Genomic DNA, 57,671 nt, shown 5'->3' on the forward strand with positions numbered 1-57,671 from the left:
CAATGGCAGCGCATTATCAACTAACGCCATCAATCCTGGCCCCTGGGTTGGCGCCGGTTCGAAGGCGCTGCCGCCACGCAAACCCGGCGCAAAGAAGCGGCGTGGCAAGACGTTGCGATCTTGCGTGGCAGCAATGGCGAGCGCTACCCGCGGTCGCACGCTATTACCTGGGGCCTCAAAACGACAACGTTCTGGATCGCCAACCAGAGCGTGCGGCACAATCAGTCGCACGCCGCACAGCCGGAGATCCTGATCACTCACATTCTCGATCTCGACCCAGCGTTCGATAGTATCATCAGCGATACGATAGTGATCGAACAATTTGAGTGGACCGAGACCGATGATAATTGTCATTACTAACCGATCCTCACCGGCGTTGATCCGATGCCAGAGATAACGGGCAAAGGTCTGTGTCGTAATCCACCTTGTCGGACCGCCTAAAGCGACATCGATACCGGCGGTCATTGGCCCAAAACCGAGTACATTCAGGGTATCGGGGCGCTGAAGATGGATTAATGCGCCACTATCGGTTGACCAGGCAAGCGTGTATCGTTCGGTGCGTAGAATGATGCGATCAGGCTGTTCGGAGAGTTCGTAGCTCATGCAGCAACCAGTACTGCCAACGTCGAGATAGACAGAAGGTATCATACCCGATATACCGGTTTTTTGCTGCGCTGGCCGTCACAGACATTGCCTGAGCTGACAAGCAGGGAGGCAATAGCAGCAAAAAACAGCTATTGGGCGCTCAACCTCAACTTAAGCGGGTTTACGCAACAAAAATCACCGGGTATAGCGCATCACGACGATTGCCTTGCAGACGCTGCAAGCTGCGCAGTAGCAGCCTGGACAGCAAACGCCAGAATTTCCGACCAATCCCACCCCTTCCAGAGACCGTAGACAACCCCGGCGCGAAAGACATCACCGGCGCCGGTAGTATCAGTTACTGCCTGCGCTGGCGGCATACATTCGTGCCACGTGTTGTTAACCAGAACGCGAGCCGGTCGCGAACTATCGGTAAGGAAGACAGGCGCGCCCCGCGCGCCCTGCAATGTGCGGGCGCGAGCAAGCGGGTCAGAACCGAGTAGTGCGGCTGACGTGACAATCACATCGGCAGCCTGCGCCAGCGGTTCAGCAGGATCGCTTACATCACCGGCGACGACCAGCCGATTTAATTGACGAGCGGCCAGGGCAACCTCGGCGGTGTGCAACCCATAGCGACTCACACTAACGATTGAGCTGGCGGCAAGCGCCGCCTGCGACGGTGGTGAAGCGGCAGTTCCCTCCCGGAGCGCAATGATCGCGCGCTCGCCATCAGGCGTGATCAAAATATGACAAACCGGGGTTACCACCGCCGGATCGCGTTCGATATGAGCGGCCAGATCGAGCGCATGTAATGCTGTCGCAACCAGATCACCCGCCGGATCAAAACCCAGGCGGTCGCCGTAGAGCTGTGGCCGCGCCTGCCATGCTGCCAGAGCACGGGCTTCGTTGAAAGCATTACCACCAGCCTGCCAGATACTTTTGAGCGCATGGACGCCACTGCCAGGCAGCGGCCAGCCTGGCAGCCAGATATGCAGATCGGCGCAGATCGAGCCGTAGCAGAGAATAGACCCTGATGATTCCATTGAAGTCGCGCGGAATGTCGATAAATGCAGCCTGATCTGGGTAGCACAGCGGCGAGTGCGCAAACACTCGCCGCTCTGAGCCAGCTAACAAAATGAACCGGTACAATTACGCTCCGGCTGGCGCCGGCGAAGGTTGGCCACGATTGGAATGGGAGCCATTCTGATTGTTAGCCGGCGCCGGCATCCGACTCAAAGCGATTTTCAGCACTTCATCCATCGACGAAACCGGGATCAGGTTCAGCTCACGGCGCACCTTTTCCGGTAACTCGCTGATATCCTTGGCGTTTTCCTTCGGCAAAATGAAGGTGCGAATACCGGCGCGATGCGCTGCTAGCGTCTTCTCTTTGAGGCCGCCAATGCCCAACACCTTGCCACGCAGTGTCACCTCGCCGGTCATCGCCACATCGCGCCGCACTGGCGTCCCGGTGAGAGCACTGATGATCGCCGTAGTCAGGGTAATGCCTGCCGACGGACCATCTTTCGGCACTGCCCCTTCAGGAATATGAATGTGAATGTTCGTCTCTTCGAACATATTTGGATCGATGCCGAAGTCGGCTGCGCGCGAGCGCACATAACTGATCGCCGCCTGAGCGCTCTCTTTCATGACCTCGCCGAGCTGACCGGTCAGTTGCAACTGACCTTTGCCCTTAAACGGCAACACTTCGATGCTGAGAATATCGCCACCGGCACTCGTCCAGGCCACGCCGGTCGCCACACCCACTTCGTCCTGTTCTTCGGCCAGACCGAAGGTATAGCGCTCTGGGCCAAGATACTTCACGACTTCCGCCGCATCGATCACAAACTTCGATGGCGTTTCGCCGGTCGCTTCCGTCTGCTCGGCAACCTGCCGCGCCACCTTGCGGCAGAGGCTGGCGATTTCGCGTTCGAGATTGCGCACACCGGCTTCGCGAGTGTACTCGCGGATCAGTTTGATAATGGCGTCCTCGGTAAACTCAATCTGATCTTCGGTTAGACCGTGAAACTCCCGCTGCTTGGGAATGAGGAAGCCACGCGCGATCTCCATCTTCTCATCCTCGGTATAGCCACCGATCTCGATAATCTCCATGCGGTCACGCAGTGGTAACGGGATCGGTTCGAGCTGATTGGCTGTAGCGATGAAGATCACCTTGCTCAGATCGAACGGGATTTCGAGGTAGTGATCGCTGAAAGCGTTATTTTGCTCAGGATCGAGCACCTCGAGCAGGGCTGAAGTCGGATCGCCGCGGAAATCGATCCCAATCTTGTCCACTTCATCGAGGATGTAGACCGGACTCTTCGATTTAACATTTTTCATGGCCTGAATAATCCGACCGGGCAAGGCGCCGATATAGGTGCGGCGATGACCGCGGATCTCGGCTTCATCACGCACGCCGCCAAGGCTGGTTCGCACAAACTTGCGGCCCAAGGCGCGCGCAATACTGCGCCCCAGACTGGTCTTGCCGACACCGGGCGGGCCAACAAAACAGAGGATCGGCGAGCGTAACTTATCGCCGGCCAGCTTCCGCACGGCCAGATATTCAAGGATCCGCTCTTTGACCTTTTCCAGGCCATAATGATCGGCGTCAAGCACCTTTTGCGCTTCGGTAATGCTGATTTCCGGCAACTCCTCATCAGCCCAAGGCAACGAGAGGATCCAGTCGAGATAGGTGCGAATGACCCCGGACTCGGGATTATTCATCCCTTGCTGAGCGAGCCGCTTAAGTTCGTGGAGAGCCTGGTTCTTGACATACTCAGGCGCATTCAATTCATTGATCCGACGGCGCAGCTCGTCGATGGGATCGTCACCCTCCTCGTCTTCACCCAACTCACGACGGATAACCCGCAACTGCTCGCGCAAGAAATATTCACGCTGGCTCTGATCGAGCACCTCTTTGGTATCTTGCTGAATCTTGACGCGCAGCTTGAGCAGCTCGAGCTGGCGGGCCAGCACAAAATACGCTTTGCGCAAACGCTCGACCGGATCGAGCGTATTGAGAATCTCTAATCGATCCTTGAAATCAAACGCCGGCCCCCAGGTGACAATATCGGCCAGATGGCCAGGTCGATCAATGCGATGCACGAACTGCACTGCCTCTTGCGGCACTTCGCCGAGATGCTCGACGAACTCATCGACCTGTTGCTTGACCGTCTCCATGAGCGCGTCAACTTCGAGGCCGCTCACCACCGGATCGGTCACCGGACGACAGCGCACCCGGTAGAATGGGGTGATCTGTACCGCTTCGATAATTTGCGCCCGACTCTTTCCTTCAAGGATTACGCGGGCTGTACCATCATTTAATTTGGCAAATTCTTGCAATTCGGCGATCACACCAATTGGTGGCAGATTTTGCGGTTGATTGCTCTTGTACCCTTCGAGCTGATGCTCACGGACAAAAATCAGCAATACGTCGCGATCTTCTTCCCATGCCCGTTCCATTGCCCGGTAGGATTTGCCCTGGGGCACCTGTAACGGGATGGTCATATGCGGCATAATGACCATTTCGCCGAGTACAACCATCGGCAGACGGCGCTCCGGCTCTTCAAATGGATTATCATGCTCTTCAGGCAAATCATCGAACAGTGACATTGGCTCATTCATAGTCTGTGTATCTCCCACGTTCAGGTTGAACGGTGCTTATGCTCGTTCCTCAATCAGCAGCGAGCGCCGGTATTGGTTCGCGGAATTGCAACCTGTACAACCGCGCATAAATTCCGTCGCGAGCCAGTAATTCACGATGCGTTCCTACCTCCATCACTTCACCTGCCACAACCACCACAATCCGATTGGCCCGTTGCACTGTGCTAAGTCGGTGTGCAATCACGATGCTAGTGCGACCAGCCATCAACCGTTCTAGCGCCTCTTGAACGAGACGTTCACTTTCGCTATCGAGCGAACTGGTAGCTTCGTCAAGGATCAAGATGCGCGGGTCTTTCAAAATAGCGCGCGCAATCGCGATACGCTGACGTTGCCCACCGCTCAAGCGCACACCCCGTTCGCCAACCGGCGTATCATAGCCTTCCGGCAACTGGCAGATGAATTCATGCGCATTCGCCATACGCGCCGCTGCTTCAATCTCAGCCTCACTCGCATCGAGGCGGCCATAGCGAATGTTATCGCGAATACTACCGCTGAAGAGTAATGTCTCTTGCGGCACAATTCCGATTTGCGAGCGCAACGAGTGCAGTTGCACCCGCCGCACATCGTAGTCATCGATCAGCACACTGCCGGCCTGCACGTCGTAGAAGCGCGGGATCAGGTTGACAATCGTGCTCTTGCCGGCGCCGCTTGGCCCGACCAGCGCAACCATTTCACCCGGTTCGATCACCAGCGAGAAGTTGCGTAACACAATCGGGGCTGATGGATGATCGCTGGCGCGCTGATAGGCAAACGACACCTCGCGAAACTCTACCCGACCCTGCACTAGCGGCAGTGGCACCGCGTCGGGGGCGTCGAACACAGTCGGCTGCTGGTCGAGCAACTCAAATACGCGCGTCACTGCGCCAAGAGCTTCTTGCAACTGCCCAAACAGACCGGCGAAGGCTCCCATCGATCCGGCAACCATGCCGGCGTAGAAGAGGAAGGCAACCAGATCGCCCGGCGTCAGCGAGCCGATGCTGACCAGATAACTGCCGGCAACCAGCATGCCGATCAGGGCAGCCCATACCGTCAACGACATCGCTGGCTGGAACAGGGCGCGCACCCGCGCCCGCTTCATGGCAACGGCAAAGGTTGCTTCGATAGCGGCGCGAAACCGCTCAACTTCATACGGCTCACGTTCGAACGAGCGCACAACCCGCACCCCGGCTACCGTCTCCTCGAGGATGCTGGTAGCATCGGCCAGGCGGTCTTGCACTGCGGTCGAGATGCGCCGAAGCCAGCGTCCGAAGAATACTGCAATCAGCACCAGCGCAGGCACGAGCACGAGCGCCAGGCCACTAAGCTGCCAGGAGACGATAAGCATCAGGACAACAGCGCCAACGAGCTGGATCACGCCCTGCAATAGCGTTGCCAGACTGGTGGTTACGGTCGATTGAATCAACGTTACATCATTGGTAATCCGCGATGTAATCTCACCGGTGCGAGATTGCTCAAAGAAAGCCAGATCGAGTCGCTGCAACTGCTGGTACGCGACCAGTCGGAGATCGGTCACAACTCGTTCGCCGACAAACGTCAAACTGTAGGTCTGGATCAGGCCGGTGATTGCCTGACCAATCGCTACCAGACCTAGCAAGAGAACAATCTGCGCAATCGGCAAGATCTGATCGCCGGTAATCTGGTTAACCATCTGGCCAATCGCCAATGGCATCACCAGCCCCAGTCCGGCTCCGAGCACCATTGCAATGAACGCCGCTGTCATCCAGCCACGGTACGGGCGTAGATAGCTGAGCAGACGCGTCCAGCTTACGCCTTTTGGCAGCGCAGGCGGAAGGGCAGATTGCCATCGTAATCGCACCAAGTGTATCTCCTCGCGCGAACGCCTGTACCTGGCGCTCGTCACCGCATCATCAAGCCAACCGTCCCGTCTCACTCCGTTCCAACACCCGTACCATTCCGGCCAGCACTCCCTCGAGTAGTTCTAGCAACCGTTCAGCATCAGCCGCCGGCAGATGACCAAGCGCAGCATGGATCTGTTCGCGGCGGGCCTGCCGAATAGCGGCAATCATAGCCAGCCCACGCGGCGTTACCTGCACCATTACCTGCCGGCGATCGCGTTCGTGCCGGGTACGCTCGACCAGTTGCTTGTCGAGCAGGCGATCCACAACGCCGGTCAGCGCTGCTGCCGACTGCTGTGTCGCCTCGGCCAGATCCGACATCTTGCATTCGCCGTTAGTTTGGGCAAGATGGAGCAAGGTATAGAACTGCGTCAAAGTGAGATTGAACCGATCGTCATCGAGCAATTGCACAAACTGACGCTGGGCGAGCCAGCTTATGCGTAGAATAGCTTGCTCGATGGCATCGAGTGTTGAATGCTCGCCAGGCAGGTTAGGCGTTTCCGATTCAGTCATGCGTTGCTCTAATGCTAGCGCGTATAGATATTTAACAATGTTGAGTATATCAGAAGCAAGTAAGTTTGTAAAGGGGAAACAAGATGATCATTCCCCACCCACCTGACACCAATCGACCATCGGCGACAAGCCTTAGCTGCACGCTACCAGGCAGACCAATGCGCGACTTGTGAACGGCAACCAGATAGTCGGATTGAGATCGAGCCGATGTGCGCCGGGTAATCCCCAGATGGTCGTTCCGCGCACATCAAGGCCGTTGACGCGGAAGGTTACCTGTCGCCCGGCCAGACCGCAGTTTTCCATTCCAGGCTGAGCGGCGGCAACGTCGATGACGTAACCGATCTGGCCATTGATCAGTTGTGTCTGGCCGCTGCCACAAACGGCGCCGTTGATCAGAGCCTCAACGGTCTGACCGGCGCTGAATGTAGTATTGCCGAGCGGCGCGATGTAACCGTAGTAGGTTGTGGGAGGTTGTGGCAGCGCCGATTGCAACGCGGGCGCACTGGCTGGCGCAGCAGCGCCGGTAGGACCAGGCTCGGTGACAAAGACCCAGTAGCCACGCCCATAGACGAGACTGGTCAGCGTATTGACGAAAGGAGCAAAGGCCAGCGTGACTGTCGGATCATACCGCAACCACCGGCTATTCACGTCATCGTAGCCGTACACGATGCGATAGTGGCGGGTATCGACATTGAGGCGATTGAAAGCGACCGGAACCGTTTCACCAGCCCAGGGGTAGGCAAGCAGGTTCCATCCAGGTGATGGCCGTAGCGTTGTGAGCAATGTATAGAAACCTGCTCCCGCCGAGTCGCCGGACAATTCACGTCGTTCGCGATCGCGCCGACGAACGACTATCTCGCGCCAGGTCTGTTCGGTTGGATTGTAGGTAAAGATGCTGAGGCCGCCAGCAGTGCCAGGCGGAAGACTGGCTTCATCGTAGCTGAGATTGATAGAGAAACCTTCAAGCTGCGTGACACTGACACCATTTAACCAGTACCCCGATCCAACCGGTTCTGTCCAGGGTGGAGGAGCAGCCGGCGGACGGGTAGCAGCCTGAAATGAGATGAGATCTCCCGGCCCGAATACCCCGTCAAGATCGTAAATCATGGCCTGCCCATCGAGCGAGGCGGGAGCATCCCTGGGACAGGTTTGCAAACGTGGATTGCATGGGCGACGCTGACTCAGCACAGGCGATTCACTATCGGCGAGACGCGGTGTGTCTTCAGGATAGTAGTAGAGACTGACATCGGTCACCGTTTCGCGACGTGGGGCCGGTTCATCCACCCAAAGTTGTAACAGGGCCTGATCAAATGGGGCCGGCACCATGATCTCGGCCTGGGCTGTCTCGCCGGTAATTGTCAGGGTAACAACTGCCGAGGGGGCGCCGTCAAGAGGGAAGAGGCGAGCGCGCAGTGGCGCATCGATCCCACCAACTCGCGCGATCACCCGAATCCGCTGACCATCGAGCGGCTCGATCCGAATGTCAGGTTGCCAGTCACTCCGCTCGGTGACGGTAAGAGTGGTTTGTCCCGCAACAATCGACTCGACGCATCCCAACCGACGCGCTGCCGGTTCGAACAGACAAAGCCGATCGCCGGGTCGAGCGCCGCGCGCTTCGAGCTGATCACGCACCGGCGCGCCAAGATCGATGAGCCGGTCGATAACTCCATTGCCATCATCATCGGTGAACAGAATACCGCGCGCGCTGCGGTCGGGTTGTAATCGGATCGTGTCGCTCCCAAACGCCAGCAGCAGACTGAAGGTGCTCTGCCGCACCGCGCGGACCCGCTCTGTCAACGGCATTTCGAGAATCTCGGTCAGGTTGACCGGCAACGTATTCGGGCCGGTGATCTGATTAAGGGTTGTCGGACGATACGCGGCAAGTGGCGGGTAGAAGGCGACAATCGTATCCCAATCGGCGCGACCGGTTTCAAGTTGCGAGAGGGTATTTGCGCACAACGTTTCCCAGGCGAGATTCTGCGGATGAAATTCCGATTCCTCTTCGCGGTAAGGATTGTTCATCGCGCCAGCGCAGCCATCAATGCCGACCAGAACCTTCCGCCCGCCAGCATTGTCAAAACCGATGTAATTGTCAGAGAGGAAGAAGAGGTAGTGCCCCAATTCGTGCGCCAGTGCCCGCGGCCAGTCTTCGCCAATCGTGCCGCGACTGGCGCCGTATTGATTCCATGTTGCGCCAATCCGCACTCGACCCGGATAGAAAACCTCTTCATCACCGTTGCCGTTCGTTGTGATAGTCGTCTGTTGTACGATCCCTCCGCGGTCAGAATTGGGACGCAACCGATTACTGGCATAGATCCGCACATCGGCCTGATTCCAGCGCTCACGGTTGTGAAAGAGCCGAACCCGCCCTAACGCGGCCTGGCCGTTCGTCCAATCGTAAAGTAGCTCAGAGACGCGATACAGATCGAAACTAAGCTGAGACAGGTAGCTGGTATCGTTGCGCGCATCCCATTCCAGCGACACATCAATATCGAATAGCAATAGCGGATTGGCTGCACTGGTACTGAAAGCATTGGCCACGCCATCGTTGACCGTGTCAAGTACAGGCGGATCGCCGGGGGTAAAGTTGGTGTAGTACAGCGGAATGTCGTTAATCAGCGCGCTGATACTCCACGACTCCAGAGCGCCGCCATCGAACGCAAAATCGTCTTCGATCACGAGTTGCCAGACCCCGGTGATCGGTTCGCTGCGCAGTTCGTCGAGCGGATCAATGGCACGTGAGACAGCGCCACCAACTGGGGGACAGCTTATGCCCGGCGCCGCATCGTTGAGGACCAACGCAAAACCGTCGGCAGCGCCGCATATGCCATCAAGCAGGCGAATCATTGTGCCAGATGGACTGATCAACGTCATCGACAGATCGCTGAAGTAGGTGTGAGTGCCGGTAATGGCAACTGTGTCGATAAACTGGATGATACCGGTTTGCGTGACTGTTAGCGTGGCTGTGATCCGATCCGGCTGATCGGCATCAATCGCGATCGGCCCATGCGTGCTGGCAAAAGCTCGCAACTCACCCACCGGCTCTAAAACAGCCACCCTGTCGTTATTATTGACGTAACCGGTCAAATTCACCGAACCGGCAGTATCGGTGCGAAGCGGTCGATCATCGTCGATAATGATCTGGCCTAACGCAGCGCTACCGGCAGGTTGGCGGAAGAACAGTGCGCCCCGCGCCGGCGCGCCGCTTGCTCCGGTCACCGAGGCTAAAACCGCTCCGCTCAATTCGTTTTGATAAATGCGAGCCGGCGCCCCAAACCGCACAACAGCGAGGTCGGGCATACTGCCTCCAACCAATTGCCCCCATACCAGGTTGCTGACATTGGTCGAGCGGTTCGCAAAGGTTTCGACCAGAGTGAAGCCACCGACACCGTTGTTGCGCAACAGATGTTCACCGATTGGCAGCGTTTGGATGACATCGCTGCGCGGCTCGCTGCTGAGCATGAGATCGAGCAAGCCATCACCATTGAAATCAGCAGCAGCGGCGGCAATAGCATTGATCCGTTGATCCGACACCCAGGATAGACTGAGGGTAAAGGGCACGTCGGATTGATGCAGGTAGAGGCGGTTGTTTTCGCGCACGCTGGCAATGAAGAGATCATTCCGGCCATTGCCGTCAAAATCAGCAGCCACAACTGCGCGCGTGTTGAAATTGATCGCATCGTCGATCCAGAACGGCGCTGAAGCAAAAAATGGCGCTACTAGTTGACCGGCAAAGATTCTGGTTGAGTCGTTACGCAGACCCACAACAAGATCGAGCTGGCTATCACCATTCATTTCCGCCAGCGCCAGGCTACTCACAGTAAATGTTCCCGGTACGACTACTGATGGAGTGTCTGGACCACCGGCCAAAATCGTTGTCCCAGAATAGAGGTAGATCGGCTCAAGCTCACCGCCGATAAGGAGGTCTGGCTCGCTATCGCCATCAATCTGCCCCCAGACAATGGTTTGGGCAAAAAAAGACTGTGTCACAAACTGAACCGTAACTGCGATGCCGCTGCTCAATGATGTCACTCGATACATCACACTCACATCACCATAGTTAGCTTCAGCCAGCAATAGCGCACCGCCACTCGTCACCGTCCAAGCCAGCGCAACCGTATCACGACCGATGGGAGCGCTCCACACCGGCGTAAAGACAGGCTGGCCACCGGCATTAAGCCCATCGTTGCGCCAGATTTGCGTTGGCGCATTCCGCCGCCCCACTGCCAGATCGTCATCGCCATCGGCATCAATATCGAACGCCGCAATGGCCGTGAAGGCATCGCTGACCGCCGATTGCCAGACCTGACGCAGCAGTCCAGCACGTTCCTGCCCATACAGCGGATGGGTGACACCACTGGCCAGGCTGATGAACAACAGCAAACACAACGCGCAGAAGTAACGAGTCATTGGATCCCCCTCCCACATCTTACGGCGCGACCGATCCACATACGGCCAGATCGGCGAGCTGATACCGCTCACACTCCGCGGCAGTGGGCTGACGACTCCGCGCCTGGGCCAGATCAAGCGCCTGGGCCAGATCGAGTGGCAGCCAGACAATGCTGCCATTGACGCTGGCAATAACGACTTCAGCGGGGCCACTGAATGCAATCGCTGCTGGAAGACTGTCGACTCCCATCCGAAGTTGTTCACGGCCACCGGAAACCTGCCAGATTTTGATCGTCTGATCGAAACCGGCGGTGGCAATGTGCATACCGGTAGAATCAAAAGCGAAATCGGCAATCCCACCGCGATGAGCTGCCGGAAAATCGCGCAATCGTAGTGTCGCGCTGTCACGCAATAGCAGCACACCTTCATTTGACTCACTGAGCGTCAATGAGCCATCAGGACTAAACTGGATGCGCCCATTGGCGCGCATATCGGTCGCCGTAACCAGGGGCTGCGCCGCGCGATAATCCCATATCGTGGTCAACCCATCGCGGCTGACCACCGCCAGCCATGGTTGGACGGGATGGATAGCGACGCCGGTAATAACATCGGGCTCACCGAAGATACTTAAATCGACGGTAGCGAACGGGCGTTCAGTCGATTCCTGCCAGCGCCAGAGGTACACCTGAGTCCGGCTACTGGTCAACAGCAAGGTGCCATCGGCGTTGAAAGCGACATTGCGCACCCGTCCTGGGTGGTTAATAACCGTCTGTAACCGCCCGCTCGCAACATCCCAAACACTGGCCTGACCATCAACGCTTGCCGCAGCCAACCAGCGCCCATCCGGACTAAACGCCAGCATATCGATCGCATCACTGTGATGAGGTAACTGGCGAGCCGGGCCAGCGGTGGTAGTGAACAGGGCGATAGAGCCATCTTCACCGCCTACCGCAACCCGGCTATGAGATGGATCGGCTGCCAGTGCCGTCGGCGTGAAGCGTTGCAGATCGCCAACCGTCCAAAAACGCACTGTGCCATCCAACGAAGCAGTCACTACTTCGCGTCCATCCGGCCACCAGCGCGCGCGACTGATCTGATCGGTATGACCACGCAGCACTGCTATCGTCTTGCCGTCGCGCAGGTCGATGAGGTAATCGTGACCTTCATTCGATCCGAGTAAAGCGATCGTACCATCAGAACTCAGCCACAGATCATTGATCGGAGCGGCAAATGTGGCCAGTACAAAACTGTCTTCACCGTTGGTTTCGAACAAACGAGAACCCGCAACCAGTGCCAGCGTGCCGGCTGGCGTGAAAGCCAGCGCACTGATCGGCTGAGTGCTTATGCGCTGGCGAACAATCAGTTCACCATCACTCAGGCGCCAGGTCAGCACATCGCCGGTCTGGCTGGCGGCTGCAATACGTGTGCCGGCAGGATCGATAGCGAGGCTCACCAGCGAATTGCTTGCTTCGCCGCCAATAACGATTTGTCGCCCACTTGAGAGATCCCAACGCCGCAACCAGCCATCATAGCCGGCGGTATACACAGCGCGACCATCAGGGCTAAATGCTACGGCCAGTAATCGCACACTGAGCGGGTCGGTCGGCGCAATCCCGGCAGTTGCCATCGGAACCATCCAGCGCTCGCTGCGATCAGGATGGGCTGTCTCCCACACCAGCAGCGTGCCGTCCCATGACACTGCAACCAGCCGGCTACCGTCAGCGCTGAAAGCCAGCGACGGGATCAGACTGGTAGCCGGCTCAATTCGCCAGCGCTGACCGGTCGCCCGCTCTACCAGCACAACTTCAGCCGGCATATTCTCAGGTTGCACTGCCGCAGCCCACCAGCGCCCATCATCACTAACGGCTAATGCAGTCACCGGCGCGCCAAGCTGAACCGTTTCGCGCGCGCGGGAAGCGGCCAGAGCTTGATAGAGCGACGCGATTGCCGTCAAATCGACCGGTTCGTTGCGTTCACGCTGCGCCAGAACAGCCTGTCGCGCCAGTAACAACGACAATTGCGGATCGACGGCCAGATTCAGCGTCGCTTCAGCAGCTAACTCACGCGCGCGCGCCAGGCGCGACAGCCGATCAGCTTCCTGGTAGGCAAAGAAGGCGGCGGCAGCGGCGATCACCATCACGACTGCCAGCGCCATCGCCACGACACCCAACCGGCGGATCAGGCGATCGCGCCGCCGATCGGCGTCGATCGCAGTCTGATAGGCGACACAGGCTGCCAGAAACTCTTCATCAACCGGCTCAACCTGCTCTGGATGGGAAGCAACCCATGCCTGCGCGGCCACAAGATCGGCATCGCGCAAGAGTAGACTCTCAGGACGATCGGTAGCAGCCCAAAGCGCAGCCTGACGTTGAAATGGCGCCAATCGCTCGCGCCAGGCCGCATTGTTCTGACGCACGGGTTCAATCAAGCGGTCGTGGGCCAGTTCATACCAGGTGAAATTGCGTCGCTGTTCGGCCCGGATCAAATAAGCGTTTAACAACGGTGGTAACGCCTCGTTCGGCAAGCCGGCGGTAACCCCTTCACCGCGCAACACCTGATTGCGAATGCCGGCGGCTGTAATCAACTGTTGGTCGAACCAATCGCGAATGACTCGCTCACGCACACCGCTAGCAGCGGCAGCGGCAGCTACTCGATCGGCGTAGTAATCAGCCAGCGCCTCATCAACCGAGCCAACTGTGCCAAGGGAGTCAACTGTAATAGCCGCGCCTTCCGGCGCGCCATCGGGAAACAGCCGTTGCCAGAGCCGATAACAGACAACCTGCAACTGCACTGGTTCTACGGTCGGGCCGAGCATGGTTGCCACCTGATCCGAAGCAAGCTGAACGCGCGACCGGCGCAAATCATCAACCAGACTCTGCGCTGCGGCGAGTTCAAACTCGACGCCGACATCCAGCGCCGGACGGCGAATGGCAGCCAGTGCTGCTTCCGTGCCAAGCAGGTCGAGGCGAAAAGTTGCGCGCAGCCGTGAGGGAAAGAAATGGGCATACTCCATAAGCTGAGCGAGATAGTCTTCCCGCGCGATAAATAATGCCCACAAATGACGATGACTACGCAGCAGATCGCCGACTGCGCGACAAAACTCTTCTTTGGCCGCTCGATTAAGCGGATCAACGGTCAGTAACTCTTCAAACTGATCAAAAATAATGACCGTATCATCAGGCGCGACCTGATCAGGCGGAACAATAAGTTCAACCAAAGAACGATCAAGCGCTTCATCACCGCCGAGCGAGAGAGCAACCGACGCCAGATAGCGGTTCGCAATCGGCAGCGCCTGATCGGCCAAAGCCAATCCAACCCGCGCGACAGGCAAAACGTGAAACTGGCGTGACTCAAGCGTTGGAATCAGGGCCGCCTGCACCAGTGAACTCTTGCCAGCGCCCGATGGCGAATAGAGCAAAACCAATCGTTCGGCCACCAGCAAACTGGTCAGATCGCGTAACTCTCGATCACGACCGTAGAGGCGATGCTCACGGGTAAAAGTGCGGGGTCCGAGGTATGGATTTTGTCGTGGCGCATTCATCAGAAACCACGCCGACGCCCAGATCGGCCAAGTTCAGCGAGGTGTTCGCTCAGGGAAAGACAGAAATCGCGTGGACTGCCCCAAAAGACACTGATAGCGGCTGTATCCTGAAAATAGGCTTCCAGATAGCGAATTGCCCGGTCAGGTTGCAACACCTGGTCTTCGCGCGGCATAAGCTGGCCGGCAACCTGCACGTACCGTCGCCGTCGCGATCCGCCGCGCAAAGGTTTGATCAGGCTGTGAAAGAGGGCGCGAAAGCTGATATCTTCTAACTCAAACCCAAGAAAAAGCAATGCGCTATCGGCCAATGCATCGCGCACAATGGCCGGAACCCGTTCGCGCTCTGCCGAAATATTGATGAGAAAATCAAAATAATCGTCTTCGGTCAATACCAGTGTCTCCAGTTGATCAAAACTCCCAAACAAGTGAAAGATGAGTGGTCGCTCGATACTGGGACGATACTCTGGCTCCCGTTCAAAGATCGAGGGCAACCGGTCGAGGTCATCATTCCAGCGACACAACTCAACAACCGGTTGCTTGCCCGCTTCCACCAGGGCATCGCATAGCATATGCGCGGCATTGGCCATAATGTAGATCGGGATCGGCTGAGCAGCCAGCACGCGATAGGGATCGAACGGATCACGCGCGCGTTCGTAACGACCAATCGCACTGAGCAACTCTCGCAAAGTGAGCTGATCAAGATCGGGTAACACCTCGCGGTATTCTTCAACTAATAACTGCTGGAACGTTTCCAGCAACAACCGACGGGGAAACCGATAATCGTACTTGATCGAGAGAAACTGCGCTACATAAGCCAGTTGTTCCCGTTCATGGATTTCCATCGGATAGTGATAGCGCTTGGCCCAATGCTGCGCAATCATACGGCTCATAGACATGCGCGTATCAACCAGATGCGGGCCGATGACCGGCGTGCAAATACCATCAGCCATATAACTGGCGATAGCTTCGATCTTTTCAGCCGTATCCTGCTCATCGGCAAAACCGGGCACATACCAGATCCGACCACTCTTCAGGCGAGAGTACAGCGCCGGCATCCAGTGATCGGGCAGATCACGCACTGCGCCGCGAGCTATCGCCATCGCCGCATCGATCAGGCCATCGCGCTGCAATTCCTGGCAGAACACCGGCACAAACTGCTCCACCAGTCGCATCGAGACATTGCCCTGCATCGCGATCACTGCCGGAACGCCCGCCTCGGCCAGGCGCGGCCCCAACGCAGACAGAGCGCCTTCATTGGCAGTCAGACCACCACCACTCTGGCAGGCAATCAACATAACCAGGCGAGGACGTTCGGAAAGTTCGCGCAGGCGTTGCGTGAAAACCTCTCCATTCACGCGCTCAAAAGAATTATCGGGCTTGACCAGCCAGAGATAGGTATTGTCGGCAACATAACTGCCGTGCGCCACCAGATAAACAATATCGAACGGTTGGCCAGCGCGAACCTCTGCGCGTAAGGTCTCGATAATCTGATCGAGTGTCGCTGCGCCAGGCTCAACCAGCTCAACCAGATCGAAACCGGCGAATCCGGCGCGCGCGCGGGCCAGTTCACCGGCCACATCGACCGGCGCCAGCCCAAATTGTTCGATACCAACCGGATGGGCAATCGCAATTAATACCCGTAAAGCGTTGCGCGAGCGAGCGCGGATCGGCTGCACATCATTGCTGGTCAAATAGCGCGAAAAGAAAAACTCCTCGCCCAACAACAACGGCTCACCATCGGGCATGCGCAACGTTTCCCAGCGCAAAGCGTGCAACTCAGCGGCACTCGGCGCAATGAAGAGCCGAAAGCGGATGGGGATTGGGCGACGACCGCGCCGGGCAAGCGCGCGCGCAGCGGTAAACTGGGCCAGAATCTCGCTCTCGCTAAACAACATTGCGCCCAGCGCTGTGCCATACGCCACCGGATCGGCAGCCAGTTCACGCAACTGTTCGAGATTGAACCGAATCGGATGTTCGCTGCTGCCTCGTTCAACCCGCACATCAGCGTCACTATCCGGATCGCTGAAAGATAATGTTACTGCGTAGCCAGAATGACCCAGACCACGCAAACTTAATTCGAGGTCAAGCAACCCATCCATGAGAAGCAAACTTTTTGCAAGTTAGGTAGTTTGCTCTTTAGTATAGCACCCGCCAGCCTGCACTGCAAGCTGTAGCAGGTGCATTCACCGACAAACAACGAGAATGAAATCAGCGGGAACGGGAATGAAGCAGTGAGGCTGTACCTGCCTCGCGATCAAAGGCAACTACGCGGCAACAATCAACGATGCGCCGCAGCAGTCGCAGGTGATGACAATCCCCGGCTTTGCTGCGGCGTTTGCAGCGAACGATTACCCAGACACAACAGTTGGTGATCCAGGACTGCTGCTAAGCCTATGGCGCAGCGATTGGCCAGTGAAACCAGGCCACAAAGAGATCGCCGTGCGGACGCGCGCCGACATAGCCGCCGGCAATCGCTGCCGAACCATTGGCTACACCGTAGGCATTGGCAACCAGCTCAGCGCAGATAGCCAGACCAAAACCGTGACCGCGACTGCCATCGCTGCTAAAGGAAAAACCACCGCGGAAGAGAGCGCTCCAGTGTTGACCGAAACGTTGCTCCAACGCGCTGCGCTGCAATGGATCGATTCGGTTCGCCACCACGATACGCAGACTCGGCGACTCACATTCAAAGAGAGGGAAGATACCGATCATCACCCGTTGATCAGCGCTATGGCGGGTGGCGTTGTTCACGAGGTTATAAACCACCCGATCGAGCGCGGAAAATTCGACACAACGGTCAGCCACCACGCCATCATAGCGGGCATCGACGACAATACTGGCCGATCCGTCGGGCAGGCGATAATCAGCCTGTTGCCACTTCTCGAGCAACAGATCCACGCCGTGAGCGCGTAATTCAACATCGCGCGCAGTGCGCTCAGGATCGAGATCAGGCAAACAGTTGCGCATGATCTTCAAATGATCGCGGGTAAGCAGATAGATCCGCTCAGTCTCAACCGGCAGCGACTGATCGGCTTCAAGCAACTGCAATTGCAATGCCAGCGCTTGCAACGAACCGCCTCGAATATCGTGGATCACCTGACCCAAAACCGGGTCATGGTGACTGAGCGAAATGCTGCGCAACTCATGAAGCAGATGGTGCCAGTCGGCATCGTGGAGAACCTGACGCAGTTCGTCATGATTGACCTGGCGTAACCGATCAAACCTGGCAAAAATATCGAGCAGGGTATCGTACAGTCGTCGCACAACCTGCTGTACCACCGGTGGCAAGGCAAGAATACTGGCGCTGCTCGCGCTGCGCACGAAGGGATCATGGCGCAAAAAGGGCAAATTACACGGTGCAAGAGCCTTGACAGTTTCATCGCTTAACGGGAATGCGCCGGTCATAAGAAGGATGCTCCTGAATGTTACATTGATTTGATCAATACACAGCTATGTTCTGCTGCATTAAACGATAGTATACTCGATTTTTGGATAGTCGTTGTTATTGATGACTGATCAGGCAAGTACTGACCTGTAATACACGATTTGTGATGCTCATACAGAGAGTCATAGCTTTTGTCTTATCAGCAGATTGCTCTTTCCAGGGCAAGCAATTGGGCCGGCAATCTCCCCAGGCCTGCGTGATAGCGCCTCATTCGCGCAAAAATGCCGCGCAGGCTTCGGGAATGCTGGGGTTGATAAAGATACCGCTCCCCATCTCAAAGCCTGCCATATATGAAAGGCGAGGCACTACCGCCAGATACCAGTGAAAATAGCCATTCTCTGGCTCTTTCGTCGGCGCCGAGCGGAGCACCAGATTAAAATCGGGATCGTTGAGGCGATGATAGAGACGGTAAAACACTTCGCGGATCAAAGATGCGAGGCTATCGAGTTCTGCTTCCTCGATACGGAAGAAGCAAGCGCGGTGCCTGCGCGGCAAAATCCAGAGATGAAACGGCGATGATGCGGCGTAAAGCACAAATGCCACAAACTCATCGTTTGCGTAGACGATGCGCTCATCCCGCGCCACTTCATCGTTGATCATCGCGCAAAACACACACTGACCGGTATCATCAAAAAATCGGCGCGCCTCCTCGATCCGATGGCGAATATCGCTCGGCACGACCGGCACGGCCATAATCTGACTGTGCGGATGTTGCAATGAAGCGCCAGCGCGCTCGCCGTGGTTCTTGAAAATCACCACCTGCTCAATCCGTGGATCGGTACTAATCGCCTGACCACGGCGGAGATACGTCGCCAGCACTGCCCGCACTTCATCCACTGTCATCAGCCCCAGGGTTGTATTATGTCGAGGATGCTCGATCAGCACTTCGTGATAACCATAGCCACTCAGTGCGCGCTGCACCCCATCAAAGTGACGCACGACCGGGCCGTGCTCGTGTAGAGCCGGATACTTATTGCGCACAATCCGAATTTGCCACGGGCCGCTGGCCGGATGACGATCGATTTCGAGGTCGAGTTCTTCATTACCGACACAAAATGGGCACTGTGGATCGTGTGGCGGACGTTCGGCGGTGTGGGGGGTCTGGCGCTTCTCAGTAAACGAATTCGGACGGCGCGCCCGCTCACTGGCAATAATAACCCATTCACGAGTGGCAATATTCTGCCGTAATTCCGACATGAGGCTCTCCACAGCGGACGAACAGCCGCAGCGTTGCGCTACGTTTTGTATTGTAGCCATGGTGTGGCTAACGGGCAAGTAAGCGTTAGTTGACAAATCAGTACCGCATAGCGTAAACTAAAACATCAGATGATATGATCTTTTGTCAAGGAGCGATCATGTCGTTATCACGACGGCGCCTGACCGAGCAAGTGATCGAATATTTGCGTCAAGAAATCACCAACCAGACCTATCCGGTCGGCAGTCGATTGCCACCGGAACCACAACTAATGGCCCAGTTTGGCGTCGGACGTTCGACCGTGCGCGAAGCGATTCGCGCGTTGGCGCATGAAGGTCTGCTCGAGGTGCGGCAAGGTGATGGCACATATGTGCGAGCGATTGCGGCAGCCGAACCACTGGCAGCACGATTGCGACAGGCTCGCGTCAACGATGTCCATGAAGTGCGACGCGCGCTTGAGCTGGAAGTGGTCGCGCTGGCCGCAGAACGACGGCGTGACGAAGATCTGGTCGAAATCCGTCACTGGTTAGCGGCGCGCTCGACGGCTCTGGCTAACGGCGACGCCGGCGCTGCCCTGGATGCGGACATCGAGTTGCACTGCGCAATTGCGCGCGCTACCCACAATGCAATGCTCAGCGATCTGTACCGCGTCTTCGCTGTCACGCTCCGCGATGCGCTTGGGGTATTGTGGGATGCAGCCACACCATCAGTTGATGATCGTTCGCACGCCGATCTGGTTGCCGCGATCGAAGCCGGCAATGCAGCGCAAGCTGTCGCGGTCACGCGCCAGATTCTAGCGCGCCACGAAGCGACGATCAGCCGCAATATTGGGCCGAAACAGGACTGATCGGCCTGACCGGGATCATCCTGCAATGCGCATGTGCGCATCGCTGTAGTCCCCGGCACATTGAGCGGACATCACGCTCAGAGGGTAGTAAGAGGGTATAAACCATCTCTGGTTTGAACCGGAGAATTACAAATACTGATCTGGTTTTACCGTTGAAACATCTGATGATCTGATGAATGAGAGGCTCTGATCATGAATCTCTTCGATCTCGCGCTTATCTTCACCGCCGCACTGCTGGCCGGCGCATTGAACGCGATTGCCGGTGGCGGTAGCTTCTTTTCATTTCCAGCGCTGCTCGTTGCCGGCGTGCCTCCTATCGTTGCCAACGCCACCAATGCACTGGCGCTCTGGCCGGGCACGCTGGCTAGTGTCGGCGCATACCGACGTGAATTGAGTGGCCAACAACGTGACGTATGGCTCTTTAGCGGTTTGAGTCTGATTGGCGGGCTGCTGGGTGCAATTCTGCTGCTCTTTACCGATGAGCGGCAGTTTACCGCGATGATCCCCTATTTGCTACTCTTTGCCACCCTGGTTTTCATCTTTAGCCCGCAGATCACGCGCCTTGCTCGCCGCATGACCGGCAATGCGGGCGATAGCCAGCGCTGGCCAATCATTGCGCTGTACATTGCCATTGCCATCTACGGCGGCTTCTTTGGGGCCGGATTGGGCATTCTCACGCTGGCGGCGCTGGCCTTGCTCGGTCACGAGAACATTCATCGCATGAACGCGCTAAAGACGTTGCAAGCAGCTCTGGTTAACGGGATCGCCGTCGCAACTTTTATCGCCACCGGCCTGATCGCATGGATGCCGGCCCTCGTTATGACTCTGGGCGCAATTGTCGGCGGTTACGGCGGCGCCGCCATTGCCCGACGAGTTGATGCCCGTCGGGTGCGCGGGTTAGTGGTCGCGATCAGTATTGGGTTGACGGTCTGGTTTTTCGCGCGCGGCGGATAACTGCGCTCAAGCTGCCGGCAATGTAAACCAGAAGGTTGAGCCGTGCCCTTCCTGACTGCTGGCCCAAATCCGACCGCCATGGCCCTCAACCAGGTGCTTGGCAATCGCCAATCCCAAACCGGTGCCGCCAGCGTGGCGGGTGCGGGCGCGATCAACTTTGTAAAATCGCTCAAAGATGCGACGCAATTCACGACCGGGGATGCCGATACCGGTATCGCTAACGCTAATCACGATCCACGTACCGGCAGGATGAGGTGGACGATCTTCGCGCGAAGGCGGATCGTCTACCGCAATGCTCAGTGTTTCCGCTGTTACCGTAATCGTACCGCCTTCAGGCGTGAATTTCACGGCGTTGTGCAACAGATTGAGCAATACCTGCCCGATCCGATCGCCATCCATCAATGCCGGCGGCAACTCGGTCGCTGGCGCAACGCAAATAGTCTGCTGCTTACGATCCGCTTGTGGACGGATCCGTTCGACTGCTCGCTCGATCACCGGCGCAATCGCTTGTGGAGCCAGTTTGAGCGACACGCGACCCGACTCCAGGCGCGAGAGTTCGTGCAATTCATCGACCAACTGGGTCACAGCATCAATCTCTTGCGCCATCTGTTCCAGCATTCGCCCGGCAATTTCAGGCGGCGGCGTCGATTGCAACGTTTCGACCAGCAGCTTAAGCGATGCCAGCGGCGTGCGCAACTCGTGCGATACATTCGCCACCAGATCGCGTCGCGCCCGCTCAAGCAAGCTAATCTGGGTCAAGTCTCGAATGGTGATCAGCGCGCCGGTTGGTTGAACGTCTTCGACCCGCAATGGCACGTAATGAAGCTGCAAGGTGCGACCAGTTGCCAGGGGACGAATGGTCAATTCACGTCGTTCGCCATCAGCAATCACATCGCGCGCCAGCAGATCGGCGTGGTGGTCGCGTAACAGCGTGATCAGACCACTGCCCACGACGTTGGGTGTAGCAGCGAGAAGCTGAGTTGCTGTTTCGTTGTGAAAAATGATCTGACGTTCGGTATCGACCACTATGACGCCAATATCAACGGCCTGGGCCAGCGCCAGAAAGAGCGGCTGCGCCTGTGGATGCAAGAGGTCAGCGACAGTATCGTGATCTTGGGGAACTGCTGCCAGATAATCTGCGTGATACATAGGGGAGTCCTGTTTAACCATCGGCGACAAAGATTCCGATGGAGTTGCTCCGGTTGCCTGCTGCTGGATAAACTGACGCCAGCGGCGCGTGACGAAAATCAGGCTCATCGCCAGCACAATTGTTGCCACCGTTAGCGTCAATTCGAGCAGGCTCATGCAGCAATTTAGAGGTTATCGGCTGGCGGTTCAAAGCGATAGCCAACGCCACGCACAGTCTGAATGTAAGTTGGTTTACCGGGGTCTGGCTCGATCTTCTCACGCAGCCAGCGAATATGGACATCAACGGTGCGGCTATCGCCGATAAAATCTTGCCCCCATACTCGTTCGAGTAGCAGATCGCGGGTCAGGGCAATGCCACGATTGCGCATCAAGCAGGTCAGCAGATCGAACTCTTTTTGCGGCAAATTCAGCTCGTGGCCATTGCGCCAGGCTCGCCGGCTGCTGGTGTCGACTCGAATTGAGCCTGCTTCTAGCACTTCCCGCACTATCGTATGGGGCTGGCGTTCACTACGGCGCAAGATAGCCCGCACACGAGCGAGAAACTCACCAAGACTAAACGGTTTGCTGATATAGTCATCGGCGCCAAGTTCAAGACCGGCAATGCGATCGACTTCATCCTGCCGGGCCGTGAGCATCATAATCGGCACATCACTCTCCTGGCGCAGGATGCGGCAGACCGAGAAACCATCGAGACGCGGGAGCATAATATCGAGGACAACCAGATCGGGTTGATCCCGGCGAGCGCGATCGAGGCCTTGCACGCCATCGCCGGCAATAATCACCTCATAGCCTTCCCGTTCGAGATTGTAACGCAACGTCTCGGCCAGGGTGGTTTCGTCTTCGACGATCAGAACCGTCGCCATATCCTACTCCACACATGAAGACCGCCGGAAACAGCCGGCGGTCATCGCCACGAGGTGTATGTGGTCGGGGCGGAGGGATTTGAACCCACGACCCCCGCGTCCCAAACGCGGTGCTCTACCAGGCTGAGCCACGCCCCGACGCCCTTAAGGTTAGCAGCATCCAGGCCATTTTGTCAAGCGCCACTGGTTGGTTCAGGCGGCACAACCGGCGGCCCTGGTCGCGGTGTGAGCTGAAGACGCGCTCGCACACGAGCCATTTCACCAACAGCTAACCGGACTTCGGCCAGCCATTCACGGTGCTCATACGCAAAGGCGCGAGCAATGTAGGCCAGCGCGCTACTGCGCGTATCGGCAATACCAACCGCCACCAGCAGATCGAGCACTTCGCGTTCGGCCCGACCGAGGCGCGTCATTACCGGGACGGTGCGGGTAGTAAAGAGCACTTCATGATTGGCAACCCGCATTCCCCAGGCCACCGGCAAACCGCTCAGACGTTCGATCTCGCGCGCAATTCGCATGCGTTCGCGTCGGGTCTGTTCGCGCAACCGGGGAATCGCTTCAATCGAATCAGCAATCGACAGGATGATCACCAGCTCATCGCTGTAACGGCGAATCTCGGCTGGGCCGGCCTGCACTTCCGATGGTAAGTATTGCGCGATTAGACGCTGAATGTCTTCGTCATACATTGTGATAATTCCATTCTGTAGTTCGGTCTCGCTCCATTCCTGCGCCGGCCTTACCGTTCCGCTTCAAATCTAGCCCGCGCGCGCTGCATCAGCCACGCGGCCAGCAGCCCGATCAGACAGGCAACCGCGCCAAACAAAAACGTCTCGCCGATTACCTGCGCGGCAATTTCCATGAGAAAGCGGGCCGGATCGGTTAAGGCCAGCGGGTTGTTGGCTCCGGCGCGACGTAACTCATCTTGCCGATGCACACCCCATAATGTCAAGACCGCAACGCCGACCGTCATCCCGACCAGCCGCAAGGCGATGACCAATGCCGAGGCTGCGCCGCGCCGATCTTCACCAGCAGCAGCGATCACAGTGTCGGCTACCGGCGCAATGACCAGCCCCAGACCGATACCGGTTAACGCCAGTTCCAGACCCATCCGCACATATGTCGCTTCGGGACCCCAAAACGCCATTAGCCCATAGCCAGCCAGCGCCAGGCCCAGGCCGAATAAGGTCGGCAGGCGGGCGCCGTAGCGGGCAGTAAGCAAACCACCCGGCAGCGCAGCCATGGCCATCGTCAGCGTCAATGCCGAGAGCATCCAGCCGGCATCCCACGCGGCGACGCGCAAAATATCGCTATCGGTTGGATTGTAAAGCAAGAGGTACGTATTAATGTAGAGTGGCACATTCGTGATCGCGATGGCCAATCCAAAGCCGACCATCACATTGATGACACACGCCATCGCGGTATCGCGACGGGTGAACAATTCCAGGCCAATGAGTGGTTCGGGACTGCGGCGCTCAACCCAAATAAATAGAGCCAGCAAGATCAGCGCCATCACAACGAGCGGCCCGGCGTAGGGTGGTGGGCCGATTCGTTCCCCATAGAAGTCGGTTGCACCTAACTCACTGCCGGCAGCCAACCCGACATTCAGCGCCACCAGGCTGGCGCTGAGTAACACCGTCCCCGGCCAGTCGAAATGTCCGCCGCGCGGTGGCGTAGGGAGCTGGCGCAATGCATACCATGTCAATGCTAATGCTATCAACCCAATCGGCAGGTTGAGCCAGAAGAGGAGTCGCCAGTCGTCAAAGATGCGCATCAGCACGCCGCCATAGAGATGGCCAACCATCCAACCGGCGGTATCGACCGCGCCGATGACTCCTAATGCAGCCGCCCGCTGCCCCGGCGGAAAGAGATCGCCAACCAGGGCCATTGAGACCGGCACCATTGCCCCTGCGCCAAACGCCTGGATCACACGACCGACAATCAGCATGGTAAGGTTCGGCGCAGCGGCTACCCAGACTGAACCGATCAAAAAGACGATCAAACAGATCAGGTAGACTCTCCGCCGGCCCAGCAGATCCGACAGACGCCCCATAAAGGTCATACTCACCGTGTAAGCCAGCAGATAACCGCTTACGGCCCACGAAGCACGGTTGAGTTCGGTATCGAGCGAGAGGCGCAAATCGATCATCACCTTGGGCAACGCTGCGCTGATCACGGTCAGATCAACTGCCCCGATAAAGATCGCCAGGCAGATTAATCCCAGCGTGATCCGTGGATCAACCGCGCGCGCTACCGGTTTCGTTAAAGCAGGATGTGTCATGGGCATTGCACCGGTTCACGAACATCAACCGTTTTGTCGTATTCGCTAAACTCTATTGTCCACGTGCTGGGATTAGTAGCATCAGTCGCCGTATCGATCAACACCACCCGGCTGGCACGCATCGTGGACTGATCGGCCCACAGATCGGTCGTGACCGGGCCGGCACCGAGCAGATTGAGACTGATAGCGCGCAACTTTTCTTCTGGCAGCGTGCCGCGCAAATGGTAGTGAGGTTGACCGTTAATCTCTTCAATCCCCACCAGTGTCACATCGGTGAAGCTGGTAGCAAGCAGCGACTCAATGCCGGTATCGGGCGCAAAGAGGATAGCGGGATCAAACGTCGAACCTGGTTGCAGACACATCCACTGGCGCGTAATCGGGTTGGTTGCGTACTGCTTGCCGGCGAGCGATACTGTCCGGATCTCGCCAATCGCGTTGCCCAGAGTAATCGAGAGGATGGAGAGCACTGCATCAGGCCGACGCAAATCCCCTTCAATGCTGTTGAGGATTGTCACGCCACTGGCATCAAGCGCCACCGGCTTACCGCTGATTGCAATGCGAAAATGGGCACTCTGACTGTTTTGTGTCGCCTGGCCAATAGCCGCTGCCAGCGCGCGCGGATCGGGGGTTGGCGTTGGGGTTGGCGGCGCCGCTACACCACCGCAAGCCGTCAACCATAGCACAAAACTCGCGACGATCCATCTCAAGCCATGCTTCATACCGCACCTTTCTGACAGGCCGTGTTACCATGGTTGTGACAGTAGTATAACAGAGGTCACTATGATGAAGATTGCGATTATCGGCGCTGGCGCACTCGGCAGTGTGATCGGGTTTCATCTCGCTAATGCCGCCGAGGTTGTGCTCATCGATCAATGGGCAGAGCATGTTGCCGCTATCAATGCGCGTGGATTGCGCTGTACCCGTGACAACGAGATATTTACCCGAAATATACCGGCTGTTTCCGATCCGACCAGTATTGACTCGATTGAGGTCGCCCTCATCGCGGTGAAAGCTGCCCAAACCGCATGGGCTGCTGAGGTTGCGGCCCACCTGTTACCGGCAGATGGCGTTGCATACACCTTGCAAAATGGCCTGGGCAACGATGAAGTGCTGCGATTGCGGCTTGGAGCGCACCGGGTCGGGCAAGCTGTCACCACCTTGGGCGCTACGCTGATCGGCCCTGGTCATGCGCGAATGGCGGGGCTGGGTCCGACCACCTTTGGCGCAGCGCCGTCACTACATATCGCCTATACACTTGCCGATCACTTTCGCATCGCCGGGCTGCCGGCCAGCGTCTCAACCGATCTGAATAGCCTGGTATGGGGCAAGTTGATCGTGAACGTGGGGATCAATGCTTTGACCGCTCTTCTTCGCGTTCCCAATGGCGCGCTGGCGAACATTCCGGCAGCGTCGAAACTTGTCCAGCGGGCGGTAGAGGAAGCCGTTGCTGTGGCCCGCGCCGCCGGGATTACCCTGGCACTCGCTGATCCGGTGGCCGAGACCCTGGCAGTCGCGCAGACGACGGCAGCCAACTACTCATCGATGCTGCAAGACATTTTACGCGGGGCGCCAACCGAAATTGACACTATTAACGGCGCCATTGTGCGCGAAGGACAACGAGTCGGCGTGCCAACCCCCTTCAATGAAATCCTCTGTGATCTGGTCAAAGCGCTGGAAGCGACAGCGCCATTGCGCGCGCGAGAATAACCCATCTGCCCTACGATGATGGTCGCCGAACAGCCATCGTCATCAGCATGGCAACCATCTGCTGAGCGCGTTGCAACAGTTCATCCATTGCACAGGCATCGGGCAACAGATACAACGTTGCCCTCAATCCGCCGGGTGGAAAGGCGGGATGATAGAGAGCATACGGATCGTCGCCTTCGCACCGATACACCTCGATCGTCATCGACTGGCCGGCAGCATTGACAACCAGTGTCGAAAAGATGGTGTAGCCTTCGCGCTCTAACCATCCGGTCATATCAGCAGCAATCATCGCAGCGCGCGATTCCGGTTGACGGTCGTAACGAACGACCTGGAGCGTTGGTTGATACCCGGTCATAGGCGCTCGCTTTGGTATGCTGACTCTGGCATAGCCATCTCCACTCTACGCCGCAAGTTCAGCGCCGGATAAAAATCGTCTCACAGCTTCCTCTAAACTTATGACTCCCGCAATGACAGGTTCGTTGTACACCGGCACAAAGTCAAACAACAACGAACGCGCCGTTTCAAGTTCACGCAGCATAATATGCGCTATCGGGCCACTTGACGGCAACATGACTTCGCGCGCAGCCTGCAAGGTGGCTTCACGGTCGTATGGTACCCTCACGATCTGCGCGTGCCATCCCTGTTGATCGAGTGTGATACGGGCATAGGCGGCGCGCCAATCGCCATCGAACGGCAATCCAACCGACCCCACATTGACAACCAGTGTCTCTTCGACCTGGCGCGCGAACGGCATATGGGTGTGCGCCGTACAAAAGACTGCTGCCCGTGGATCGATTTTAGCGCGTAATTCGGAGCGGGTATGGTTCGGCAAGAGGCCGTCACGATCGTGATGGATTGAGGCGTGATAGACCTGCACCGCGCCACCAGACGTTGCCAGTGTCACCTGGGTCGGTAACGTTCTGATCGCCGACAATAGATCAAACACTTCCTGATGCGTCCAGATAATCGGCCCTAGCAACGCCCGCCGACCACCTTTCGGTGGATGACCTGCCTGCACATCACGGTCATAGTTGAGGATGTAACCCTCATGGTTGCCACGGATGACATGCCAGCCTTGTTGCGACCGCATCCGTAGCGCCAGCTCAAGGCAGGCCCTTGGTTGCGGGCCACGGTTGATGATGTCGCCGGCGATGATGACTACGTCCGGTTGCCACTGTTCGATGTCAGCGATTACCGCTTGAAAAGCGGACAGATTGGCATGAATGTCGGCGAGCACGGCTAATTTCATAGACAGCGGTTTCCCTTTCCGACACGTTCTGATTGGTGTGGTGGGCAAGGAGTGTCGAAACTATCTGAAAACCCACCACCCAACTGTGTCTGTTGTTTGCGCAGTGTCATTTACTGTAACCGTTCATAGTGTACCATGGCAATGAAACGGTCGCAGGAAGGAGAAGAGCTTGTGTTTTCTTTCGGACGCGCCTTGTGTGCTGACCCCACCTTTGCCACCACCCGCGAGTGGCTGGTCACCAACGGTATCGGCGGTTATGCGGCTGGAACTATCGCCGGTACCCTAACCCGCAGCTATCATGGCTTGCTGATTGCAGCATTGGAACCACCACTCGGTCGTTTTTTGACCCTCACGGCGCTCGATGCATACGTAACTTATCTCGGTCAACACTTCGATCTCACCACTCACCGCCGCGCCGGTGAGCCGGCCCGCGCATGTCCGTGGTTAGAGCGCTGGAGGCTCAACGGCACGACGCCGGTATGGGAATATGCGCTGGCTGATGCCCTGCTCGAACAGCAGGTCTGGATGATACCAGGCGCAAACACAACCTGCATTCGCTACACAGTGCAGCACGCCTCTGCTCCCTTGACTCTACGCCTCGATGCTCTGGTCTCAGCCCGTGACCATCATCGCGTGGCCCGTGTCGGGGAAACACCCTTACAGATCGAGCCAATCGCTAATGGTCTACGCATCTGGCCAATCAGTAGTGGGCGCAGTTTGCGTTTACTGAGCGACCGGGGCACTTTCTCCCAGTCTGGTGGCTGGCAGACGGATCTCTTCCTGGCGGTGGAAGCCGAGCGCGGCCAGCCCGCGCTCGATAACCCACGCCGGATCGGGCGGCTGATCACGACCCTGGCTCCAGGTGAGTCGTTGTTTGTCGTTGCCACCATCGAACCATCGACGACGCTCGATAGCGAAACTGCCTGGCAACTACGAGCCGATTACGAATCGGCTCTGTTGCGTCGAATTGACTGGACAGATGATCCGCAGATCCGACAACTGGTGCTGGCCGCCGATCAGTTCATTGTTGATCGACCACTGGCAGGCGGTGGACGGGGCCGCACGATCATCGCTGGCTATCCCTGGTTTACCGATTGGGGCCGTGATGCCATGATTAGCCTGCCCGGACTTACCATCCCTACCCACCGACCTGAAGTAGCAGCAGATGTTTTGCGTACCTTTGCCCGTTTTGTCGATCGCGGCATGCTCCCAAACCGTTTTCCTGATGAGGGCGAAGCGCCCGAATATAACACTGCGGATGCTACACTCTGGTTGTTTGAAGCAGTGCGCGCTCATCATGCCGCTGTTACCGATGATGATCTGCTTGCCGAGCTGTTTCCCACTCTGGACGAGATCATTGACTGGCATGTGCGCGGCACTCGCTACGGGATCGGACTGGATCGCGGCGATGGCCTCTTGCGAGCAGGCACACCAGCCACTCAATTGACCTGGATGGATGTGCGCGTGGAAGGTTGGGTCGTTACTCCACGCGCCGGAAAGCCGGTTGAAATTAACGCGCTCTGGTACAACGCTTTGCAGAGTATGGTTGCCTTTGCCCAACGGCTCGGACGTTCGCCTGAACGGTATCAGACGATGGCTGCCGCGGCACGGGCCGGTTTCAACCGCTTTTGGTATGCCGCCGGGCAATATCTCTGTGATGTGATTGACACGCCTGACGGCGTTGATACGACGCTTCGTCCCAATCAAATCATTGCCGTCAGTCTGCCCCACAGCCCGCTCGATCATGGCCGCCAAAAAGCGGTTATCCGGGCCTGCGCGCAAGCGTTGCTCACTGGGGTTGGGCTGCGCAGTCTGGCGCCCCACCACCCCGACTACCAGCCGCGCTACCTTGGTTCGCTGTTACAGCGCGACGCCGCCTACCATCAGGGCACGGTTTGGGCCTGGTTGCTTGGCCCCTACGCCAGCGCCGTCTACCGTTTGACCGGCGACCGGCTCGCGACCCGCCGACTGCTGATACCGTTACTCGATCATCTCTACGATGGTTGTATCGGGACAATGAGCGAAATCTTTGACGGTGATCCGCCTCACTTGCCGCGAGGTTGCTTTGCTCAGGCCTGGAGTGTGGCTGAAGTGTTGCGTGTGTTGTACGAGATCCGCTGAAGAGCGTATCCCGACGGTTCTGCGTGGATCGTCGCTATGCGCTTGCGCTGACTACCAGCCAGAGCAGCCGGGGTTCGGGATCGGTCATGGGAGAGGAAAACGGCAGTAATCCGGTATAGTCAGCCAAAGCGGCGCCGTCAATCAACGCTGCCTGCGCCGGCTCATCGCCATCGAGCAGATAGGCGCGCACTTGCGGCGCGTGAAAACCGGCTCCAGTCAAGCGCATCATCCATTCATCGCCCAGGCCATCGGCAGGCGGCGCCGGCACCGACGGCGGCAACCCGTTCAGCACTTCTGGCGGATGCCGGCGCAGGCGTACCCAGTACGTACCAGCAGTCGCGATGACCAGCGTGCCTGCCGGACGCAGCACCCGCCGCATCTCGGCCAACGCGCGCTGCTGATCGGCAAAAAGAGCGAAAGCAGCCACACACCAGATCAGATCGGCACAATGATCGCGCAGCGGCAATGCGCTGGCATCTCCGGCAATTCCGCGCACTGTTGACGCAGCTCGCAAGGCGCTGACATCGCAATCGACGCCGATCAATAGCGCATCGGCAGCGCACCGCTCGCGCAACCACACCGTATTGACGCCATGACCACAACCAACATCAATCGCCACTCTGGCGCCGGCTGGAGTAGCATCTAACAATGCCTGGCGCACACGCGGCAAGTACGGTTCAGAGAGAAGTGGTATCATTGCCATATCATTACGCGCCATCTCAATCTGTATTGATAGCGATAGCCTCAATCTTATCATGACCTGAAACGTATGGAACAACCCTTAACCATTGTGCAGCTCGCTGCGCTTCACGGGCCAAACATCTATCACCCTCAGACCGGCGTGGCATTGCGCGTTAGCGCGCCTGCCGACTACTCGCAACGCCTGCGCAGCGCATTGAAAGGCGGCGCGCTCGCTATCGGGATGGTGATCGCTCACTTGCACGTCACCGCACAACCACACGCCGATGGGATGCTAATCAGCGCCTTCTTCGCCACCAGAGAACCAGCTATCGGCGCTGAACTCTGCCGGTATGTGGTTGAGGGCTTGAATGCGGAACTGACCGGCAATACCGAATGGGATCCCGACGAGCCGCTGTTGACGTTACGCGACCGCCGACAGGCGCAGGCATTGCCGGTCGCGGCGTTGCAACTGATGGCGAATGCCCGCCAGCGCGACATTCCGACGACCATCTTGCCCGATCGTCGCGTGCTGCTCGGGCAGGGTGATCGAAGCTGGATTACGACAATTGACGATCTACGCGCTACGCCCGACATACAACCACCATGGTCACAACTAGGGCGCATTCCCATCGTGACCGTCACCGGTGAGCGTTACCGCAGTCAGGCTGTTGCCGAACAGGCAGCCCGCTATGAGGCGCGCGCTATCGATCATGCCAATCGGGATAGCGTACTTCAGGCGCTGAGTGATCCAACCTGTACCGCGCTGGTAGTCGGTCTGGAAACTGAACATCTGCTACGGGAAGGATTGCCATTCGATCGCTGCGATCTGGCCGTGATTACCGACCGAGCCGGTCAGCGTCCGCCATCTGCCTTCGACGATGATGAATGGCTGAAGGCATTGGGATTGCCGATGTTGTGCAGCACGGCACCAACGCTGATCAACCTGACCGATCCAGCATTGCATGCGTTGATCGGTTATGCGCCCAACGGGGTTATCGGTTGGTCGATAGGGAAGACAGACACACGCGAACCGGCTTGATCGAGCGTAGACCAGTTGCCCGGCAGAGTGGTCGCAGCGCGCAAAACAGATTGAACGAGCGCAAACAGTCTGAGAGTCTGACTGAATTCAAAGCAATTACCTGATTGCTGCTCAATATCACAGCAAATCGCCGCCGCAACCGAAGTCTTCCTTCGACATTCTTACAACTGCCACTGACGCAGTTCTTCCAGCCAGCGATGGCTGGTCAAATCCATCTGCACCGGTGTCAGGCTGGCGTACCCTTCACCAATCGCAGCGATGTCAGTCCCCTCTTCGTAATGATCTTCCGGCTCAGCGCCATCGATCCAGTAATACGGTCGTCCACGTGGATCGTAGCGCACAACCAGTTCATCGCGATAGATGCGTCGCCCGAGCCGTCCCACTTTGATCCCACGCAACTCATCTGGAGCGATGACCGGAATGTTTAGATTGAGCAGCACCTCAGAAGGCAGCCCGCGTTCGCGGATAACAGATACCAACCGCTGCACGGCCACTTGCGCCGCGCGAAAATCCCAATGCCCATCTTTAGGCCGCACCTGCGATACTGCCAACCCCGGAATACCAAAGACCAGCCCTTCCATTGCCGCGGCGACGGTGCCTGAGTAGAGCAGATCGGTGCCGAGATTCGCGCCCAGATTGATCCCTGATACCACCAGATCGGGTTTGCGGTCGAGCAATCCCATCACAGCAAGGGCAACGCAATCGGCAGGTGTGCCGTCGCAGATCAACGCTGGCGAACCATCGCTCAATGTCCCTTCCCAGGCGCGCAGTGGGTCAAACAGCTTGCGATAATGGCCGGCAGCGCTCCAATTGCGGTCAGGGGCAACAACCGCGACTTCGCCAATCTCACTCAGCGCGGCGCGCAATGCAGCCAGACCAGGACTCTGGAACCCGTCATCGTTCGTAATCAGAATATACATAGCGCATGACCTGCTCTACTGCAAACCCACTCTTGTTGACTTGAGACTCAGACATTACCAGATCACATCCATCCACGCAAGCGGCTGCGTTCACCGAGCCATACCCGCGCGCTGCCGAGAATGCCATCCTCTGATAGGACGAGCCTGCGCGCAACCGGCTGCGCCTGACAACCACACCCTCGTGACACTATTCCTTTGGCAACTCGATATCGGTCAACCGCACCGTTTTGCGCCCCTGGAACTTGATCGTCTTCTGGCCTTCGCTCGACATCTGACCTTGCTGTTCAAGATTGGCAATCTCCTGTTGCATCGTCGCGGCCAGATCGACTTCACCCTGGTTTAGCAGGCGAGTCACTGCGCTCTTGAGTTTTTGCGTCGCGCCCTGCACATCACCGGCTGCGAGGTCTTGCAATGCACGGGTCTGCAACTTAAACGCGCTCACCTTCTCGACAATATTCATGACGTTTGGATTCACCTGCTGGATCTGCGTTGGATCGGCAGTGAAGGTCAGCATAATATCGAGCTTTGCCTTTTCGCCTGTCAGTCGTAACGCCGGCGCATCGTAGCTCAACTCTGCCTGTCCAACCCGATAAGTCCCCAGGGGTCGCGGATCGACGAGCAGTTCGATCAACAGCACCCGCGGCTGGGCACTCTCCAGTTCGCCAAGATTGACACTTACGGCGCGATCGCTGATCGGCTGGTAACCGAGATTGTCGATCAACGGCGTTACCTGCCAGACAGCGCGCGGTGTCACCCCTTGCACCAGACGAAGTGTCAAAACACTGTTTTGAATCACCGTCTGTTGAGCGCGCTGCACTGTATGCTGGAAGTAATTGACAATTTCGCCAGCCTGGGCAATATAATCGGCTACTCCCTTCGAGCGATTCGCCATCTCGATCAGCAAATCTTCGTTCCAGTCTTTGCCGATACCCAGAGCGGTAATCGGCACACCGAGACGACCAGCATCTTCGGCGCGCAGCAAACACTCTTTTTCGTGCTCGGTCTGACCGTCGGTGAGCAAGATCAGCCGTCGAACGCCGGGAGGCATCTTCTGCAACTCAAGCAATCCCTTTTCGACTGCCGGCGCAATGCGAGTGCCGCCGGCATCACGAATACGATGCACCAGATCCAGAATTGCCGGGCGATTGCGCACCGGCTGCGCTGGCGCCAGCACCTCGGCGCGATGATCGAAAATGACAATCGCAATCGAATCTTGCTGATCGAGCTGTTCAATCGCTTTTGTCACTGCCTGGCGCAGCCGCTCAATCTTCTCACCCTTCATCGAACCGCTGCGATCGAGCACGAAGCAAACATTGACCGGCATCCGGACCTGGGTCATCTGCGACGCCGGCTGCGCTTCCAGCAAAATGTAGGCCACCTGCGGCGTATTCGTTACCGCCAAAAAGGGACGCGCCAGCGCGGCGCGCAGAGTCACTTCTCCTGCCATAGTCAACTCCTCGTCTCGAAATTCCCGCTTCCTGGCGAGCTGACTTCACTTCTATGCGACGATATGATGGCAGCGGTAGTTGCACGTAGTTGTATTGTACCGCGCAATCCAGGGAATTGCGAACCTGAGGAGACCTGTCGGCCTGCGCTGACAGGTGAGGAGTCACCATCACCGCGCGTAGCGCGATAAGCGCACATTGAGCAGATCGCTAAGCAACAGCCGGTCGATTAATGGATCGCGTTGCATGAGGAGATCGATCTCGGCGCTGCAATGGGGGCAGGCAGCGATATGGCGAGCAATCAGCACCTGCTGCGCCGGAGAGAGCAATCCCTGACAGTAATCAACGAGCTGATCGGTAGAAGGGCACAGCGCTCGGTAGAGGCGATGACGCAGCGCCTGTTGCAGGCTCCGCAACGCGGCGACGCGCTGGAGACAACGGGGGCATTGACGCAGATGATGCAGCGCCGCTTCATCAACGTCGCCATCGGCTGCTGCAATTAGTTCCAGACTGGTGAGATGAGTGGCGCCGTCGTCAAGCGGTTCTTCATCCATAGCGGCGCATCTCCGTTTACTCTTGCGATCTCTATCCTGCTAAACAAACGCAGACAGGGACGTTTTTCACGTCCCTGTCTGCGCGATTTGGCAATCGGTTCTACGCCTGCCCGGCTAGCGCGCGCAGGTAGCCATTGCGACTCAGGCGGCTGAGAACATTACGCTTAACGTTGTACACGTCATAGATGGTTGCAAACAGCGCAGGGTAACGCTCGAAAATAGCGCGTGGCGTCATGCCCAACACGAACGAACCGTATACCACTACCCGTTCGCTCTCACTGTGGAGCTGACTATCGATAAAGTTCCAGAACTCCTGGCGATCGATACGCTGCATCGCCTCTTCATCAGGGGCAGCCGGGGGAGTGCGCTGCGGATTGATCCGCTCTTCTGGCATCATCTCTGCCCACGATTGCGCCCGCACCGTGTCAATCACCACACTCGACGCGCAGAGCTGCAAATACTGCAAGAGTGAGGCGAGGCTGGGAAACGAGGCAAAGCGTTCGGGCGTGACAGCGCGCCAGAATCTGGCAAATGCCCCGACCACAAAATATTCGCTACTCTCGCCGCTGCTGACAAATGCTCCACTGCGCCGGATCCAACTGTCTACCAAAGGGCTATAATGCTGGAACAGGTAATGCCATGCCACTTCGTCTCGCTCAACCAGCGCGCGACGAAAGAGTTCATAGCTGTAACGCGAATCGTGCGCTTGTCCTCGGTAGAACCGTTCACTCTCAATTGCGCACCGGTGAGCAAGTTCGTCAACTGTCAGCGCTGCGATGCCGGTTGCTGCTTCATCGCTTACGACTGACGTATGCACCTGGGTCGGATAGTTCGAAGTAGTCGTGGTAGGCGCAATCATGTCTTCCTCACTGTGTACTTGCTGCGAGACAATCCGCTTTGCGTTCTGGCGTGTTCGCAGCGCTGCGGCTCGCGCTTGTGCGCTTCTTCTGAGCCGCATTGTAGGAAGCTGCGCGCCTGCCGGGAAGATGCGTAGATGAGCAGGAGATGACAAATCCGGTCAAAATATCGTTTATTGGCAATACCTTCGTCGCCGTTACCAAACATCGGCACTGACTGACCACTATGACCAATGTCACGATAAACCCTATCACCAGCGCTATCCTGCCGCGTGTCGGCCACGTGATCGATCCGGAACTATTTGTCCGCCAGCAAGCCCACCCGCGTTATCAGCCGGAATGGGCCCTGCTGGCCGAAAACGCCGCTGGCGATTGCGGAATCAGCTTACTGACCCATTCCCGCTGGCAACGCCAGCAGACGGAGTCTGAAGTTGCCGAGGTCGTGTTATATGGGAGTAACGATCCCGAACTCCAGGCGATGCTGCTCGCTGCTGCTGCTGACGCCGCCATTGCCGGCGGCATGGCCTGGCTACGCTGCGCGCTGCCGCTGCGGCTGGCTAACCGGTGGGGCATGGTTCCGGCAACGCTCTGGAGCCGATTGGAATGGAGTGGCGGTAATGGCACACTGACACCGGCAACGACCGCCGACATTGCCGATCTGGTAGCGCTCGACCGGCGCGCCCCGGCGCCGCGTTGCGTGACCCCGCTGCGCTACGAACCTGACTGGCGCTGGCTGCTGGCGCATCGGCCACCACTGGTGACGCGCAACCGTTCAGGTCAGGTTATTGGTTATGTCGAGTTATCCAACCAACGCCTGATCAATGGCCGCGCCGTGGATGCCGCAGCGGCGCGGTCGTTGCTCGCGCAGTTGCCGCCAGACACGCGCGAAATCGAGTTAACGCCAGACCATCCTTTGGCGCAGGCTGCGCTGGAAATGGGCGCGACACTGACGCTCCGCCGCCCGCTAGATGATGAGATCATGCCATTGTGGAGCGTTATTGACCCGCTAACGGCCTTGCGCGCGCACCAATCGACATTTTCCCGCCGTCTGGCGGGATCGGGATATGCAGGCTGGCAAGGAAGCATCGGCTTGCGGGGTGAGTGGGGCGCAGCGCGGCTCGAGTTTCACGCAAATGCAGTGTCCATTGATGCCGGGGTTAGCCCGACCGACATCGCGCTAGACCGTCTCAGCATCGGCGGCTTGACGGCGCTGCTCCTGGGTCGGCGTAGCGTGAGCGACTTGCGCGTGACCGGTGATCTGCGCTGCCCCGATCACGGTCTCGAACTGCTAGAGAGTCTCTTTCCGGTGGTGATATAGCGGACACACCCGAATGAGCGACGCAGATCGAACTCACCCGCGCTACCGGCAATCGCCACGCAATGTCTCGATTCAGTTTGCCCTACCCTTGCTATACTACACCGCGCGCAAACGAGCTGCCGCCTGTTCTGGCGTCAGGTCGCGCTGCGGCTGCCCCAACATCTCATACCCAACCATAAACTTACGCACTGTGGCCGAGCGCAGCAATGGCGGGTAGAAATGGGCATGGAGATGCCAGCCGTCGTGTGGCAGGCCGTCGGTTGGGCGCTGATGGAAACCCATACTGTAGGGGAAAACAACGTTGAAGAGGCGGTCGTAACGCGCGGTCAACTCGCGCAAGATGGCAGCCAATCCGTCGCGTCCGGCATCGGTGAGATCGCTCATCGCGCCGGCATGGGCGCGTGGCAGCACCAGCGTCTCAAACGGCCACACAGCCCAAAACGGCACCAGCGCGACCCACGTTTCGTTCGCCGCCACAATCCGCTCACCCTCGACCAGCTCGAGCGCCAGATAATCGCAGAGTAAACAGCGATTGTGTTCGCGCCAGTAATCCGTTTGGGTTGACAGCTCTTTGCGCATCTCATTGGGTAACTGCTCGTTGGCCCAGATCTGGCCGTGAGGATGCGGATTGGAAGCGCCCATCATCGCGCCGCGGTTCTCGAAGATCAAAACCGATTGTACCCAATCGATGGCGCCTAATTCCTGATACTGCTCGACCCACACTTCAACAACGCGCCGAACTTCGGCCTGCGTCATCTGGGCCAGAGTCAGATCGTGGCGGGGTGAAAAGCAGACAACCCGACAGAGACCGCGTTCCGTTTCGGCGTGCAGCAAGGTTGGCCCGGTCGCGCCGTCAACACCGGTCAATGCCCGGATACTCACCCGTTCTGAAGGCGTGTCAGGGAGAAGGGCAGCAAAATCATTTTCAAACACAAACGTTTCAGTATAGACCGGATTCTGGACGCCATTTGCCCGCGTGTTGCCCGGACACAGATAACAAGCCGGATCGTAGGCCGGCAGCTCAGCCGGGGGTAATGTTTCAACTTGCCCCAACCATGGGCGCTGTGTGCGATGAGGCGAAACCAGCACCCATTCGCCGGTAAGCGGGTTGAGCCGGCGATGTGGCGAGCTAAAGAGATTGAGGTGACTCATGCGCAGCTCCGTTATCAGCGCCCGGCCAGGCCAGAGGTCGCAATCCCTTCAATAAAGTAGCGCTGGGCAAAGAGGAAGACGATCAGGGTTGGCAGCACCGCCAGCGTTGATCCGGCCATAATCAGATCGACGCGAGCGGCATAGAGCGCCTGCAAATCGACTAACCCCTGCGTAACGACCTTGTTTGAAGGACTGCTAATGATGATCAGCGGCCAGAGGAAACTATTCCATGCATAGAGGAAGGCAAACGTAGCCAGCGTAGCGATTGCCGGACGGGCCAGCGGCAGAAAGATGCGAAAGAGGATTCCCCAGTGCGACGCTCCATCAATCAGAGCTGCATCTTCCAAATCCTTTGGCACGCTCATAAAGAACTGACGCAGGAGAAACGTGCCATAGGCGGTAAACAACCAGGGAACGATCAACGCCTCCAGGCGATCCACCCAACCGAAGACCAGCATGAGACGGTACATTGGCACGATCAGCACGGCAAACGGCACCATCAGTGTGGCGAGATACGCCCCAAACAGAAACTCGCGACCAGGGAAGTCGAGCCGGGCAAAGGCATAGCCGGCCAGCACCGACGTGATCACCCACCCAAGCACCACTAATACCGTAACAATGACCGTATTGATCAACTGTGTGCCGAGCGGCACGATACTGAGCACTTCCAGATAATTCGACCAGCGCACTTCGCTCGGCCACAATGTCGGCGGCACCTGCACTACTTCGGTTGATGGCTTAAGCGAAGAGAGCGCCATATAGATGAATGGAAAGATCATCACAAAACCAGTTAGACTGAGTATCAGATATGCCAGCCCACGTTCCCAAGGTCGGCGTAAGATCAAACTTGCCATTGCCCTGCCTCGCTTACTCGTAATGCACCCACCGCCGTGACAAACGGAACTGGATCAGGGTGAGCAGCAGAATGATTACAAACAACAGCCAGGCCAGCGCCGAGGCATAACCCATGCGGCCACCGATAAATGCTTCGCGCCAGAGTAGCGGCACAATCGTCAGCATCGAGTCAGCGGGGCCAACAGTATTAGAACGAGTCAGGCCGAGCGCGACCGGCACATCAAACACCTGCAAGCAATTGATCAGGGTCGTTACCAGCACGAAGAATGTCGTCGGTGACAACATCGGCACGGTAATGTAGAGAAACTGCTGCCAGCGACTGGCGCCATCAAGACTGGCCGCTTCGTAGAGCTGTGGCGGCACCCCCTGCAAACCGGCCAGAAAGATTACCATATTGTACCCAATCGTCTTCCACGAGAAGACCAGAATCACACTGGCCAAACCCCATTCAGGTCGGGTCAACCATGGGATTGGTTCAAATCCGAGGAGGCGAATGGCGTAATTAACAAAGCCAAAGTCAACGTTGAGCAGATAGCGCCAGAGGAGGGTCACGCCAACAACCGACGCTACCACCGGGATAAAAAACACAGCGCGAAAGAAGGTGCGTCCGGCAATCCGTTCGTTGAGAATGACTGCCAGCAACAACGCCGGCACAGTGGAGACGATCAGCGTTACCATCGAAAAGGCCGCTGTATTCCACATTGCCCGGTAAAACGTTGGGTCAGACAAGGCGCGCTGATAGTTATTCAAACCGACCAGATTCGGATCGCCGAACAGGCGCGCATCGGTAAAACTCAGGTAAAACGAGATACCAAGCGGAACCAGGAAAAAGATCAGCACACCCAGAATTGTCGGTAGCAACATGCCGAACGCATCGATCCATTGCCGCGCGCGCCGCCCGCTCAGGCGACGCGGCGGCGTGACAGGCAGAGCAGCCGGCGCCTGTTTGGCCATGGTATCCCTCCTGGAAAGCGTTTTTGATCCACGACTATGAAGAAACTAAGGGCTGACGAGGCGCAACCAGCCTCATCACCCGCGAAAGCGAACGTCAGCCCGGCAACGTTCCAAACTGGCGGGTCTGGAGAGGGTGGCTTGTTATCACCCCTCCATGATGACAACAACAGGGGCGGGAATGACGCACGCCCGTCACCCGCCCCATCGCAGCACGGCCTACTTAAACGTACTGGCCGTCTGCTCACAGGCTTGCTGCCCAAACTGCTCCGGCGTGATCTGACCGGCAATCATCTGATCCCAGAGGCTCTGCACGGCGCCGCTGAAATCGGCCCAGTTGCCATCCCACACCGGCGCTTCCAACGCCGCGTAAGAGATACCATCAAGGAAGGCCTGATTGTTGGCCGGTGGCGTCGAAGCGAGGAAGGCATTTACCGCCTCCTGGTCGCTGCGGGGCGGAATATTGGTACCCAGAGCCGCTACCTTCGCCGTAGCTTCAGCGCTGGTCAACACCTTCAACACCTCCCAGGCAGCCTGAGCATTCGCCGTCCTGGCGCTGACCAGATATGGCCCCCAGAAGAGCCACGTGCTCTTCACCTTACCTTCCGGCATCACCGCCACATCCCAATTGAATTGGGCATTGGTGCGAACGCCAGGGGTAAACCAGCGCCCGTTGAAGTACATTGCCACCTTACCGGCATTGAACAACGCCTCACCATCAGCATCGCCAGCCGGCAACAACTTCTCATCGTAGAGCATGCGCACCATCGACGCGCCGGCAATCGCTTCAGGAGTATTCAGAGCGCAACCACGGCGGTCAGGGGTGAAGGGGCTACCACCGGCAGCATTGATGAAATAGCCCCAGGCCGGCCCCCACCAGTTACCAAAGCCCAGACCGTACTGCTGATTCGCCGGATCGGTGAGCTTGCGCGCGGCATCCAGCATCGTCTCCCAATTCCAGTTGCCTTCGGCTGCCAGTTCCTTCGGCGTCTTCAGCCCGGCTGCTTTAAACAGGTCTTCGTTATAGTAGACCACCATGGTCGAGATGTCACGCGGCAAGCCATAAATCTTGCCATCGCGGGTCAACTGCTCGATCACGTTCGGGTAGAAGTTGCTCAACTGGAAACTACTATCGGCGTCAATGAGTGGCTTAAGATCGAGAATCTGACCGGTGTTCACAAAATCTGCCAGCTCAACGCCTCCAATCCAGAAGATGTCAGGAGCATTGCCGGCAGCCAGCTCGGTCTTCAGCTTCTCGAAGTAGCCTTGATTCGGCGCCGGATCGTAAACTGCCGTAATCCCTTTATCTTTCAGCTTTTCGTTGACCAGCGCATTCAACTCTTCGTAGACACGCTGCTCGGCAGCGTCGCCGGGACGAGTGCGCCACCGTATCGTCACTGCCTGGCCGCCAGTCGTCACATTGCTACCGCTGCTCCCAGTGCCGCCGGTTGCAGGCTGCTGGTTACCACAAGCAGCAAGCAGCGTGACAAACAATGCGATCAGCGCTATCCATGAGAGGGTATGTTTCCGCAGCATCCTTGCTATTCCTTTCTCAACAACCTGTCACCACCACACACAGCCCCGGCACGCAGCCGACTTCATGAATGGGGCGTGCCATTACGAAATGCAACACTGCGTGGTACGGGCGCAATGCATGGTGGAAGCATTATATGGTTGTTATGCGAACTATGCAAGTTACAGCCAATTGATGGCAGCAGTATACGCAATCATTGTGGAAGCGGAAGGCGTCACCCTACGAAGTCCTGTACTACATCACAGCTTACACGACCTGCAATCCACGATCTGGTTAAGTCAACTATTGTCATTGTCACCCATTCTTTCAAAACGCGGTACAATGTGTCACATCAGAGCATATCGGCGCCTGACGCCGGAAAGGAGCACAGTATGCAACCCGAGTGGAGTGGCGATCCCGAAGTCAAGCCCGTCTTTCTCGCCATTACGCTGACCGGAGCGGTCGCATTTCTCCTCATGGTTTGGCTCTTTGCTTTTTACTGGTGAGCCATCGGCATGCACAGCGCCTGATACTAACGGTAAACAGTATCAGGCGCATGTTTTACTTGACATACCCGATCATTGCTGTTACAATATTTGATAAGTCTAGGAACAAGCTATGCCTGAAATCAGCACCTGCGACTCACCGCAAATTGAAGCATACCGGCTCTTCCTGAAGCTACACCGCCGCTTCCAGGAACTTAATCGTGAAGAATTTCGGCCATATGACCTCTCGACACCGCAATACGCCATTCTCTTTTACGCTACCGAAGAGGGCGTGCCGTTGAGCTATATCTGCAACGAGATGTTGGCCGACAATTCTAACCTCACCCGCCTCGTTGACCGGCTCGAACGGCGCGGTCTGGTGCAACGCGCAACCGATCCGCGCGATCGCCGGGTAACTCTGGTGCAATTGACACCCGCCGGCAAAGCGCTCATCGATGAGTTGCGGCCTCGCCATCGCCGCATGGTCGAGCAACGTCTCAGTTATCTTTCACCAGAAGAATTGGCTGCTTTTCATCAAGCGATGCAGCATCTTTACGATGCGCTGCGAACGCACGTTGATCGAGAAGAATAGCTATGCGATCAAGCTCTGCGCTCACCACGTCCGATCAACGCCAGTTGGCAATGTTTCGCGCCCTTCGTCATCGCAACTATCGCCTTTTCTTTGCCGGGCAATTGATCTCCCTCACCGGTACGTGGATGCAGAGTGTCGCGCAGGGATGGCTGGTATTACGGCTTTCTGACTCGCCGCTTTTGCTTGGATTGGTTGCGGCAGCCAACTCGCTGCCAGTGTTGCTATTCTCTCTCTTCGCCGGCACCGTTGCCGATCGTTTTCCCAAACGGCGAGTTCTGCTCATCACCCAATCGACGGCTATGCTGCTGGCAGCAATCCTGGCCGGTCTCACGCTCAGTGGTCTGGTGCAGATCGAGCACGTGTTGATCCTGGCATTGCTGCTAGGCGTAGTCAATGCCTTTGACGCGCCAGCGCGGCAGGCTTTTACCGTCGAGATGGTGGGGCGCGAAGATTTGTTAAATGCAATCGCCCTGAATTCATCGATTTTCAATGGCGCGCGCACGATGGGGCCGGCTGTTGCCGGTATCGTCGTAGCCTGGATTGGCGAAGGGCCGGCTTTTCTATTCAACGCGCTCAGTTTTGGCGCAGTGTTGACCAGCCTGTTGCTGATGCGCCTCGATGCGCGACCAGCGGCAGGACCGCGTCGCGGCGGCCTGCTTAGCGCCGGGTTGCGCTACATCGCCAGTGAGCCTGACGTTCGCGCCCTCTTGTTTCGCGCTGGCGCCGTTAGCATGTTCTGCTTCGTGCATATCCCCCTGTTGCCCGTCTTCGCGCGCGACGTTTTGCAGATCGGCGCTGTCGGCCTGGGCTGGTTGTCAGCAGCCAGCGGCATGGGATCGCTCGTCGCAGCCCTGATTCTGGCCCAGTTGCGCGATGATGCGCCGCGCGGCAAGTTACTGGCTACAGCAGCATTGCTCTATGCGCCACTTCTGATCGGCTTTACGCAAACGCGAAGTGTGCCACTGGCGCTGATCTTGATAGGTCTGTGCGGTTGGGCCGGCGTAACCACTATGGCTCTCACCAACACGCTCATTCAATTGATCGTCCCTGATGATCTACGCGGACGAGTGATGAGCGTCTTTACCCTGATGCTGATGGGTTTGAGCCCGCTCGGCGGTATGCTGGCCGGCAGTATTGCCGAGCTGGTCGGCAGCGTGCCGCTGGTGGTCGCCAGCAGCGCCGTGATCGGCTGGCTACTGGTGCTGGTCGTCGAATGGCAAGCGCCACAGTTGCGTCGTCTGTAGCGCCTGGCCCACTCAGGCCACTACCAGCCTGTTACCGCGCTGGCGCACACGGCGGCGGCGTTACCAGCCAGGGCGCAAACGTGATATTGCTGCCAACCGCTTCGCCGATGCCTTGCGGGTTTGCATCAGGTTCATATGGTCCAGAGGCATGCCCCCACCAGTTGTTACGCATATCGAGCGCAATTTCGCTCGCAGCGCCGCGACCGATACCAAAGGTAAGGTACGTTGGTCGGATGACCGGAGTATGCCCCTCGATCAGGTTTTGTTCGATCCGTAACGGCATCAGAAATGTGCCGTCAGGGTTGACCTGTAACGTCTCGCTCCGCAAACTCAGCCCCAGATTGTCACCGATTAACGCATTGCAAACGATTGTTCCTTGCAACGTACCGTTTGTCGTTAATTGCAGATTAGCGCTGCCGCCGCGAAACAGGTTACCTTCAATAGTAAGGTTCATTGTTTCGCGGCCATTCTGATTGGCGACACGCACCATTGGCGCGCCGGCACTCAAAAGATTGCCGCCAATCCGATTGCCAACCAGAGTTACCGAATTCCCCCGACCAGATGAAACCTCAAGCGCGGCGCCAAAGGGCACATCGTTGCCGGCAATCTCGCTCTGTCTCAGATCGAGCTGTGAGTCGGCCACGATCACTCCGCCACCGTTATTGACAATACGGCTAAAGCGCATTACCAGGCCACCCTCTTCACTGACCAGCACCGTTCCGCCCAGGCCACCACCGCGAATTTCGGTGTGTTCGAGGGCGATAAATCCGCCAGGCCGACCAAAGATACCACCCCAGCGCGCGCCGGTAGCGCCAGTGAAGCGCACCGGTTGATCGGGCTGACCCAGCGCAATCATTCGACCGCCATCGACATAGATTGAGGCACCCGGCGCCAGACGCACTTCAACCCCCGGTTCAATAATCAGTTCACTGCCGGGTGGAATCTGCACATCGCGATTGAGGACAATTGGGCCTTGCCCGGCAGACCAGCGCGTACTGCCGCGTAGTACGAGCGCCGGGATTGGGGTTGGCAAAGGAGTGGCGGTTGGCAATGGCGTTGCCGTTGGTGGTGGCGGCGACGTTGGGCTATCATCGATGATCAGATCGGAACTGGTCGGAGTGGGAGGTGGTGGCGAAGTCGGACGCGGAATGGCAACCGTGGGCTGCGGTGGGATGGTCGCGGTTGGCGCTATCGTGGGCTGCGCCGGTGGCGTACCTTCAGGAACCGGATAGGCCGGTGCCGTTGCGGTGGGAATGACAGCTATACCGGTTTCAGCCTGCACCGTGGCCGCCAGCGCAGTAATTTCCAGCACTACACTTGTTTGGGTCTGGGCAATGTCAACAGTCGGCAGGGCTACCGGATAGGCTGGTGTCAGCGTCACCACACCACCGGCTGGCGCCGTCGTCGCGATCGGATAAGGCGCAATCTGAGTGGGTGGCCGCGCCGATACAGGCGATGGAGTAGTTGCAGGAATGCCAATCTGATCGACACCAGGTGAAAAGATGAAGGTCAAGGCTACACCGAGCGCAAGCAGCGCTAGAGCACCGATCAAAAGCCAGGTATCACGGTTGAAGCGTATCCTGGGTGTTGGCGAAGGAGGTGAAGGTTCGGTCTCAGACACAGAAGCGCCTCCGCTACAAAGCAAGCATCTCTCGTTATCTTATCACACTGCGGCAAGCGACAACTACAGGGCTAACAGCGCCAACTCGGTCAGCATCTCAGCCGCAGTCAGACCACCGTGCAAGCCACGGAATGCGACCGGTTTGGCGCGGGGATGCTCCCAACCGATTGCGCCGTCAGGACCGGGCAAAATGGTTAACTCCCCCAACCGCGCGCGCAAGCGCACGCCGGGTTGTGGCCCAAAATAACCGGACGTAAGCAAATCGTTGGTACGCAACACTGTGGCGCGTTCGCCGAGGCGACGCTGGAGCTGAACCTGAACCTCTTCCACCGCCTCTGGTTGCACATGCAACATGGTTACTCGCGGTGATCCTGATGGTGGCAAGGGGCGATGATCGCCACCGTGTCGCAAGAAACGCTCAAGGTCAGGCCAGAGACGATTGAGCACAATGCTCTGCTGCGGATCGACTGTCATTTGACCGTGATCGGCAGTCACCATCAGCAGCGTCGGCTGCGGCGCTGCCTGCAACACGGGCATGAGGTGCTGTTCGAGTTGATCGAGCACCGAGGTAATAACCGTCGTGACAGCCGCTGCGGTGGGGCCGTGTTCGTGCATCGCCGCATCGATTGAGTCGAAGTAGACGTGATAAAAACCCTGTCCTTGCTGATGTTCGAACAAATAGCGCAACCGGGTAGCCGCATCGGCAATCGATTGAAACGGCGTTATCAGCGCACCCTGACACAACACGCGCGTGTACACAGAATGGGCCAGCGCTGCTGGCAAAAATACCGCACTGGTAACACCGGCGTCGGCCAGGCGCCGATAGAAACGCTCTGGGGGATAGATCTGATTCGGATCGACACCATAAGCGACTAACCCATCGGCTGCGCGTTCAAATACGGGCGAGAAGAGCAACGAACCGATCACGGCTTGCAGATCGGGTTCAAAGATATACCATTCGTAGATACCGCTCTGATCGGCAGCGAGACCGGTGTGCAGCAACGTTACATGCACAGCAGTCGTTGAAGGAAAGGCGCTGGTCAACTGACAGATGCGTCCGGTCGTGAGAAAGCGACGCAGAAATGGCGCATGATCGATGAATCGGCTGAAGAACTCCCAGCCAAACGAATCGAGCATGAGCAAAACGACCGTCTGTGGCCGTTCCGGCAAACCAGCCAGTGCAGCAGCAGGCAAGCCAGCAACCGACGCACCGGTTAAAAGGCGCTCAATTGTTGCCGGAATACGGGCAAAACCGTAGGTGTCATAGATTGGGAATACGTGATGTTCATCTCGCGTTGCGGCTGCGATAGCGGCAGTTGACTCGGCAACCAGCATAACGCACTCCTTGAGAAGACTATCCGATGCTGGTTAAACTGTACCACAGTCCACCAGAGTATGCTCCACATTTGAATAACTATTGTCATTAAATTTTCACCACCCATACTATCTAAGGTCAATTGACGAGTTGCCTGCATACAGATAGAATAAGAGGCAAGTTTCGCCATCAATAGCTCTGGCGCCACTATGAGCACACGCGATCTCATCGGCCTGCTAGTATCGTTTGGGTATGCATTTGGCCTGCTCATTGTTGCTGAAGTGATTCGACGCTGGCGCGGTTATCCGCAAGACTTCACGCGCAAATTCGTCCACATCGGCGCCGGAATGTGGGTATTTGGGGTATTGGCCCTGTTCGAAAACTGGACAATTGGTATCATCCCCTTTGCCACCTTCATTGTGCTAAACTTCATCTTCTACCGATTCCGATTGCTGGAATCGGTTGACGCTCCCGACAGCACGCCGGGCACGGTCTATTTTGCGCTGTCAATTACCCTGCTCTTCCTCGTTTTCTGGCGGACCGATTCACCACAAGATCGAGGATACATCGCGGCTGCCGGCACGATGGCGATGACCTGGGGTGATGCGCTCGCCGCCATCATCGGCAAACGATGGGGCCGCCACCACTATCAGGTGGGGCGGGGACGTCGCTCGTTTGAAGGTTCGGCAGCAATGTTTATTGCCAGCGCCATCGCGATGTTTCTCACCCTGTTACTGGTGCCGGGATCGGCGCTTAGCCCGCTGAGCGCACCGATTAGCGCCGGAGCAGCATTGATAGCCAGTCTCGCTGCCGCGCTGGTTGCAACCATCGCCGAAGGTGTTTCGCCGCATGGCACCGATAACTTGAGCGTTCCGTTACTGGCCGGCGCCGTGATTGCAGGAATCCTGCCGTTTGTGCCATAATAAGGGGGTAGTGTAGCCACACTCACTGCAACGGTAAGAGGAGCACGTCTTGGACACCTTGCGCATACCGATATTGAAGATTGGTGACATCCTGATAGCATCGATTCAGGTGGCCCTGCACGATGCATCCGCGGTGCAATTCAAAGATGACTTGTTGCAAAAGATCCACGATACCCGCGCTCGCGGCGTGATCATCGATCTCACCGCTCTCGATGTGGTTGACAGTTTTATTGGTCGATTGATTGCCGACATTGCCGCAATGGCCGGCTTGATGGGCGCGAGGGTCGTCTTGACCGGTTTGCAGCCGGCAGTGGCCATTACCCTGGTCGAGCTAGGACTTGAATTACCGCGCGTGCTCACCGCGCTGAACCTCGAAAAGGGGTTGGCGATGATGCAGCGGATGACGAACGAGGAGAGCGACGATGGCGCAGAGTAAGACTGCTGTCATTCGAAGCGACCTTGACATTGTCATCGCGCGCACAATGGCACGCGATATGGCCAAGGCGCTCGGCTTTGGGCCAATCGATCAGGCACGCATCGCTACGGCAGTGAGCGAATTGGCCCGCAATATCTTTCTCTATGCTGGCACCGGTAACGTTACTGTGCGCGACATTGAGAAGGGATCGCGCAAGGGGATCGAGATTATTTGCGAAGATCAGGGTCCCGGCATTCCCAATATTGATCTGGTGATGCAAGACGGCTATAGCACGTCACGCGGTATGGGAATGGGGTTACCCGGCGCGAAACGGCTCATGGACGAATTCGACATTAAGTCGAAAGAGGGCGTCGGCACGACCATCGTTTGCCGAAAGTGGCGCAATTAGTGATGGGTGGATCGCAACGATCCACCCATCACTAGCCGGTAGTTAACCCTCCATCCGCTCACCCTCATCATACGCTTTCGCGTAGAGTTCAATGATCTCCTGCCTGGTCGGCTTGCGTGGATTATTGGCGGGACTGCCGCTATCGATGGCGGCATCGGCCATTGCCGGCGCCAGTTCCATCAATCGCTCACGCGACACACCCAGTTGGCGCAGTGATGGAATTTTGATGTCACGCACCAGCCGACGAATCGCAACTACTGCCCGGTCAGCAGCCTCCATTGGCGACAGGCCATCAATCGGTTCACCCATGGCCCGCGCGATGTCTGCATACCGTTTGGGATCACCCACCAGACTGAACTCGGTGACCACTGCCAGCAAGGCCGCATTGGAAACGCCATGGGCAATGTGGAAGTAGGCGCCAATCGGGCGCGACATGCCATGCACTAACGCTACCGACGAGTTGCTAAAGGCAATACCGGCCTGCGTCGCGCCTAACATCATCTTTTCACGCGCCTCGATATTGTTGCCATTCGCCCATGCCTGCCGGATATTCCCGGCGATCAGCTCAATTGCCGAAAGGCACAGCACGTCAGTCATCGGCTGTCGCTTCACCGATACATACGCCTCAATTGCATGCACCAGCGCATCAACGCCCGTGGCTGCTGTCACGCTCGGCGGCGATGAGATGGTCAGCATCGGATCGACAATCGCAATCGTCGGCATCAGGTAGGGGCTGCCGATCAGCATCTTCACATCCGTCTTCTGATCAGTAATGACGGTGTAGATTGTCGCCTCGCTACCGGTACCGGCAGTTGTCGGGATAGCCACCAGTGGCACGCCGGGATTGGCAATCTTCCCGATCCCCTTGTACTGTTCGATTGAGCCAGAGTTGGTTACAAGCACCGCTATCGCTTTTGCTGTATCAATCGGGCTACCGCCGCCAACCGCCACGACAAAATCACAGCCGCCTTCATGGTAAGCCGCCAGACCCTCCTGGACATATTCGACCACGGGTTCTGTATTGACACCGGCATAGACCACGCTGGCAATGCCGTGATTGGCCAGATTCTGTTCGACTTGCCCGACCACGCCGATCTTTTGCATAATCTGATCGGTTACCAATAATGCCTTTTTCCAGCCTCGTCTGGCGCATTGCGCCCCTACGTGATCAACGGCGCCTGAGCCGATCACCATTTGCGCTGGCATGATGAACTCTCGCGGCGGCATCATATGCCCTCTCCTTTCTGGCGAGTAGCTTGCAACATCTGTGAGACGCTGACCTGGAGAATGTTACCTCAAGTGTAATACGACTTGCGCAGCGCGTCAAAATCGACCGTACCGGTGATCGACATCGCCAGATCACCACTCTCACGGTATAATCAAGACGTTCGCGTCATGGCGAGGGCGTTTGACCCGCGCTGCTCGATACAAAGGAGTATCGCTATGGATTTGACCGCAAACTACGACATGTTTCTTGGCCCCGAACACGAGCTGCTGCGCCAGACGGTACGCAACTTTGCCGAGCGCGAAGTTGCGCCCTACATTCGTGAATGGGATCGCAGCGGCGCCAAAGCCGAAGGACCAGAAGATCGACCACATCTGCGCCCCGTGCTCAAACGGATGGGAGAGCTGGGATTGCTTGGCATCTGTATCCCACAACGCTATGGCGGCGCGGGAATGGACTATCTTGCGCTGGCGGTCGTATGCGAGGAACTGGAGCGCGTTGATAGTTTTCTACGCGTCGTGATGAGCGTGCATACTGGTCTCAACTCGCTCTCGCTGTTACAATGGGGTACCGAAGAACAAAAACGGCGCTTCCTGACCCCACAGGCGCGCGGCGAAAAGCTGGCAGCCTACTGCCTCACCGAACCGAACAGCGGCACCGACGCGGCAGCAATGCAGGCAACGGCACGCCGTGACGGTGACTCGTACATCCTCAATGGCGAGAAGATCTGGATCAGCCTGGCCGATCTGGCCGACAACTTCCTCGTCTTTGCCAAGACCGATCCCACTGCCGGACCGCGTGGCATTACCGCCTTCATCGTTGAGCGCACAATGCCAGGGGTCAGTAGCTATCCCATTCACGGCAAACTCGGTGTGCGGGCCGGCAATACCGGCGGCGTCGTTCTGCAAGATGTGCGCGTACCGCTCTCGCACCGGCTGGGCGAGGAAGGAGAAGGCTTCAAAATCGCGATGGCCGCTCTCGACAATGGCCGCTACACGGTAGCCGCTGGCGCTACCGGCCTGATTCAGGCCAGTCTCGAAGCCAGCATTCGCTACGCGCGCGAACGACAAACCTTCGGCGTGCCGATTGGTGAGCATCAGCTTGTCAAGCGGATGATCAGCCACATGGTACGCAAGCTCGACACCTCGCGCCTGCTGGTGTATCGGGCAGGCTGGATGAAGAACAAAGGGATTCGCAATACGCGCGAGACGACTCTGGCCAAATGGCATGCTACGGTTAGCAGTTTTGAGGCGGCAGATGATGCCATTCAGATCCACGGCGCGTATGGTTACGCCGATGAATACCCGGTCGAGCGTTATCTGCGCAACGCGCGCGGCGCCATCATCTACGAAGGCACCCGTGAATTGCAAGAGTTGTTGCAGGCCGATTTCGTGATGGGCTACCGTAAATATCCTCACTTGCGTTGCGAGTTGCCGGCGTATGACCCGATTTTGTGGGAGAGTGAAGAGTAAGGTCGGCATCGATAGCGCGATAGTCTGCAATTCGACTGACAGGAATCACTTAGCGGTGTGCATGTAATGTTTTGATTCGAACCAACACGAGTGAGCGCCGTATCGCGCGCCAAACCCGGGATACGGCGCCACCAATGCCAAGAGCGCATCGCTCCAATCGAAATTCGATCACTACCGGCTGGCGTCGTGGTGTCATCTGGCGCGAGCAATTCACACTCTTGAGAAACAACAATGACTCAGCGACCAGGCTTTTGTGTTATCGCGCCAAACCCGGCACTCGACCGCATTTTGACGGTCGAACATCTGCAACCCGGCACCGCGCGACGGGTAACGACAACCCACACTTCCGCTGGCGGCAAGGGGCTAAATGTGGCCCGCGCTGCGCGAACTCTCAACATTAACGCTCCGATCTGCGCGCCACTCGGCGGTTTAACCGGTCAACAAGTAGCGTGGCTGGCTGCGCAAGAGGGATTATCGCTCCACGTCGTTCCGATTGGCGACGAAACCCGAGTTTGCACACTGATCGTCGATTCGGTATCTGACCTGGTGACCGTATTGAATGAGACCGGGCCAAAACTCAATCCATCCGAATGGCATGCCTTGACCGAGCGCATCCTGGCGGTAGACGAAGAGATCCATCTCATCTGTGGTAGCTTACCGCCGAACGTTCCGCCTGAGATGCTCACCAACCTCATTCAAACCCTTCACGCGCGCAACCGACGAGTGCTGGTTGACACCAGCGGGCCGGCCCTGGCTGCGGCTGTGGCGGCCAGACCTGACGTAGTAAAGATCAATGGCGAGGAGTTGGGGGCATTGCTTGGTATGACGATTGGCAACGTCGCCACTGCCCAGCAGGCCGTTACCGAATTACATCAGCGCGGGATCGCCGTTGTGGTAGTTACGCTGGGAGCGCAAGGAGCGGTTGGAATAGACGACCAGGGTGGCGTGATTGCAATCCCGCCGGCCATACCGGTACGCAATCCAATTGGATGTGGCGATTCATTTTTCGCTGGTCTGGCGGTGGCGCTGAGTAACAGACAATCGCTTGACACAGCGATGCGCCTGGCCAGCGCCTGCGCTGTCGCCGATGCCCTCACGCTGGCGCCGGGGCTGATCGAGGAGAAAACCGTATCCAACCTGCTCAACCAGATAGGCATCGGTTATTGGTAAACTTCGGCAGGCTGGGGTGGAGTTGCGCCGATCACGCGGGCCAACAGACGCATCTGATCGGCAGTCAGATAGGCGCTCCGCTGGCCGGTTGCAGTGTAAAAGGTTAGATCGCCGCCGGCGCCGAGGATCAGGCGATAACTACCCAATTCGCGAATGCGCTTTTGCATCACGCCCAGTAACTCGCGTAACACCGCCACTTCGTCGGCATCGAGCACCACTGCGTCATAACCACGGATCAGATGGTGCAAAATAAGGGCTGGCGTCGCTTCGGGATGGTAAGACACCTCAAATTCACCGATCAGCGTGATCTGCATCCTCTGCCTCCCTCCTGACCGGGCGGTCGCGGGTTGCGATCACCACCTGCCAGATACTCTCTTCTGCAAACGGAACCGGCGGCAAGATCGCATCGCCAAACACACTCAACGGACGAAGACCGGCGTTGCGCAGCATTGCCGTCAATTCGGGAAAACCGTAGAGGCGAATATGATCACCGGGATGAGTAACATCGATACCGCGACTGGCATCGACATAGCGGTAATTGATCTGAAGCATCGCCTGACGCGGATCGAAGCGCGCTTCACGCAAGACAAAGCCACTACCAATCGGATACCAGCCGCTGCGAAAATCGCGGAGATAGCGATCGATCTGATAAGGATTCAGACATTGGATCAGCAGTTTCCCGCCGGGGACCAGCACGCGCGCAATGCCGTTAAGCACCGCCTGATTGGTCTCATCATCGAAAAAGCCCAGGCTACTGTTCATCAACAGAGCCACGTCAAACCGGTCGCGATAGGGCAAATCGCGCATGTCCCCGACCACAAACTCAACACTCAAATCTCGTTCGGCAGCGGCAGCGCGAGCGTGCGCAATCACCGACGCGGCGGCATCGAGGCCAACGACCGTCCACCCTCTCGCCGCCAGCGCCAGGCTGTGGCGACCACCACCGCAAGCCACATCGAGGATCGTCTCAACGCCACGTAAACCCAGAGCGTCGATCAGAAAATCGATTTCGCGACGGGTCAACTCATCGGCGTACTGGCGGTAATGCGCAAACTCATAGACTTGCAGCAGCTCTTCCCACCAATCGCGCGATGCCTGATCGGCCATAACGACTCCGGACACGCTCACAGATCGACTGTGCGCGGCATAATCGGCAATTCATCAACCCGCAGGCTAGGTGGCAACGTGCAAACCCAAAGCAAGGCCTGCGCCACATCATCGACGGTCATCAACCGCTTACGCAGTTCTTCGGCAGGGTTGAGCGGAGCAATATCGGCGTCTATCATGCCGGAGAAGACCGTGGTCACGAAAACATTGTAGGGACGCAGCTCTTGAGCAAGCGCCTGTGATAGGCCAGAGAGCGCAAACTTAGCCGCGCAGAAGGGCGCAATATTAGCCACGCCAATCTTGCCGACGCGCGAGCCGAGATTGACAATCGTACCGCTGCGCTGGCGCTTCATATATGGCGCCACTGCGCGCATCAGGTAGAAGACACCGTTGAGATTGACATTCATGACCGCCTGCCACTCTGCATCGGTAAACTGTTCGAGTGGCGCAATCTTTTCGACATTGCCGGCGCAATTCAGAAGAATATCGATCCGTCCCAACATCTGTACCGTAGAGTCGACCAGATATTGTACCTGCGCCGGAACAGTAATATCGGTTGGAATTGCGAAGGCATTGTGACCTTCAGCGGTAATCATACTTACCAGATGTTCAAGCCGATCTTTGCGGCGCGCAGCGACGATAACCGTCGCGCCTTCGTGCGCAAACAATCGAGCAGCCGCATAACCAACCCCACTTGAAGCTCCGGTTACAATGACAACGCGCCCTTTCAACTTCATATTGCCTTCTCCGCTGGTCGTCGGCGATCGGATCCATGAGTATTATACCTGAGGAATATCTGAAATATAGACCTTTTTGCCGATGGCACGATGGTAATGGGATGGTAGAATCGTCGCGCTACCATTGTGTTGGCGAGCCAAAATATGGTATAACGTAACAGGTAACATCACATCAGGAGAAGGGGCGCAATGTACTGGGAGGCCATCGCAGATCTGTTACACCATCCACGGGTTGTTGAGACACGCCACCATATGCATCACAGTGTACCCAAGCACGATCACCTGCTACGCTCGGTTCACTTCTCGTACTATCTCGCGCCCTTCTTCGGTGCCGATCAGGTAACATGCGCACGCGCCGCTCTTCTCCACGATCTTGACTCACGGTACGGCACGTTAACCACGCACGGCGCTATTGCCGCGCGCATTGCTGCCGAGCTGGGTGAACCCGAAGCAGTCTCTGCGGCTATTATCAGCCACATGTACCCTTTTGGGCCGCGTCCTACGACGCGCGAGGGTTGGGTATTGGCCGTTGCCGACAAGTTAGCATCGCTGGCCGACCTGGGCGCATTTGTCGGCGGTTTGTTATCGGGACGCAGTTTGCGCGTGCGACGCCAGTTGTGCCAGAGCGATCCCTTTTATGCAGCCCGCTATGCGCGGCGGCGACACCGACGACTGATTAGCGCACTCTGGCGTCGATTAGGGCGTAGCGGTCTGACCCGTCAGCGCATCCTGAGCAGTGAAACCTCACAGTAGCCGTAACTTCCACAGATTCGGTTTGTATCGGTCTGCGATTTGCTAATACGTCGGCAATGGCCCGGCTTTGTCACGCAGACCGCAACAACGCGCCCAACCCTGACTGGTTGGGCGCGCAATGCGCTGACTATGAACGTTCAACAGGCGACTCAGTAACCGGCGGTGAACGAGGCGTCTCGGCAGCCAATGTTTCAGTTGATGAGGCCGGAGCCGGATCTGCATTGGGAGACGATGCCGGGGCAGGCGAGGCAACGACTTCGGCCAGCGCTGCCGCCGGACGCAACCGGGCGGGCAAAACGCCAGCCGGAGCGGGTGGATCACTCAGGCGGCCATACAGGTAGAGGAACAGATCGCGCGCCATTGCGCTGAGCGGAGCCGAGAGGATTGCGCCCAACAACCCGAAGGCCTGCGAGCAAACCACCAGCACCACCATCAGGATGGCCGGATGAACACCGACACTCTCGCCGATGATGCGCGGGACGAGGATATGGTTTTCGAGCTGTTGAATCGCAATGTACAGAATCGTCACTGCCAGCGCCGTAGTTGGCGAGTCGGCCAGGCCAAGCAAAATCGCCGGAATTGCGCCGATAATCGGCCCGATCACCGGCACCAGTTCGGTCACGCCAGCGACGACCGCCAGCAACACCGTATACGGAATCTCCATCCCCGCCATATTGAGGGCTGTCAAACCGATCCACGCCGCCAACCCTACCGATGTACCCAGGATCAATTGACCGCGCAGATAGCCGCTGAGGTCGTGGTCGATAATCGTGATCATCGCCCAAAAGTCGGCCCGCAGCCAGGGATGGATCATCTTGTTGAGATACTCGCGTCCGGCGCGCTGATCCATCAAGACGTAGAAGAGCCAGAACGGAACCAGGAAGAAACCCAGCAAGAAGGTGACAGTATTCACAACCGAGAGAATGCTGCTGATCAGAAACTGACCGATGCCTTGCAGATAGCTGACGAAATTGGCCCGCAGTGTGCTCAAACCCTCTGACGTAGCAGAGGCAATTGCGCTCTGCACCTCGGCTTGAATCGGCGGCGGCAGACTGGCAAGCAACTGCTCATACTCATCGATCAAGCGGTTAGCCTCACGCTGGATTGTTGGAATATCGGGCAAAGCGCGGATCAGATCCGCAATCTGAGCGATCAACGGCGGCACAACAAAGGCGATTGCGCCGACTAACGCGCCAAACGTTAACACATACACCAGCAGGATCGACAGCCAACGCGGCAACCAGCGCTCAAAAAAATTGACCAGAGGGAGAAAGAGATAGGCAAGCACACCACCAAAGACAAACGGCATGATCGCCGAGCCGGCATGGCTGATCAGCCAGCCGACCAGGTAGAGCGAAGCCAGAATCAGGAGCCAGCGCGCAACACGACGAATCTGTTGGGGAGTGAAGAAACTCATGCAACCTCAATCAGGTAGGGTTACCGATCTCCTATCAGCGCTCATCGCGTGGATTCAACGTGCTGACAGTCAACATAGTTGCAATCGAATTGCCGGTATTCGTCCAGCTATAAGCCGTATCGTCGCGGAAGAAGAGCGTATCGCCGGCGGTCAAATCGTACTGCTCTTCGCCAAGGGTATAGCGCACATTTCCCGCCAGCACGTGTACCATCTGGCTGCCGCGTGATGAAAAGCCTTGCTGGCTGCTGCCGGGGTAAGCTTCGATGAGCCGCGCATCAAGGTCGCTATTGGGTGGCAAAAGGGAAAAGACCTGCACCGGCGCATCATCGAGCGAGAGGCGCACTCGATCGGCTGGACGCACCACCTGACCAACTTGCTGGTTATCTTCACCCTCGAAGAAATGGGTCATTTGCACACTGAAAAACTGCGCTAACTTGCGCAGATTTGCCACTGATATATTCACTTTATCGCGCTCGAGGCGGCTGAGAAAAGAAGGAGTCAAACCCGATCCCTCAGACACCTCTTGTAGCGTCAAACCGCGTTCTTGTCGCAGACGACCGATCTTTTGTCCGAGTGACATACGCTGTCTCAATAAAGCAAAAGCGAGCGCGCGGAAAGCTACGCGCTGCGGTAATAAATTGATAGACACAGTCTCAATCGTTTCACTTTGTCAGTTGTGATTATACGCCATTGATAGTGTCTCGTCAAGGTGTTGCACAGGCAGAAGAGGCGCGGTTTAGCTTATCCTGAAGCAGAATGACGTAAAAAATGCACAAGTTTCATTAATGTAATTGACCTAAAGGTTCATGCCGACCACACTATACCACCCGATCACGTCGGCGCAACACCCACGCGGCAATTGCCATACACCCAGCCGCGTAGATTAGCAAGACCAGCCAGCGACCGACCAGGTGTGCCGGATCGTGGTTAAACGCCGCTTCCGTTTCCAGAAAGCCGGGAGTGCAGCCGGGCGGAATACTCCCCTGATCATCGGTGTTGGGCAAATTGCACAACCGATTTAGATCAACACTGGCGCCAAGCGCATCCATCGTCCAGCGACTGATGGTCAGCCAGGAAAGCGGTGTCGCTATCCCCTCAATGGGGAAGATCAGCCCGGCGAACAGGATTTGCGGAATGAGCGCGAATGGCACC

49 protein-coding genes and 1 tRNA gene (2 of these 50 cut by a window edge) are annotated in these 57,671 nt (G+C 57.4%); 14 read left to right on the top strand and 36 right to left on the bottom strand.

Going from position 1 to position 57,671, the window contains the following annotated elements; all coding sequences use genetic code 11:
* The 10 genes from Q0650_RS13840 to galT form a co-directional block, all read right to left on the bottom strand.
* Positions 1-603, bottom strand: the start of a protein-coding gene (locus Q0650_RS13840; RefSeq protein ID WP_298819943.1) for an alpha-amylase family glycosyl hydrolase. 1,458 nt of this gene lie to the left of the window's left edge; the window shows 603 of its 2,061 coding nt (coding positions 1-603); the start codon lies at positions 601-603; its stop codon lies off the left edge, out of view.
* A gap of 194 nt (positions 604-797) precedes the next feature.
* Positions 798-1,625, bottom strand: a complete 828-nt coding sequence (locus Q0650_RS13845) for a carbohydrate kinase family protein (protein WP_298819944.1) — start codon at positions 1,623-1,625, stop codon at positions 798-800.
* A gap of 106 nt (positions 1,626-1,731) precedes the next feature.
* Positions 1,732-4,203, bottom strand: a complete 2,472-nt coding sequence (gene lon, locus Q0650_RS13850) for an endopeptidase La (protein WP_333691543.1) — start codon at positions 4,201-4,203, stop codon at positions 1,732-1,734.
* Between the two features lie 49 nt (positions 4,204-4,252).
* On the bottom strand, positions 4,253-6,058 hold the full coding sequence (locus Q0650_RS13855) for an ABC transporter ATP-binding protein (RefSeq protein WP_298819948.1): 1,806 nt from the start codon (positions 6,056-6,058) through the stop codon (positions 4,253-4,255).
* Between the two features lie 52 nt (positions 6,059-6,110).
* On the bottom strand, positions 6,111-6,611 hold the full coding sequence (locus Q0650_RS13860; protein WP_298819950.1) for a MarR family winged helix-turn-helix transcriptional regulator: 501 nt from the start codon (positions 6,609-6,611) through the stop codon (positions 6,111-6,113).
* Positions 6,612-6,743: 132 nt separating this feature from the next.
* Positions 6,744-11,021: an FG-GAP-like repeat-containing protein gene (locus tag Q0650_RS13865; RefSeq protein WP_298819952.1), complete on the bottom strand. Its 4,278-nt coding sequence runs from the start codon at positions 11,019-11,021 to the stop codon at positions 6,744-6,746.
* A gap of 19 nt (positions 11,022-11,040) precedes the next feature.
* Positions 11,041-14,541 carry a hypothetical protein gene (locus tag Q0650_RS13870; RefSeq protein ID WP_298819954.1) on the bottom strand — a complete coding sequence of 1,167 codons (3,501 nt, stop codon included), beginning with the start codon at positions 14,539-14,541 and terminating at the stop codon, positions 11,041-11,043.
* Entirely contained in the window at positions 14,541-16,640 is a 2,100-nt protein-coding gene (locus Q0650_RS13875) for a CHAT domain-containing protein (RefSeq protein ID WP_298819956.1), read from the bottom strand. The genes Q0650_RS13870 and Q0650_RS13875 overlap by 1 nt, the downstream gene beginning before the upstream one ends.
* A gap of 292 nt (positions 16,641-16,932) precedes the next feature.
* Positions 16,933-17,946, bottom strand: a complete 1,014-nt coding sequence (locus Q0650_RS13880) for an ATP-binding protein (RefSeq protein ID WP_298819958.1) — start codon at positions 17,944-17,946, stop codon at positions 16,933-16,935.
* A 247-nt stretch (positions 17,947-18,193) separates the two neighbouring features.
* A complete protein-coding gene (gene galT, locus Q0650_RS13885; RefSeq protein WP_298819960.1) occupies positions 18,194-19,183 on the bottom strand; it encodes a galactose-1-phosphate uridylyltransferase in 990 nt (329 codons plus the stop codon).
* 158 nt (positions 19,184-19,341) lie between these two features.
* On the opposite strand from galT, the gene Q0650_RS13890 reads away from it, so the two are divergent.
* Entirely contained in the window at positions 19,342-20,028 is a 687-nt protein-coding gene (locus Q0650_RS13890; RefSeq protein ID WP_298819962.1) for a FadR/GntR family transcriptional regulator, read from the top strand.
* Between the two features lie 192 nt (positions 20,029-20,220).
* A complete protein-coding gene (locus Q0650_RS13895) occupies positions 20,221-20,982 on the top strand; it encodes a sulfite exporter TauE/SafE family protein (RefSeq protein WP_298819964.1) in 762 nt (253 codons plus the stop codon).
* Between the two features lie 6 nt (positions 20,983-20,988).
* Here Q0650_RS13895 and Q0650_RS13900 read toward each other — a convergent pair whose 3' ends face one another.
* The 6 genes from Q0650_RS13900 to Q0650_RS13925 form a co-directional block, all read right to left on the bottom strand.
* Entirely contained in the window at positions 20,989-22,287 is a 1,299-nt protein-coding gene (locus Q0650_RS13900) for an ATP-binding protein (protein ID WP_298819966.1), read from the bottom strand.
* A gap of 8 nt (positions 22,288-22,295) precedes the next feature.
* On the bottom strand, positions 22,296-22,994 hold the full coding sequence (locus Q0650_RS13905) for a response regulator transcription factor (RefSeq protein WP_298819968.1): 699 nt from the start codon (positions 22,992-22,994) through the stop codon (positions 22,296-22,298).
* Positions 22,995-23,055: 61 nt separating this feature from the next.
* A tRNA-Pro gene (locus Q0650_RS13910) sits at positions 23,056-23,132 on the bottom strand.
* A gap of 35 nt (positions 23,133-23,167) precedes the next feature.
* Positions 23,168-23,680, bottom strand: coding sequence for a hypothetical protein (locus Q0650_RS13915; RefSeq protein WP_298819970.1), 513 nt, complete (start codon positions 23,678-23,680; stop codon positions 23,168-23,170).
* Between the two features lie 50 nt (positions 23,681-23,730).
* A complete protein-coding gene (locus Q0650_RS13920; RefSeq protein ID WP_298819972.1) occupies positions 23,731-25,272 on the bottom strand; it encodes an MFS transporter in 1,542 nt (513 codons plus the stop codon).
* Positions 25,269-25,991: an LppX_LprAFG lipoprotein gene (locus tag Q0650_RS13925; RefSeq protein ID WP_298819974.1), complete on the bottom strand. Its 723-nt coding sequence runs from the start codon at positions 25,989-25,991 to the stop codon at positions 25,269-25,271. The genes Q0650_RS13920 and Q0650_RS13925 overlap by 4 nt, the downstream gene beginning before the upstream one ends.
* Before the next feature lie 61 nt (positions 25,992-26,052).
* Between Q0650_RS13925 and Q0650_RS13930 the strand changes: the two genes are divergently transcribed.
* On the top strand, positions 26,053-26,979 hold the full coding sequence (locus tag Q0650_RS13930) for a ketopantoate reductase family protein (protein WP_298819976.1): 927 nt from the start codon (positions 26,053-26,055) through the stop codon (positions 26,977-26,979).
* A gap of 10 nt (positions 26,980-26,989) precedes the next feature.
* Here Q0650_RS13930 and Q0650_RS13935 read toward each other — a convergent pair whose 3' ends face one another.
* Positions 26,990-27,334, bottom strand: a complete 345-nt coding sequence (locus tag Q0650_RS13935) for a hypothetical protein (RefSeq protein WP_298819978.1) — start codon at positions 27,332-27,334, stop codon at positions 26,990-26,992.
* 45 nt (positions 27,335-27,379) lie between these two features.
* Positions 27,380-28,228: a metallophosphoesterase gene (locus tag Q0650_RS13940; RefSeq protein ID WP_298819980.1), complete on the bottom strand. Its 849-nt coding sequence runs from the start codon at positions 28,226-28,228 to the stop codon at positions 27,380-27,382.
* A gap of 171 nt (positions 28,229-28,399) precedes the next feature.
* Here Q0650_RS13940 and Q0650_RS13945 point away from each other — a divergent pair, with 171 nt between their 5' ends.
* Complete coding sequence (locus Q0650_RS13945; protein WP_298819982.1) at positions 28,400-30,349, top strand: amylo-alpha-1,6-glucosidase; 1,950 nt, start codon at positions 28,400-28,402, stop codon at positions 30,347-30,349.
* Positions 30,350-30,383: 34 nt separating this feature from the next.
* On the opposite strand, the gene Q0650_RS13950 is transcribed toward Q0650_RS13945, so the two are convergent.
* On the bottom strand, positions 30,384-31,046 hold the full coding sequence (locus tag Q0650_RS13950) for a class I SAM-dependent methyltransferase (protein ID WP_298819984.1): 663 nt from the start codon (positions 31,044-31,046) through the stop codon (positions 30,384-30,386).
* 72 nt (positions 31,047-31,118) lie between these two features.
* On the opposite strand from Q0650_RS13950, the gene Q0650_RS13955 reads away from it, so the two are divergent.
* Positions 31,119-32,069 (top strand): DUF4938 domain-containing protein, encoded by a 951-nt coding sequence (locus Q0650_RS13955; protein ID WP_298819986.1) that lies wholly within the window; start codon positions 31,119-31,121, stop codon positions 32,067-32,069.
* A 161-nt stretch (positions 32,070-32,230) separates the two neighbouring features.
* On the opposite strand, the gene surE is transcribed toward Q0650_RS13955, so the two are convergent.
* The 4 genes from surE to Q0650_RS13975 form a co-directional block, all read right to left on the bottom strand.
* Complete coding sequence (gene surE, locus Q0650_RS13960) at positions 32,231-32,989, bottom strand: 5'/3'-nucleotidase SurE (protein ID WP_298819988.1); 759 nt, start codon at positions 32,987-32,989, stop codon at positions 32,231-32,233.
* A 187-nt stretch (positions 32,990-33,176) separates the two neighbouring features.
* Positions 33,177-34,436, bottom strand: a complete 1,260-nt coding sequence (locus tag Q0650_RS13965; RefSeq protein ID WP_298819990.1) for a VWA domain-containing protein — start codon at positions 34,434-34,436, stop codon at positions 33,177-33,179.
* Positions 34,437-34,604: 168 nt separating this feature from the next.
* The gene (locus tag Q0650_RS13970) at positions 34,605-34,988 is read right to left on the bottom strand and encodes a zf-HC2 domain-containing protein (protein ID WP_298819991.1); all 384 of its coding nucleotides are present in this window, start codon (positions 34,986-34,988) and stop codon (positions 34,605-34,607) included.
* A 100-nt stretch (positions 34,989-35,088) separates the two neighbouring features.
* On the bottom strand, positions 35,089-35,847 hold the full coding sequence (locus Q0650_RS13975) for an RNA polymerase sigma factor (RefSeq protein ID WP_298819992.1): 759 nt from the start codon (positions 35,845-35,847) through the stop codon (positions 35,089-35,091).
* Between the two features lie 224 nt (positions 35,848-36,071).
* On the opposite strand from Q0650_RS13975, the gene Q0650_RS13980 reads away from it, so the two are divergent.
* Complete coding sequence (locus tag Q0650_RS13980; protein WP_298819993.1) at positions 36,072-37,163, top strand: sterol carrier protein domain-containing protein; 1,092 nt, start codon at positions 36,072-36,074, stop codon at positions 37,161-37,163.
* Positions 37,164-37,259: 96 nt separating this feature from the next.
* Here Q0650_RS13980 and Q0650_RS13985 read toward each other — a convergent pair whose 3' ends face one another.
* From Q0650_RS13985 to Q0650_RS14000, 4 genes are all read right to left on the bottom strand, one after another.
* Positions 37,260-38,315 carry a UDP-glucose--hexose-1-phosphate uridylyltransferase gene (locus Q0650_RS13985; RefSeq protein ID WP_298819994.1) on the bottom strand — a complete coding sequence of 352 codons (1,056 nt, stop codon included), beginning with the start codon at positions 38,313-38,315 and terminating at the stop codon, positions 37,260-37,262.
* Positions 38,316-38,329: 14 nt separating this feature from the next.
* Entirely contained in the window at positions 38,330-39,169 is an 840-nt protein-coding gene (locus Q0650_RS13990) for a carbohydrate ABC transporter permease (RefSeq protein WP_298819995.1), read from the bottom strand.
* 13 nt (positions 39,170-39,182) lie between these two features.
* Entirely contained in the window at positions 39,183-40,124 is a 942-nt protein-coding gene (locus Q0650_RS13995) for a carbohydrate ABC transporter permease (protein ID WP_298819996.1), read from the bottom strand.
* Between the two features lie 216 nt (positions 40,125-40,340).
* Positions 40,341-41,657 (bottom strand): sugar ABC transporter substrate-binding protein, encoded by a 1,317-nt coding sequence (locus Q0650_RS14000; protein WP_298819997.1) that lies wholly within the window; start codon positions 41,655-41,657, stop codon positions 40,341-40,343.
* 595 nt (positions 41,658-42,252) lie between these two features.
* Here Q0650_RS14000 and Q0650_RS14005 point away from each other — a divergent pair.
* Both Q0650_RS14005 and Q0650_RS14010 read left to right on the top strand, forming a co-directional pair.
* A complete protein-coding gene (locus Q0650_RS14005) occupies positions 42,253-42,711 on the top strand; it encodes a MarR family winged helix-turn-helix transcriptional regulator (RefSeq protein ID WP_298819998.1) in 459 nt (152 codons plus the stop codon).
* A gap of 2 nt (positions 42,712-42,713) precedes the next feature.
* Positions 42,714-43,955, top strand: coding sequence for an MFS transporter (locus Q0650_RS14010; protein WP_298819999.1), 1,242 nt, complete (start codon positions 42,714-42,716; stop codon positions 43,953-43,955).
* Positions 43,956-43,986: 31 nt separating this feature from the next.
* On the opposite strand, the gene Q0650_RS14015 is transcribed toward Q0650_RS14010, so the two are convergent.
* Positions 43,987-45,576, bottom strand: coding sequence for a hypothetical protein (locus Q0650_RS14015; protein WP_298820000.1), 1,590 nt, complete (start codon positions 45,574-45,576; stop codon positions 43,987-43,989).
* 63 nt (positions 45,577-45,639) lie between these two features.
* On the bottom strand, positions 45,640-46,911 hold the full coding sequence (locus Q0650_RS14020; RefSeq protein WP_298820001.1) for an alkaline phosphatase family protein: 1,272 nt from the start codon (positions 46,909-46,911) through the stop codon (positions 45,640-45,642).
* A gap of 189 nt (positions 46,912-47,100) precedes the next feature.
* Between Q0650_RS14020 and Q0650_RS14025 the strand changes: the two genes are divergently transcribed.
* Genes Q0650_RS14025 through Q0650_RS14035 form a run of 3 tightly spaced genes read left to right on the top strand, consistent with a single transcriptional unit; the run spans position 47,101 to position 48,638 of the window.
* A complete protein-coding gene (locus tag Q0650_RS14025; RefSeq protein WP_298820002.1) occupies positions 47,101-47,814 on the top strand; it encodes a diacylglycerol/polyprenol kinase family protein in 714 nt (237 codons plus the stop codon).
* Between the two features lie 49 nt (positions 47,815-47,863).
* On the top strand, positions 47,864-48,250 hold the full coding sequence (locus Q0650_RS14030) for an STAS domain-containing protein (protein ID WP_298820003.1): 387 nt from the start codon (positions 47,864-47,866) through the stop codon (positions 48,248-48,250).
* Positions 48,237-48,638: an anti-sigma regulatory factor gene (locus Q0650_RS14035; protein ID WP_012258524.1), complete on the top strand. Its 402-nt coding sequence runs from the start codon at positions 48,237-48,239 to the stop codon at positions 48,636-48,638. The genes Q0650_RS14030 and Q0650_RS14035 overlap by 14 nt, the downstream gene beginning before the upstream one ends.
* Before the next feature lie 42 nt (positions 48,639-48,680).
* Here Q0650_RS14035 and Q0650_RS14040 read toward each other — a convergent pair whose 3' ends face one another.
* On the bottom strand, positions 48,681-49,868 hold the full coding sequence (locus tag Q0650_RS14040; protein ID WP_298820004.1) for an iron-containing alcohol dehydrogenase: 1,188 nt from the start codon (positions 49,866-49,868) through the stop codon (positions 48,681-48,683).
* 213 nt (positions 49,869-50,081) lie between these two features.
* On the opposite strand from Q0650_RS14040, the gene Q0650_RS14045 reads away from it, so the two are divergent.
* Positions 50,082-51,335, top strand: a complete 1,254-nt coding sequence (locus Q0650_RS14045) for an acyl-CoA dehydrogenase family protein (RefSeq protein ID WP_298820005.1) — start codon at positions 50,082-50,084, stop codon at positions 51,333-51,335.
* Positions 51,336-51,566: 231 nt separating this feature from the next.
* On the top strand, positions 51,567-52,505 hold the full coding sequence (locus tag Q0650_RS14050) for a 1-phosphofructokinase family hexose kinase (RefSeq protein WP_298820006.1): 939 nt from the start codon (positions 51,567-51,569) through the stop codon (positions 52,503-52,505).
* Here the strand turns inward: Q0650_RS14050 and Q0650_RS14055 are convergent.
* Genes Q0650_RS14055 through Q0650_RS14065 form a run of 3 tightly spaced genes read right to left on the bottom strand, consistent with a single transcriptional unit; the run spans position 52,496 to position 54,349 of the window.
* Positions 52,496-52,819, bottom strand: coding sequence for a hypothetical protein (locus Q0650_RS14055; protein ID WP_298820007.1), 324 nt, complete (start codon positions 52,817-52,819; stop codon positions 52,496-52,498). The two genes, Q0650_RS14050 and Q0650_RS14055, sit on opposite strands and share 10 nt — an antisense overlap.
* A complete protein-coding gene (locus tag Q0650_RS14060) occupies positions 52,797-53,612 on the bottom strand; it encodes a class I SAM-dependent methyltransferase (RefSeq protein WP_298820008.1) in 816 nt (271 codons plus the stop codon). Before Q0650_RS14060 ends, Q0650_RS14055 begins: the two co-directional genes overlap by 23 nt.
* Before the next feature lie 17 nt (positions 53,613-53,629).
* Positions 53,630-54,349, bottom strand: a complete 720-nt coding sequence (locus tag Q0650_RS14065) for an SDR family oxidoreductase (RefSeq protein ID WP_298820010.1) — start codon at positions 54,347-54,349, stop codon at positions 53,630-53,632.
* Between the two features lie 189 nt (positions 54,350-54,538).
* On the opposite strand from Q0650_RS14065, the gene Q0650_RS14070 reads away from it, so the two are divergent.
* Positions 54,539-55,102, top strand: coding sequence for an HD domain-containing protein (locus Q0650_RS14070; protein ID WP_298820012.1), 564 nt, complete (start codon positions 54,539-54,541; stop codon positions 55,100-55,102).
* 127 nt (positions 55,103-55,229) lie between these two features.
* Here Q0650_RS14070 and Q0650_RS14075 read toward each other — a convergent pair whose 3' ends face one another.
* The 3 genes from Q0650_RS14075 to Q0650_RS14085 all read right to left on the bottom strand — a co-directional run.
* On the bottom strand, positions 55,230-56,519 hold the full coding sequence (locus tag Q0650_RS14075; protein ID WP_298820014.1) for an AI-2E family transporter: 1,290 nt from the start codon (positions 56,517-56,519) through the stop codon (positions 55,230-55,232).
* A 34-nt stretch (positions 56,520-56,553) separates the two neighbouring features.
* Positions 56,554-57,099 carry a helix-turn-helix domain-containing protein gene (locus tag Q0650_RS14080; protein WP_298820017.1) on the bottom strand — a complete coding sequence of 182 codons (546 nt, stop codon included), beginning with the start codon at positions 57,097-57,099 and terminating at the stop codon, positions 56,554-56,556.
* A 238-nt stretch (positions 57,100-57,337) separates the two neighbouring features.
* A protein-coding gene (locus Q0650_RS14085; RefSeq protein ID WP_367280822.1) for an FHA domain-containing protein crosses the window boundary here: on the bottom strand, positions 57,338-57,671 show its 3' end. 2,135 nt of this gene lie beyond the right edge of the window; 334 of the gene's 2,469 nt are visible here — the last part of the coding sequence; the start codon falls outside the window, past its right edge; its stop codon occupies positions 57,338-57,340.

Source organism: uncultured Chloroflexus sp. (assembly GCF_937129525.1).
GTDB lineage: Bacteria > Chloroflexota > Chloroflexia > Chloroflexales > Chloroflexaceae > Chloroflexus.

What these genes read in the sequence shown, in the direction of transcription:
- Q0650_RS13845 (WP_298819944.1), bottom strand. Translation starts at nt 1,625, where the DNA reads ATGGAATCATCAGGGTCTATTCTCTGCTACGGCTCGATCTGCGCCGAT.
- lon (WP_333691543.1), bottom strand. Translation starts at nt 4,203, where the DNA reads ATGAATGAGCCAATGTCACTGTTCGATGATTTGCCTGAAGAGCATGAT.
- Q0650_RS13860 (WP_298819950.1), bottom strand. Translation starts at nt 6,611, where the DNA reads ATGACTGAATCGGAAACGCCTAACCTGCCTGGCGAGCATTCAACACTC.
- Q0650_RS13865 (WP_298819952.1), bottom strand. Translation starts at nt 11,021, where the DNA reads ATGACTCGTTACTTCTGCGCGTTGTGTTTGCTGTTGTTCATCAGCCTG.
- Q0650_RS13870 (WP_298819954.1), bottom strand. Translation starts at nt 14,541, where the DNA reads ATGAATGCGCCACGACAAAATCCATACCTCGGACCCCGCACTTTTACC.
- Q0650_RS13875 (WP_298819956.1), bottom strand. Translation starts at nt 16,640, where the DNA reads ATGGATGGGTTGCTTGACCTCGAATTAAGTTTGCGTGGTCTGGGTCAT.
- Q0650_RS13880 (WP_298819958.1), bottom strand. Translation starts at nt 17,946, where the DNA reads ATGACCGGCGCATTCCCGTTAAGCGATGAAACTGTCAAGGCTCTTGCA.
- galT (WP_298819960.1), bottom strand. Translation starts at nt 19,183, where the DNA reads ATGTCGGAATTACGGCAGAATATTGCCACTCGTGAATGGGTTATTATT.
- Q0650_RS13890 (WP_298819962.1), top strand. Translation starts at nt 19,342, where the DNA reads ATGTCGTTATCACGACGGCGCCTGACCGAGCAAGTGATCGAATATTTG.
- Q0650_RS13895 (WP_298819964.1), top strand. Translation starts at nt 20,221, where the DNA reads ATGAATCTCTTCGATCTCGCGCTTATCTTCACCGCCGCACTGCTGGCC.
- Q0650_RS13900 (WP_298819966.1), bottom strand. Translation starts at nt 22,287, where the DNA reads ATGAGCCTGCTCGAATTGACGCTAACGGTGGCAACAATTGTGCTGGCG.
- Q0650_RS13905 (WP_298819968.1), bottom strand. Translation starts at nt 22,994, where the DNA reads ATGGCGACGGTTCTGATCGTCGAAGACGAAACCACCCTGGCCGAGACG.
- Q0650_RS13915 (WP_298819970.1), bottom strand. Translation starts at nt 23,680, where the DNA reads ATGTATGACGAAGACATTCAGCGTCTAATCGCGCAATACTTACCATCG.
- Q0650_RS13920 (WP_298819972.1), bottom strand. Translation starts at nt 25,272, where the DNA reads ATGACACATCCTGCTTTAACGAAACCGGTAGCGCGCGCGGTTGATCCA.
- Q0650_RS13925 (WP_298819974.1), bottom strand. Translation starts at nt 25,991, where the DNA reads ATGAAGCATGGCTTGAGATGGATCGTCGCGAGTTTTGTGCTATGGTTG.
- Q0650_RS13930 (WP_298819976.1), top strand. Translation starts at nt 26,053, where the DNA reads ATGATGAAGATTGCGATTATCGGCGCTGGCGCACTCGGCAGTGTGATC.
- Q0650_RS13935 (WP_298819978.1), bottom strand. Translation starts at nt 27,334, where the DNA reads ATGACCGGGTATCAACCAACGCTCCAGGTCGTTCGTTACGACCGTCAA.
- Q0650_RS13940 (WP_298819980.1), bottom strand. Translation starts at nt 28,228, where the DNA reads ATGAAATTAGCCGTGCTCGCCGACATTCATGCCAATCTGTCCGCTTTT.
- Q0650_RS13950 (WP_298819984.1), bottom strand. Translation starts at nt 31,046, where the DNA reads ATGATACCACTTCTCTCTGAACCGTACTTGCCGCGTGTGCGCCAGGCA.
- Q0650_RS13955 (WP_298819986.1), top strand. Translation starts at nt 31,119, where the DNA reads ATGGAACAACCCTTAACCATTGTGCAGCTCGCTGCGCTTCACGGGCCA.
- surE (WP_298819988.1), bottom strand. Translation starts at nt 32,989, where the DNA reads ATGTATATTCTGATTACGAACGATGACGGGTTCCAGAGTCCTGGTCTG.
- Q0650_RS13965 (WP_298819990.1), bottom strand. Translation starts at nt 34,436, where the DNA reads ATGGCAGGAGAAGTGACTCTGCGCGCCGCGCTGGCGCGTCCCTTTTTG.
- Q0650_RS13970 (WP_298819991.1), bottom strand. Translation starts at nt 34,988, where the DNA reads ATGGATGAAGAACCGCTTGACGACGGCGCCACTCATCTCACCAGTCTG.
- Q0650_RS13975 (WP_298819992.1), bottom strand. Translation starts at nt 35,847, where the DNA reads ATGATTGCGCCTACCACGACTACTTCGAACTATCCGACCCAGGTGCAT.
- Q0650_RS13980 (WP_298819993.1), top strand. Translation starts at nt 36,072, where the DNA reads ATGACCAATGTCACGATAAACCCTATCACCAGCGCTATCCTGCCGCGT.
- Q0650_RS13985 (WP_298819994.1), bottom strand. Translation starts at nt 38,315, where the DNA reads ATGAGTCACCTCAATCTCTTTAGCTCGCCACATCGCCGGCTCAACCCG.
- Q0650_RS13990 (WP_298819995.1), bottom strand. Translation starts at nt 39,169, where the DNA reads ATGGCAAGTTTGATCTTACGCCGACCTTGGGAACGTGGGCTGGCATAT.
- Q0650_RS13995 (WP_298819996.1), bottom strand. Translation starts at nt 40,124, where the DNA reads ATGGCCAAACAGGCGCCGGCTGCTCTGCCTGTCACGCCGCCGCGTCGC.
- Q0650_RS14000 (WP_298819997.1), bottom strand. Translation starts at nt 41,657, where the DNA reads ATGCTGCGGAAACATACCCTCTCATGGATAGCGCTGATCGCATTGTTT.
- Q0650_RS14005 (WP_298819998.1), top strand. Translation starts at nt 42,253, where the DNA reads ATGCCTGAAATCAGCACCTGCGACTCACCGCAAATTGAAGCATACCGG.
- Q0650_RS14010 (WP_298819999.1), top strand. Translation starts at nt 42,714, where the DNA reads ATGCGATCAAGCTCTGCGCTCACCACGTCCGATCAACGCCAGTTGGCA.
- Q0650_RS14020 (WP_298820001.1), bottom strand. Translation starts at nt 46,911, where the DNA reads ATGCTGGTTGCCGAGTCAACTGCCGCTATCGCAGCCGCAACGCGAGAT.
- Q0650_RS14025 (WP_298820002.1), top strand. Translation starts at nt 47,101, where the DNA reads ATGAGCACACGCGATCTCATCGGCCTGCTAGTATCGTTTGGGTATGCA.
- Q0650_RS14035 (WP_012258524.1), top strand. Translation starts at nt 48,237, where the DNA reads ATGGCGCAGAGTAAGACTGCTGTCATTCGAAGCGACCTTGACATTGTC.
- Q0650_RS14040 (WP_298820004.1), bottom strand. Translation starts at nt 49,868, where the DNA reads ATGATGCCGCCGCGAGAGTTCATCATGCCAGCGCAAATGGTGATCGGC.
- Q0650_RS14045 (WP_298820005.1), top strand. Translation starts at nt 50,082, where the DNA reads ATGGATTTGACCGCAAACTACGACATGTTTCTTGGCCCCGAACACGAG.
- Q0650_RS14050 (WP_298820006.1), top strand. Translation starts at nt 51,567, where the DNA reads ATGACTCAGCGACCAGGCTTTTGTGTTATCGCGCCAAACCCGGCACTC.
- Q0650_RS14055 (WP_298820007.1), bottom strand. Translation starts at nt 52,819, where the DNA reads ATGCAGATCACGCTGATCGGTGAATTTGAGGTGTCTTACCATCCCGAA.
- Q0650_RS14060 (WP_298820008.1), bottom strand. Translation starts at nt 53,612, where the DNA reads ATGGCCGATCAGGCATCGCGCGATTGGTGGGAAGAGCTGCTGCAAGTC.
- Q0650_RS14065 (WP_298820010.1), bottom strand. Translation starts at nt 54,349, where the DNA reads ATGAAGTTGAAAGGGCGCGTTGTCATTGTAACCGGAGCTTCAAGTGGG.
- Q0650_RS14070 (WP_298820012.1), top strand. Translation starts at nt 54,539, where the DNA reads ATGTACTGGGAGGCCATCGCAGATCTGTTACACCATCCACGGGTTGTT.
- Q0650_RS14075 (WP_298820014.1), bottom strand. Translation starts at nt 56,519, where the DNA reads ATGAGTTTCTTCACTCCCCAACAGATTCGTCGTGTTGCGCGCTGGCTC.
- Q0650_RS14080 (WP_298820017.1), bottom strand. Translation starts at nt 57,099, where the DNA reads ATGTCACTCGGACAAAAGATCGGTCGTCTGCGACAAGAACGCGGTTTG.